Source organism: Streptomyces sp. NPDC020731, assembly GCF_044334705.1.
Taxonomy (GTDB): domain Bacteria; phylum Actinomycetota; class Actinomycetes; order Streptomycetales; family Streptomycetaceae; genus Streptomyces.
The window spans coordinates 1-55,926 of sequence record NZ_JBIRTN010000021.1 but is presented as its reverse complement, the minus strand read 5'-3'; the positions used below and the strand labels follow the sequence as shown (position 1 = coordinate 55,926).

The following is a 55,926-nucleotide window of genomic DNA, read 5'->3' as shown; positions in this document are numbered from 1 at the left end:
TGGCGAAGAAGCTTGTGATCAAAGTGACGGCGGGAACCGACGCACCCGAGCGCTGCTCGCAGGCGTTCACGGTGGCGGCGGTGGCGGCGGCCAGCGGTGTCGAGGTCTCCCTGTGGCTCACCGGCGAGTCCGCGTGGTTCGCCCTGCCGGGCCGTGCGGCCGAGTTCGAGCTGCCGCACGCCGCCCCGCTGCCCGACCTGCTGGACTCGGTCCTGGCCACCGGCCGGATCACCCTGTGCACCCAGTGCGCGGCCCGCCGCGACATCACCGAGAAGGACGTCATCGAGGGCGTACGCATCGCCGGCGCGCAGGTCTTCGTGCAGGAGGCGATGGCGGACGGGACGCAGGCGCTCGTCTACTGAGCGGCCCGCCCTACCGGGGCCGCCTCTTGCCGTCCAGCTCGTCCCACCACTCGTCGGACTTGGGATCGCCGGACGGATCGTCCCACCAGCGGTCCTCCGGCCCCCGCCGGTTGGCGACCATCGCGGCGACCGGCGGGATGACCATGGCCACCAGGCACATGCCCACGGCCGCCGGCACCGACCACAGCCGCACCACGCCCCAGGCCAGGACGAACAGCCCGATGCAGGTGCCCATCAGAGCGAAGTAGGCGTGCCGCCTGCGCGCGTACATACGTCCAGCGTAGGTCCGGGCACGCCGAAGGGCCGCACCCCGGGCGTCCGGCCCGTGGGGTGCGGCCCTTTCAGCCGTTCCCGTGTCCTCAGACCGCGATCGCGACCTCGGCCAGACCGCCCTGCTGGGCGACGACCGTGCGGTCGGCGGTGCCGCCGGGCACCAGGGCGCGGACGGTCCAGGTGCCCTCCGCCGCGTAGAAGCGGAACTGTCCGGTGGCGGAGGTCGGGACCTCCGCGGTGAACTCGCCGGTCGAGTCCAGCAGACGGACGTAGCCCGTCACCGGCTCGCCGTCACGTGTCACCGAACCCTGGATGGTGGTCTCACCGGGCTTGATCGTCGAGGCGTCCGGGCCGCCGGCCTTCGCACCGCACATGTCGTACTCCTGGGGGTCTGGAAAGGTCGGTGGTGAGGGATTACTTGGCCGGGCCGAGCTCGATCGGCACGCCGACGAGGGAGCCGTACTCGGTCCAGGAGCCGTCGTAGTTCTTGACGTTCTCCACGCCGAGCAGCTCGTGCAGCACGAACCAGGTCAGCGCGGAACGCTCACCGATGCGGCACAGCGCGATGGTGTCCTTCGACAGGTCGACCTGCTCGTCCTCGTAGAGCGCCTTGAGCTCGTCGTCGGACTTGAAGGTGCCGTCGTCGTTGGCGTTCTTGGACCACGGGATGTTGCGGGAGGTCGGCACGTGGCCGGGGCGCTGCGACTGCTCCTGCGGCAGGTGCGCGGGGGCGAGCAGCTTGCCGGAGAACTCGTCGGGCGAGCGCACGTCGACGATGTTCTGCGCACCGATCGCGGCCACGACGTCGTCGCGGAAGGCGCGGATGGACGCGTCCTGCGGCTTGGCCCGGTAGTCGGTCTTCGGGCGCTCCGGCACCTCGTCACCGGGGACCAGCTCGCGGGCGTCGAGCTCCCACTTCTTGCGGCCGCCGTCGAGGAGCTTGACGCTCTCGTGGCCGTACAGCTTGAAGTACCAGTAGGCGTACGAGGCGAACCAGTTGTTGTTGCCGCCGTAGAGGACGACCGTGTGGTCGTTGCCGATGCCCTTGTCCGACAGGAGCTTCTCGAAGCCCGCCTGGTCGACGAAGTCACGGCGGACCGGGTCCTGCAGGTCCTTGGTCCAGTCGATCCGGATGGCGTTCTTGATGTGGTTCTTCTCGTAGGCGGACGTGTCCTCGTCCACCTCGACGATGGCGATGGTCGGGTCGTCCAGGTGCTCCTGGACCCAATCGGCGTCTACCAGGACGTCGCTGCGGCTCATGCTTCTTCTCCTCCGGGGCAGTTGCGGCGGGGCGTGCGGGTGAGAGGGTGCGCGCGGCCTGACGGGGTCGGCGCACGGATGCCCTCAGCGGGGCGGGGATGCGGACGGTGCGGCGTCCGCTCAGAAAGTGCGACAGAGCATGGCGGCGACGCGGCACAGGTCCACTGCCCGCCGCTTCGTGAGATCCGCCTGTCCCCTCGACCGGAGGACGCTCGTCTGACACTGCATGGGTCCGATCGTAAGGACGGACGGGTACGCGTGTCACCGGCGTGTCGCATGTTGAGACACGATCGTCCGCGATATGGGATGCACGCCCCTGGAGGCCGCCATTCCCCCACCCCGCCCGCTCGGGCGACCGCAGTCACACCTGCCCTACGGACACGTCCGTCTCACTTCTCGGACAGCGCCCCCGCCGAACCCCTCCTTATCCGACGAGACGGACGTCGGAACCCTTCACCGTGATCTCCACCCCGTCCTCCGCGGCCTCGACCTTGTCCAGCCGGATGCCGCCGGGCAGTCCGTCGATCTTCTGCTCGAAGTCGGTGATCCGCCGCACGCTGGACTCGACGATCTCGACCCCGCCGAACTCCGGTACCGCGTCGGCCTTCACGCGCACGGTGTCGCCGTCCACGACCGTCACGGAGCTGAGTACGGAGACCGGCTCGGGCAGCTCGGCACCCAGCACGGTGGCTTCCACCGCGACCTTGATCTTCCCGTTGCCGCCGTCGGACAGGCCGACGACCCGGGCGGTGACTCCGGGGGCCACCCGGCCGGGCTCGGACGTGGCGTTCTTGAGCAGCTCGTCGTAGGCGACGGTGGCCGTGCCGGTGGCGCTGTCGGCGACGGCGGAGCTGAAGTCACCGGAGAAGTCGACGCCGTTCATGTCCGCGCGGAGGTCGGCGATGCGGATCGTCCGGGTGCCGTCGCCGGTGCCGGCCTCGTAGTCCTGGATGCCCACCCGCACCTCGTCGAGGGTGCCGCCGGCGAGCTGGGTGAGGAACGGGAAGCCGTTGATCGACACGTCGGGGGTGTCCGCCAGGTTCTCGGTCGCCTTCAGCCGGTCGGCCGCCTCGCCCTCGGCGAAGCTGACGGCCACGCGGTCGACGATCACGAAGATGCCGCCGAGTATCACCATGACGATCAGCAGTATTCGCAGTGCGCGCATGCGGTCTTCCCCCACCTGGCTGTGACGACGGCGGTCGTCGACGACCGGGCGGCCGTCCCTGCGCGAGGGTAATGCCGGGGAGGGCGGGGGGCGGGGAATTGTAGATCGCTTGTGACAAGGGGCCCGCCCCACGGCACGGCCGTCAGGTGAGGACGCGAGCCAGGGTGTGGACCGCGGGGGCCGCCGCGGCCAGGGGGAGGGAGACGCCCGCCGTGAAGTGGACGAAGCGGGACGGGTAGTCGTAGCCGGCCGCCCTGTGGCCGATCAGCGCGCAGGCCGCCGCGCCCGCCCCGAGCAGCACACCCGCCGAACCGTCGACGGCGAATCCCGCCCCCGCCGCCGCCAGCAGCGCGACCACCACGGACACCGGCGTCGGCAGCGGCAGCGCCCGCGCCACCACCCCCGCCGCCACGGCGACCGCGCCCACGGTCACCGCGGACGCGTCCGCCGCCAGATACCCGCCCGCCATGACCGCCAGCGCCGCCGCCACGACCGTCGCCATCAGGCCGTACATCCGCTCGTCGGGATCCGCGTGCGACCGCAGCTGCAGCACCAGCGCCAGCAGCACCCACACGCCCAGCGTCCCCAGGATCGCCGCCGGCGACCGGTCGGACACCAGCAGCGCCGCATCCGCGGCCAGCGCGCCGAGGAACCCCAGCGCGATCCCCTGCCGCGCCGGCCACATCCCGTTCAGCCGGAACCAGCCCGCCGCCGTGAGCCCCTGAAGCACCACCAACGGCACCAGCAGCGCGTACGTTCCCAGCGCCGCCCCACCGGCCAGCAACAACCCCAGCAGCGCGGTGAGCACCGCCGGCTGCATTCCGGGCTCGATGATCGGCGAGCGCCCCTCGGCCCGCGCCCGCTGCGCGTCCGTGACACGCGGGTTCCCGCCCAGCGTGGCCGGCCCGTACCCGGGCCCGGCAGCCGACGGAGGAACCGGAGCAGGCTCGGGCTCAGGAGGGACCGGAGCGTACGCGGCCGCCACCGGCGACTGCATCTGCGTCTCCCACGTCTGCCCCTGCCACTGCTGCGTGTACTGCTGGTCCGCGTACGGATCCTCGTACGCCTGCTGCTGCCCCGGCCAGGCGCCCTGAGCCTGCTGCGGATCCTGGTACGGGTCGTACGCCCCGTACGGCTGGTTCGTCATCGCTCACCCTCCTGCGAACGGCGGAAGCACCTCGACCGTGCCGCCGTCGGCCAGCCGTACCGTCTCATGCGTGCGTTTGCCCACGGGATCGCCGTCGACCAGGAACGAGCACCGCAGCAGCACGCGCGTGAGTTCACCGGGGTGCCGCCCGCGCACCGCGTCGAGCGCTCCGGCGAGCGTGGCCGCCTCGTACGCCTCCTCGGCCACCCCGGCCGCGGCCTTGGCGGCGGCCCAGTACCGCACCGTGACCTTTGCCATCTGCTGATCCTCATCAAGTTGACGGTGAACACCGTCAGGCTAGCCCGCCCGGCCCACCACCCAGTCCCCGATCCGCCCCAGCAACGCCTCCGGCGCCGCGTTCTCCGCATGCCCCATGCCGGGCTCGACCCACAGCTCCCCGTGCTCCCCGGCGGCAGCCGCCAGCATCCGCGGATGATCGAGCGGAAAGTACCCGTCCTGGTCCCCGTGCACGATCAGCAACGGCGTGGGCGCGATCCGGGGCACCGCCTCGACGGGCGACACCGGCACCGGATCCCACTGCCGGTGGTGGATCCGCGTCCGCAGCCCGTACCGCCCCACCAGCCGCCCGGACGGCCGGGTCACCAGCCAGTGCAGCCGCCGCATGGGGGCGGTCCCCCGGTAGAACCACCGCGCGGGCGCGCTCACGGAGACCACGGCGTCGACCCCGGCGTCCCGGCCGGCCGCGGCGTGCCGCAGCACCACCGAGCCGCCCATGGAGAAGCCGACGGTGGCCACCCGCGCGTATCCCAGCTCACGCGCCCGCCCCACCACCGCCGCGAGATCGAGCACCTCCCGGTCCCCCACGGTCGACCGCCCGCCCGACGCCCCGTGCCCCCGGAAGGAGAACGTCACGACACCGCCGTACCGCGCGAAGGCCCGCGCCACCCGCCGCACATGCGGCCGGTCCGCATCCCCGGTGAACCCGTGCGCGATCACGAAAACAAGATCGCACGAAGGAGAACTCCCCGGTTCGTATACGGAATCGATCGCCACCCCGTCCGCAGTGCGCAAGAACGTCCGCAAAGGCACACGGTCCCGCGTTACCTCATCCGTCTCGGGATATGGACGAATGGCGGATGGAACGGTGGATCGCGCCACATGACCTGCCCGACCGGTGCTCATGTCGGCTATTCTGCTGCGAAGAGGACTCGGGCAGTGAAGCCCCCGGGTCCTTTTGTGCTTTCGGAAGCGTTGTATACGACGCGGGAAACCGCCGGTGTACGGGCCGTCGAACGCACGCAGCAATGCCACAGACGTCCTCGCAGGGACCGAGGAGGAATCAGACGTTATGGGCAAGCGAACCGTGCACGAGCGAACGACGACGACCCGAACCGATGGGGTGCGATGAGCTCTCTGCTGCTCCTGACCAACGCGCTCCAGCCGTCGACGGAGGTGCTTCCCGCCCTCGGCCTGCTGCTGCACAACGTGCGCGTGGCCCCCGCGGAGGGCCCCGCCCTCGTCGACACCCCCGGCGCCGACGTGATCCTGGTCGACGGCCGGCGCGACCTCCCGCAGGTCCGCAGCCTGTGCCAGCTGCTGCGCTCCACCGGTCCCGGCTGCCCCCTCGTCCTGGTCGTGACCGAGGGCGGCCTGGCCGCCGTCACCGCGGACTGGGGCATCGACGACGTCCTCCTGGACACCGCGGGCCCGGCCGAGGTCGAGGCACGCCTGCGCCTCGCCATGGGCCGCCAGCAGATCGTCAACGACGACTCCCCGATGGAGATCCGCAACGGCGACCTGTCGGTCGACGAGGCGACCTACTCCGCGAAGCTCAAGGGCCGGGTCCTCGACCTGACCTTCAAGGAATTCGAACTGCTCAAATACCTCGCGCAGCACCCCGGCCGGGTCTTCACCCGCGCCCAGCTGCTCCAGGAGGTCTGGGGTTACGACTACTTCGGCGGCACCCGCACGGTCGACGTCCACGTACGACGCCTGCGCGCCAAACTCGGCCCCGAGCACGAGTCCCTGATCGGCACCGTCCGCAACGTCGGCTACCGGTTCGTCACTCCCGAGAAGCCCGAGAAATCCGAGAAACCGGCGCGCGCCGCGGAGGACGGCAGGACCAAGGAGAAGACGGACACCGCGGAAGCGGCCTCATCCAGGCTGTGATGCGCCCTGCCCGCCCCGGGTATATCCGCGTAGACTCCGCGCGTGGCCAAGGTAACCAGGGATGATGTGGCGCGGCTGGCAGGGACGTCCACCGCCGTCGTCAGCTATGTCATCAACAACGGACCCCGGCCGGTCGCCCCGGCCACGCGCGAGCGCGTCCTCGCCGCGATCAAGGAGCTGGGCTACCGGCCGGACCGGGTCGCCCAGGCGATGGCCTCGCGGCGCACGGACCTCATAGGCCTGATCATCCCGGACGCCCGCCAGCCGTTCTTCGGCGAGATGGCGCACGCGGTCGAGCAGGCCGCCTCCGAGCGCGGAAAGATGGTGCTCGTCGGCAACACCGACTACATCGCCGAGCGCGAGGTCCACTATCTGCGGGCCTTCCTCGGGATGCGGGTCTCCGGCCTGATCCTGGTCAGCCACGCGCTCAACGACCAGGCCGCCGCGGAGATCGAGGCGTGGGACGCCCGGGTGGTCCTGCTGCACGAGCGCCCGGAGGCGATCGACGACGTCGCCGTCGTCACCGACGACCTCGGCGGCGCCCAGCTCGCCGTACGCCACCTGCTGGAACACGGCAACGAGTACGTGGCCTGCGTCGGCGGCACCGCGCAGACCCCCGCCGTCGGCGACCCGGTCTCCGACCACGTCGAGGGCTGGCGGCGCGCGATGGAGGAGGCCGGCATACCGACCGAGGGCCGCCTCTTCGAAGCCCCGTACAACCGCTACGACGCCTACCGTGTCGGCCTGGACCTCCTGTCCGGCCCGAACCGCCCGCCCGCGATCTTCTGCTCCACCGACGACCAGGCGATCGGCATCCTGCGCGCCGCGCGTGAGCTGCGCCTCGACGTCCCCGGTGAGCTGGCGGTCGCCGGGTTCGACGACATCAAGGAGGCGGCACTCGCGGACCCGCCGCTGACCACGGTCGCCTCCGACCGTTCGGCGATGGCCCGCGCGGCGGTCGACCTCGTCCTGGACGACGGCGTACGGGTGGCGGGTTCCCGCCGCGAACGGCTGAAGGTGTACCCGTCCCGCCTGGTGGTACGCCACTCCTGCGGCTGCAGGTAACCGGGCCCCGCGGCCGGGCACGGCGACCGGACCCGACGGCCTTTATATCGGGCATACGAGGTTCTGCCGGGCTTCTCAGCACACACTCAGCTCGCTCTCATCGTCGGGCGCGAGGCTCGGAGCCATGACCGAGAGCCCCCGCCCCAGCGGCGAGTACGAGAGCAGCCCCCACCAGGTGAACCCCGAGTGGCCGCCCCCGCCGGCGTACGCACCGCCGGCGTACCCGCTGCCCTCGCCGCAGCCCGTGCAGGAGCCCACGCCGCAGCCCGCGAAGAAGAAGCGCGCCCGCGGCCCGGCGGCCCTGCTCGCCGCCGTGGCGATCGTCGCGGCGGCGGTGGGCGGCGGCACCGCCTACGGCGTGCAGGAGCTGACCGGCAACGACACCGTGGCCGCCGGCTCGACCAGCACCAACGTCGTACCGGCCGGTCAGAAGGGCACCGTGTCCGGCGTGGCGAAGGCGGTCACCCCCAGCATCGTCGAGATCAACGCGACCTCGAACGCGGGCTCCTCCACCGGCTCCGGTGTGATCATCACGTCCGACGGCGAGATCATCACCAACAACCACGTCGTGTCCGGCGCCTCGTCCATCAAGGTGCGCACCAGCGACGGCAAGACGTACACGGCGGAGATCGTCGGCACCGACAGCAGCAAGGACCTCGCCCTGATCAAGCTGCGGGACGCCTCCGGCCTGCAGACGGCCACCCTCGGCGACTCCGACGGCGTGCAGGTCGGTGACCAGGTCGTGGCGATCGGCTCCCCCGAGGGCCTGACCGGTACGGTGACCAGCGGCATCGTCTCGGCCCTCGACCGGGACGTGACGGTCTCGACGGACGAGAGCGAGAGCCAGCAGCAGCAGCGGCAGCAGGGCGGCGGCTGGCCGTTCGAGTACGGCGGCCAGGAGTTCAACGGCGACACCGGCGGCTCCACGACCACGTACAAGGCGCTCCAGACCGACGCGTCCCTGAACCCGGGCAACTCCGGCGGCGCGCTGATCGACATGAACGGCAACATCGTCGGCATCAACTCCGCCATGTACTCGTCGGCGAGCGGCTCGTCCTCGTCCGACGCGGGCAGCGTGGGCCTGGGCTTCGCCATCCCGGTCAACACGGTCAAGTCGGACCTGTCGGCGCTGCGCTCCGGCTCGACGACCTGACCGGCCGCCCGCTCGACGTGCGAGGCTGAAGGCCGGAAACCGTAGAGAGCCGTGAGGAACCCCGAGTCCATGAGCCCCGCAGAAGGTGACCCCCAGCGCATCCTGATCGTCGACGACGAGCCGGCGGTGCGCGAAGCGCTCCGGCGCAGCCTGGCCTTCGAGGGGTACGGCACCGAGGTCGCCGTCGACGGCGCGGACGCCCTGGAGAAGGCGGCGGCCTACCGGCCCGACCTCCTCGTCCTGGACATCCAGATGCCCCGCATGGACGGCCTGACCGCCGCCCGCCGCATCCGCGCCACCGGCGACACCACGCCCATCCTGATGCTGACCGCCCGCGACACGGTCGGCGACCGGGTGACCGGGCTTGACGCGGGCGCGGACGACTACCTGGTCAAGCCGTTCGAACTGGACGAGCTGTTCGCCCGTATCCGCGCCCTGCTGCGCCGCAGCTCGTACGCGGCGGCGCTGGCCGCCTCCGCCGAGTCGGACGACGTCCTCTCCTTCGCCGACCTGCGCATGGACCTGGCGACCCGCGAGGTCACGCGTGGCACCCGGCGGGTGGAGCTGACCCGCACGGAGTTCACGCTGCTTGAGATGTTCATGGCACACCCGCGCCAGGTGCTCACGCGTGAGCAGATCCTGAAGGCGGTCTGGGGCTTCGACTTCGAGCCCTCGTCCAACTCGCTCGACGTGTACGTCATGTACCTGCGCCGCAAGACCGAGGCGGGCGGCGAGCCGCGCCTGGTGCACACGGTGCGGGGGGTGGGGTACGTACTGCGGCAGGGCGGCGCGGAGTGAGCGGGCTGGTCCGCCGCGTCCGCGCCCTGCCCATCCGGGCCCGGCTGTCGCTGCTGGTGGCGGCGGCGGTGGCGTTCGCGGTGGCGGCGGTGGCGGTGGCCTGCTGGTTCGTGGTGAAGAGCGTGCTGGTGAGCTCGCTGGACGAGGCCCTGAAGGCGAACCGCATGGACGGGCAGCAGGTGAGCAAGTACCTCGACCTGCGCACCGGTCTGTGCGCCCACGACCCCGTCACCCACGAGGAGAACCCCTTCGGCTCGTCCGTACAGCTCGTGGACGGCAAGGGCGGCAGCTGCCTCATCATCGGCACCGAGGAGGTCCCGCTCACCGACGCCGACCGCGCCGTGGCCGAGGGCACGTCCACCGACGCGCTGCACGAGGCGACGGGGTCCGACGGCGGGCAGTACCGGGTCTTCACCTACACCGTGCCCGGCCTGCGGGACGTCGCCGTCTCCGCCGCCCGGCCGCTGAGCGAGGTGAACAGCTCCCTCAGCAACCTCGCGCTGGTGCTGGTCTTCGTCGCCGGCGCGGGGGTCGTGGGCGCCGCCGCCGCCGGCCTCTGGGTGGCCCGGACCGCCCTGCGCCCCGTGGACGAACTGACCCGGGCCGTGGAGCACGTGGCCCGGACCGAGGACCTCACCGTCCGCATCCCCGTCGGCGACGACAGCGAGGACGAGATCGCCCGTCTCTCCCGCTCCTTCAACTCCATGACGTCCGCGCTCGCCAGCTCCCGCGACCTGCAGCAGCAGCTGATCGCGGACGCCGGCCACGAGCTGCGCACCCCGCTCACCTCCCTGCGCACCAACATCGAACTCCTCACCCGCAGCGAGGAGACGGGCCGTCCGATCCCGGAGGACGACCGCAGGGCCCTGCTCGCCTCCGTGAAGGCGCAGATGACGGAGCTGGCCGCGCTCATCGGCGACCTGCAGGAGCTGTCCCGCCCGGACACCGGCCAGCACGCGGGCCGTGCGCAGATCGTCGCCTGGCAGGACGTCGTCGAGTCGGCCCTGCGCCGCGCCCGGCTGCGCGGCCCGGAGCTGACGATCACGGCGGACGTCCACCCCTGGTACGTACGGGCGGAGCCGTCCGCCCTGGAGCGGGCGATGGTCAACGTCCTGGACAACGCGGTGAAGTTCAGCCCGGCGAGCGGCACGGTCGACGTACGCCTGGTCGACGGCGTCCTCACCGTCCGCGACCACGGTCCCGGCATCCCCGTCGACGAACTCCCGCACGTATTCGACCGGTTCTGGCGCTCCCCGAGCGCCCGCGCCCTCCCGGGCTCCGGCCTCGGCCTGTCCATCGTGGCCCGTACGGTGCAGCAGGCGGGCGGCGAGGTGTCCCTGACCCGGGCGGACGGCGGCGGCACGACGGCCACGATCCGGCTGCCGGGCGCACCGACCCCACCGCCCGAGGTGCCCTAGTCCTGTCGTCGAATTCCCGCCGTCCGCCCGGAGGGCGGGCGGGAATTCGACGACAGGGCTTGGCGGAGGCGGCGGCAACCTTTCCGTGCCGGGCGGCGACCGAACGGCGTCCCCTCCCCCGCACGGAACGGATCGCCGCATGAGCGAGCACCGCAGCAGGGCCCGGCACCGCAGGCCCGGGAAGCTCCTGGCCATCGGCCTCCCGGTGGCCCTGACCACCGCCGGACTCCTGGCCTACGGCACCGACCTCGTCCCCCAGCAGGAGGCGTCCGCCGCGACAGCGGCCGCCGCCACCGCCGCGGTCCCCGCCTGGGCCACCGCCACCGCCGACGGCTTCGCCTCCGTCGACGCGCTCGGCCAGAACGGCACGTACGGCGGCCGGGACGGCCGGACCGTCACCGTGCGCACGCAGGCGGACCTGGAGAAGTACGCCACGGCCGCCGAGCCGTACGTCATCGTCGTCGCCGGGACGATCACCATGAACCCGGTCGGCAAGGAGATCAGGGTCGCCTCCGACAAGACGATCGTGGGCTCCGGCACGTCCGGGCACATCGTCGGCGGCGGCTTCTTCCTCGGCCAGGGCGTGCACAACGTGATCATCCGCAACCTGACGGTCCGGGACGCCTACCAGGGCGTCTGGAACGACAAGGAGCACGACTTCGACGCGATCCAGATGGACGGCGCGCACCACGTCTGGATCGACCACAACGACCTGCGGAACATGGCGGACGGGCTGATCGACGTCCGCAAGGACAGCACGTACGTGACCGTCTCCTGGAACAGACTCAGCCACAACAACAAGACGTTCGGCATCGGCTGGACCGAGAACGTGCTCACCGACATCACGATCCACCACAACTGGATCCGCGAGACGGAACAGCGCAACCCTTCCACCGACAACTGCGCGCACGCGCACCTGTACAACAACTTCCTGGAGGACGTGTCCGGTACGGACATCGGCTCCTCGTACGGCAACTACTCGCGCGGCGGCACGAGGATGGTCCTGGAGAACAGTTACTTCCAGGGCATGAAGAACCCGGTCATCAAGGACTCGACGGCGACGATCGTCCAGCGCGGCAACGTCTTCTCGGGCACGTCGGGCCGCAACGAGAGCGGCGGCACGGCGTTCGACCCGAAGGCGTACTACTCCTACACGCTCGACAAGGCGGCCGACGTGCCGGCCCTTCTCAAGTCGGGTACGGGCCCTCGGAGTTCCATCGGCACGACGGCGTCGGCGGAGGTCTCGACGAAGGCCGCGGCGGCCACGACGCTCACCGTCGCCAAGGACGGCACCGGCCAGTACAGGACGGTCCAGGCGGCGGTGAACGCCGTCCCCGCGAACAACGCCTCCCGCGTGGTGATCTCCATCAAACCGGGCACGTACCGCGAGACGGTCAAGGTCCCGTCCAACAAGCCGCACGTCACCTTCCAGGGCACCGGCGGCAGCCGCAAGGACACGGTGATCGTCTTCAACAACGCGGCGGGCACGCAGAAGCCGGACGGCTCGGGCACGTACGGCACCTCCGGCAGCGCCACGGTCGCCGTCGAGGCCGACGACTTCCAGGCCCGCAACCTGACGATCTCCAACGACTTCGACGAGGGCGCCAACCAGTCCCTCTCCGGCCACCAGGCGGTCGCCCTGCGCACGGCGGCCGACAAGGTCTTCCTGGACGGCGTCATCGTCGAGGGCGACCAGGACACGCTCCTGCTGGACACGGCCGCGAAGGACAGGCTGGGCCGGGTCTACGTCACCAACTCCTACGTCGTCGGGAACGTCGACTTCATCTTCGGCCGGGCCACCGCGGTGATCGACCGCTCCGTCATCACGCTGAAGAAGCGCTGGGACGGCTCCTCCGCCGGCTACGTCACGGCCCCGAGCACGGCCGCGAACCGCAAGGGCATCCTCATCGCCAACTCGACGGTGGGCGGCAGCGTCTCCGACCGCACCTTCTACCTCGGCCGCCCCTGGCACGCCGGTGGCGACGCCTCCCTGGACCCGCAGACCACGGTCCGCAACACCAGCCTCAGCGCCGCGGTCCGCACCACGCCCTGGACCGACATGAGCGGCTTCTCCTGGAAGGACGACCGCTTCGCCGAGTACAGGAACACGGGCTCCGGTTCGGGCTCGGCGAGCGGCAACCGCCCCCACCTGACGGACGCCCAGGCAGCCGACCAGGAGGTCGGCGACTGGCTGGCCGGCTGGACCCCCACGGCGTCCTGACCCACCCCTCGCCACGGGCCCCACGCCGTCCTTGGTGTGGGGCCGCCCACCCTTACCACCGCCGGCAGGATCAACCGCATGAGCGGTAGCAAGAAGTACTCGATCAGCCTGCCCGAAGACCTCGCCGAGGCTGTGCGCGCTCACGTCAGTCCTGGTGGATTCTCCGCTTACGTGGCCGAAGCCCTCGACCACCGGGTCGCCATGGACAAGCTTCGCGAGATCGTCGCCGACTTCGAGACCGGTGACGACGAGCTCACCCGTGAGGAGGTCGAGGCCGCCCGCGCACTGCTGCGCACCCATCACCTCCACGGCCACAAGTACGCCATCGCCCACACGGCTGCCGGCCGGTCACCGTCCTCGGCCTCCTCGAACCTGCCTTCCCGCAGCAGCAGATGGAGCTGCTTCAAGGTGGCCGCTTCCCGCGAGCCGCCCCATATCAACCGTGCGATCTTCACAGCCCGTGAGGCTATGTCGAAACCCCTGGCCAGGACTACCGTCGGCGACTGCCGAGCTCCGTGACGAAGGACGTCCACGAGGCCGCGCCGAAGACGAGCACGGGGCCGTGCGGGACCTTGCTGTCCCGCACGGGGACCATGTCGGCGTGGCCGTCAGCAACCTCCACACAGTTCGTTCCGCCCCCGTCGCTGTAGGACGACCTGCGCCATACAGCGGTGGTGAAGTCAGGGGTCCGGTTCATGATCTGCACTCCTCCAGAAGGCGCTTGATGAACGTCGTCGACTCCGTCGGACTCAGAGCCGCGTCCCTGACGAGACCGTAGGACAACCGGAAGGGCGACCATCGGCAGTTCCGTCGATTCCACCAGGTGCGACAGCTGCTCCGTCCACACTGGACTCCGGCCGGCTGGTACTCGCCGGCTCGCGGGCCCTGCTCGACGATCCCGAGGCCGGTGAACGGGCCGTGCGCTTCGCGCTCACCAGGGCGACGGAGTCGCTGGGGGAGACGCTGCGCATCGCGGCCAGCAGGGGAGCGCGCATCCCCTGTCCGCTCGAGTGAGCCGCGTGACACGCTGGGCGCATGTCGACACCGCCGGACGGGCTGCCCGTCTACCGCGTACTGACCGGGCCCGACGACTCGGCGTTCTGCCACCGTGTGAGTGAGGCCCTGGAGATGGGATACGTGCTGCACGAAGGGCCGTCGGTCACCTTCGACGGGGAGCGGGTGATCGTCGCGCAGGCGGTGGTGTGGCCCGGACAGGGCGCCTAGCGCAGGGTGATCTCCCCGCCGGCCCCTTTCTCGCGTGCCGCGGCGAGGACCAGGGCCGCGGCGGCGGCGTCCTGGACCGCCACGCCGACCGATTTGTACAGGGTGATCCGGTCGGCCGACTCCCGGCCCGGTCTGCTGCCCGCGACCAGCTCTCCCAGTTCGGCGTGGACGTGGTCCGGTGTGATGACACCGTCGCGGATCGGCGTCAGCAGATCGTTGCTGCCGGTCGGGAACGGGGCCAGCGCGGCCTCCCGCGATTCGACGCACACCAGGGCCTCGGCCACGGTGGCGTCGTCGATCTCGCGGCCGGCCGGGTTGTAGCCCACCGACGTGATGTGCGTTCCGGGGGTGATCCAGGCGCGGCGGACGACGGGGTCCACGGCATGGGTCGTGGCGGCGACGATGTCCGCGCCGTCGAGCGCCTCGGCGTAGCCGGCCACCGCCCGCACCTCTGTGTCCAGTTCGGCCGACAGCTCCTCGGCCAGGGCGGCCGCCTTCGCCGGGTTCCGGCCGGCGACGCGGATCTGCCCGATCGGGCGCACCCTGCACATCGCGTGGGCGTGGGAACGGGCCTGCACACCGGTCCCCAGGACCGCCAGCACCGACGCGTCCGCCCGCGCGAGCAGCCGCGCGGACAGCGCCGAGCAGGCGCCGGTGCGGGCCGCGGTGATCGCCGTGCCGTCCAGCAGTGCGACGGGTTCGCCCGTGCCGGGGTCGTACGTCACGATCAGCGCCTGGTGGGTCGGCAGCCGGGTGCCGGCGTTGTGCGGGAAGAGGGAGACCAGCTTGCTCGCGAGCACCCCGGCCGAGGGCACGTAGCCGGGCATAGCGGCCAGGAAGCCCTCGCGTTCGGGGACGAGTGCGGCGATGCGGCCGGGCGCAAAGGCGCGTCCGGCGCTGAGATCGGCCATCGCCCCGGCCAGCGCGTCGATCAGCGCGTCCAGGTCGAGCAGTTCCTCCACCTGCGAACGTCCGAGCACCAGCATGCGGCTCACCTCCTGTCGACGGCCGTCCGTCGAAGCGTGACCCGCCGCGCCCGTCGTCCCCCGCAGGACGCGCCGCAGGGAGCGGTCGGTACGGCCGACCGGACGCCTGCGGCGTCCTGATCCACCGCCGAGACGAACGGTGTGGATGCCGCACGAACGGCCCGGCCGCGGGCCGTGGAGTCCCGGGAGGGATCAGTGGAAGCCGAGCATTCCGGGGGAGTCGATGTCGACCGTGACCACTCCGGGTGGGTAGGCCTCTTCACGGTTCGTCAGCAGAATGGACATGCCCGTGAAGTCCGGACGCGGCAGGGCGCAGTACAGGGCGTGGCAGGTGTCCGCGCCGCCGTAACCGTCGCGGATCATGCTTCCGACACTGACCGAGGCGACGGTGCCGAGATCGTCGACCACGACCGATGAGAAGGACAGCACACGCTGTGCCGCGCCCGCGTCCTCCGACTCCGCCTGCATCAGGCAGAGAGCCGGAATCCGGAGAAGGTCACCCGGGGTGCGGGCCATGTTGCCCGCGAGAAGGTTCAGCGTCTTGTGTCCGTCCGCGAGAGCGCGGGTGGCAGCCGTGTCCAGGATGATCACGCAGCCGCACCCCGTGCCACGCGGGCCTTCTCGGCGGCGATCCGGTAGATGTTCCCGAGCACGTCAGGAGCCTGGTCGAAATCCTCATCGCTGAGGTCGAGGCCGATGACCTCGCGCACGACCTTCCGGTCGGCTGCGACCCGTTCGGCGATCTGCTCCGCGGTGGGCTGCTCGGAGGCCAGCTGCTCGACCAGCTGCCCGAGGGTCATGCCCCGCTCCTTCGCGACCTGGGCGAGGTGGTCGCGGGTCTGCCGGGACACCTGAATGGTGGTGTGCTCTGCCATGGTTTCACCATAGCCATGCCGTAGCGGCCCGCACAGGCTCACCCGATCGCATTACCCGAAAGAGGGGGTGGCACACGTCGGGGCCGGTACGAAGCGCTGAGCACACCTCGTACCGGCCCCGCCGTCGCCTACCGCACGATCGTGATGCGGTCCGCCTTCGGCGGGGCGATGGGGTTCGTCGCCGTCGAGTTGGCGGTCAGGTACTGCTCCAGGGCCGTCAGGTCGTCCTCGCCGACCAGGTCGTTCGTGCCCTGGCCCAGGGTCGGGAAGCCGTCGCCGCCGCCCGCGAGGAAGCTGTTCGTCGCGACGCGGTAGGTGGCGGACGGGTCGATCGCGGAGCCGTTCAGCTTGATCGAGTCCGTGACCACGCGGTCCGCGCCGGTCTTCGTCAGGTCCAGGGTGTAGGTCAGGCCGGAGGAGATCTGGAGGATCTTCGGGGCCGCCTCGTTCGGACCGCCGACCTGCTCCTTCAGGGCCTGGATGACCTGCGCGCCGGTGAAGTCCTGGAGGTTGACCGTGTTGGCGAACGGCTGCACGGTGAAGCCCTCGGCGAAGGTCACCACACCGTCGCCCTCCTTGCCGCCGGCCGCGTAGGTGAGCGGCGCGCGGATGCCCCCGGGGTTCATCAGCGCCAGGTCGGTCTCCGCGTCCAGCGTCCTGCCGTACGCCAGCTGCGCGTCGGCGATCAGGTCGCCGAGCGGGGACTCGGTGCCGTCCTTGACGATGTCGCCGGAGATGTGGCCGATCGCGCGGTTGCCGATGGGGGCGGCGAGGGTGTTCCACTTGTCGATCAGGCGGGTCATGTCGCGCGCCTCGCGGACGTCCCGGGTGACCACGTGGTTCGCGGACTTCACGGCCGTACGGGCGATGTCACCCGTCGCGCGGTCGTAGGTCAGCGTGGTGTCCGTGTAGAGGCGGCCGAAGGACGCGGCCGAGGTGACCATGCGGGGCTTGCCCGCCGGGTCGGGGATCGTGCACACGTACGCGTTGTGGGTGTGGCCGGTGACCAGCGCGTCCACCTGGGGCGAGACGTTCTTCGCGATGTCCGCGATCGGGCCGGAGATGCCGTCGCCCGCGCCCGGGGAGTCGCAGTCGTAGTTGTAGGAGGAGGACGCTGGGAAACCGCCCTCGTGGATGAGGGCGACGATCGACTTCACGCCCTGGCGCTGCAGCTCCTTGGCGTACTTGTTGATCGTCTCGACCTCGTCCTTGAAGGCGAGGCCCTTGACGCCCTCCGCCGAGACGATGTCCGGGGTGCCCTCCAGGGTCACGCCGATGAAGCCGACCTTGACGCCCTGCTTCTTCCACACCCAGTACGGCTCGAGGACGGGCTTCTTCGTCTTCTCGTCCAGGACGTTCGCCGCCAGGTACGGGAAGTCGGCGCCCTTGAACTCCTTGTCGGTGTAGCAGCCCTCGGTGGGGTGGCAGCCGCCGTTCTGGAGGCGGCCCAGTTCCTTCGCGCCCTCGTCGAACTCGTGGTTGCCGACGCTCGTCACGTCGAGGTCGAGCTTGTTCAGCGCCTCGATCGTGGGCTCGTCGTGGAAGAGGCCCGAGATGAGCGGGGACGCGCCGACCATGTCGCCGCCGGCGGCGGTGACGGAGTAGCGGTTGCCCTTGCGCGCCTTGCGCAGGTGGGTGGCGAGGTACTCCACACCGCCCGCGTCGATGGTCCTCGTCGTGCCGTCGGGCTGGAGTTCGGTGACCCGGCCCGAGGAGCCGGACGGCGGCTCCAGGTTGCCGTGCAGGTCGTTGAAGGACAGCAGCTGCACGTCCTGGTAGCGGCCGGGGTGGTGGCCGTGCGTCTCGCCCTTGCCGCCGTGGTTCTCGTCCGCGCTCGCCGACCCGGGCAGGGCTGCCGCGGCCAGCGCGCCGACGGTGAGCACACCGGCGGCGGTCGCGAGGAGACGGTTCGTACGGCGTCTGCGGCGCTGGTGGTGCGCCGGGGATGTGGCTGGCATGCGCCCCCCTGTGGGTCCGAGTGGGTACCGGCGCAGCTTAGAGTCAACGCGCGTAGCGCGACAGAGTATTCAGGGTCACAGCCTGGTTTATCTTTCGCCGACATCGTCGCCGTCCGTTTTGTGGCTGTCTCCCCTTAGTCTCGTACGCATGACCAGCGACGACTTCGCACGGCCCGGCCGCCCCCGCTCGCTCCAGACGTATGCCGCGCTCGGTCCCGAGCAGACCGGGGCGGTTCTCGCCCTGCTCGCCGAGGCTGCCCGGACCGACGGACAGCAGGCGGTGTCCGAGCAGGGGCGGTTGCAGCTGCGCGGCGGCGAGCGGGACGGGGTCTCGCATCTGCTGCTCTCCGTCGACGACGAGCTCGTCGGATACGCCCAGCTGGAGGACACCGATCCGGTGGAGCCCCCGGCCGCCGAGCTGGTCGTGCACCCCTCCTACCGGGGCAACGGGCACGGGCGGGCGCTCGGTTCGGCGCTGCTCGCCGCCTCCGGGAAGCGGCTGCGGGTGTGGGCGCACGGCGGTCACTCCGCCGCCCGGCATCTCGCGCAGGTCCTCGGGATGACGCTGTTCCGGGAACTGCGGCAGATGCGGCGGCCGTTGGCCGGCCTCGATCTGCCCGATCCGGTGCTTCCGAAAGGCGTGACCGTACGTACGTTCGTACCGGGTCGGGACGACGCCGCCTGGCTCGCGCTGAACGCCGCCGCGTTCGCCCACCACCCCGAGCAGGGCGCCCTCACCCAGCGCGACCTGGACGACCGCAAGGCCGAGGCGTGGTTCGACCCCGAGGGGTTCTTCCTGGCGGAGAAGGACGGCCGGCTCCTCGGCTTCCACTGGACCAAGGCGCACGCCGCGGAGCGCCTCGGTGAGGTGTACGTCCTCGGCGTGAGCCCCGGCGCCCAGGGCGGCGGCCTCGGCAGGTCCCTCACCACGATCGGGCTGCGGCACCTGGCGGCCGAGGGGCTGCCGACGGCCATGCTCTACGTCGACGCCGACAACAAGGCGGCGGTCTCCGTCTACGAGCGGCTGGGCTTCGTCACGCACGAGACGGACCTGATGTACCGGACGGAGACCTGAGCCCGCGGAAGGTGACGCGGCGCTTCGGTTCCGTCGCGCACACCGCGCCCACCACCACCGCCGCGCACAGCAGTACCGCCCACCGGTCGTGGGCCGCCGCCCACCTCGCGTCGTCCGGGGCCGTGAACAGGGCCCAGCTCCCGGGGGTCAGCAGCGGGCCCAGGACCGCCAGGGTGAGCAGGAGCGCGGCGACCGCCTGACCCGGCCGGGTGCCGTCCCCACGGTGGATCGCGAGCGCCGCCCCGGACAGGACGAGGGCGAGGACCGTCGCCGCCTCCAGGGTGATCCCTGCGGCCGGAGGTCGTACGGGCCCGGGCACCAGGAGCAGTGCGGCGGTCCACCACACGGCGGCGACCGGGGCCACGAGAAGGACGCGCAGTCCGTGGCGGACGGCCCGCCGGGTGGGGACGGCGGCCGTGGTGTGCCGGGCCGGGTCGTCCAGCACGAAGGCCGCTCCCAGCGCGAAGGCCACGGCGGACGCCCGCAGCGCGTTCAGCGCGAGCCAACCGGTCGCCTCGTCGCCCATCAGCCCCGGCGCGGCGGCGAGCAGCAGGCCCAGGGTGCCGGCCGCCCCGATCGCCCTCCAGGGCATGGTCCGTACGGTCGGCCGCAGCAGGGCCACGTCCACGGTCCTCACCGGCACTCCTCCTTCGCCTCCGGCTCGTCCAGGCCCAGCAGTCGCGCGACCCGGTCCGTCGTCACCTTCGGGGCCGTCAGCTCGGCCCAGTGCGCCCTCACCTTCGCGGCGGTCCCGCCCTTCGGGCGTTGCAGCAGCTCGCGCACCACCTCCGTCTGCGCGGCGGTCATGGACAGCGGGTTCGTCTGCGAGAGGACGACAGCCGAGCCGGTGTCGCTGTCGTCCAGGCGCACCCGCCGCAGGTCCGCCATCGGGTCGGGCCGGTCGGCGAGCGCGAGCCACATCACGGTGACCATCCGGCCGTCGCACATCGCGCCCGCCTTCTCCTCGGTGCCCGCGACCAGCACACCGGCCACGGCGGTGGCGAACTCCGGGACCCGGTTGCCGCCCCAGGCCGTGCCGACGGTGACCTCGCCGGGGCGGGTGGCCGGGTCGATCGCCGCGTCGCCGTCCAGGCCGTAGCGCGCCTCGACCCGCTGCCGCACGACGAGCGGCCGCTCCCGCGCGGTGCCGCCCGCCAGGGAGCGCACGCCGTCCAGGACCCGGTGCCAGTCGTCGGTGCGCGCTCCCCACTCCGGGAAGGCGCAGTACGTCGCGCCGTCCCGTTCGGCGCACCGCTGCTCCTTCTGAGGGGTGGCGGAGAAGCGCGTACGCGCCTCGGTCGTCTCCGGCGACACGCCCTGGGCCTGGGCCACCGCGCCCACCAGGGTCAGCGCCACCGCCCCGGCGACACCCGCCCGGACGGTCCACAGCCGCGCGCCCCCGGAGACCAGCACCGCGAGCAGGGCCATGCTCAGCGCGAGGCCCGTGAGGTAGAGGGCGTGCCAGGCGGCGGGGCGGCCCAGCAGCTCGGACGGCAGCGTGTTGGTGGTGTTCTCGCCGACCGTCGGCGCCAGCCACCGCGTCCACCCCTCGCTGCCGGGGCCGGGGGCCAGCATGAGGAAGAACAGGAGGAGGACGATCAGCAGCGGGGCCGTGAAGGGGGAGGTCAGCAGCCGGGCCAGCAGCACCCCGAAAGCCCCGAGCAGCAGCACGGACAGCGGCCCGGCCAGCAGTTCACCCGGTGAACCGTGTCCGACCGCGCCGGGCTTGAGCGCCTCCCAGGTGAACTGGCCGAGCACGCACACCCCGGTGAGCAGCGCGACGGCCGCGACGGACAGCAGATGGGCGACCGTACGGCGCCACGGCCGGACCACCAGCACGGCGAGGTGCCGGTCGGTGTCGTGGCGCCGGGAGCGCAGCACGGCCTGGTTGACGCAGAGCAGCACCGCGAGGCCGACGAGCAGGGGCGGCGACTGGGTGGCGCGGTCGGCGTCCTGCAGCGCGGGGAAGCCGTCCCAGGAGGTGCGGGTCTTCCACACCGTCCAGCCGAGGTACACCGCGAAGGCGATGAGGACCGGCACCCGCAGCAGGAGCCGGCGCGTCTCGAAGCGGGCCAGGGCGAACACGGCCGCCCAGGACGCGCGGGGACCGGATGCCGTGACCGTGACGGCCGGGGTCCCGGTGGTGAGCGTGGTCATACGGCCGCCTCCGTGTCCATGCCGTCGAGAGTGAGCAGGTAGCCGTCCTCCAGGGTGGGTTCGAGGAGGTCCGCGCCGGCGGGCGGGTCGCCCACGTTGCGGAAGGCGCCGAGTCCGGTGCGCCAGCCGGCCTTCGCGCCGGGTTCGCGTTCGGCGCTGCTCCACACCCGGCCGGCGGCCCGTGCGGTCAGCTCGGCGGGGGTGCCGTCGAAGCGGACGGTGCCGTCGGCCAGGACGACGACCCGGTGGCAGAGCATCGCCACGTCCTCGGTCTGGTGCGTGGACAGCAGCACCGTGCGGCCCTCACCGGCCCGCGCGATCAACTCGCGGAACCGCATGCGCTGTTCGGGGTCGAGTCCGACGGTGGGCTCGTCGAGGACGAGGAACGCGGGGTCACCGACGAGCGCCGCCGCCAGCGCCACCCGCTGCCGCATCCCGCCGGACAGCTTGCGGATCCGCTTGCCGCGTACGTCGCCGAGGCCGGCCTCGGCGAGCACCCTGCGCACCTCGCGGTGGCGGGCGGGGCGGTCGGTGAGCTCCTTGAGGATCGCCACGTAGTCGACGAACTCGAAGGCGGTGAAGTCGGGGTGGAAACCGGGCGTCTGCGGCAGATGGCCGAGGTGGCGCCGGACCTCCTGCCGGCCGCGCGAGGTGCCCGGGTCGTGGCCGAGCACCGTGAAGGCGCCCCGGTCGGCCGGTACGGCGGTGGCGAGCACCCGCAGCAGCGTGGTCTTGCCCGCGCCGTTGGGCCCGAGCAGCCCGGTGACGCCGGCGGACAGCCGCAGCGACACGTCGTCGAGGGCGCGGGTGCCGCCGTAGCGGAGGCTCAGCCCGGAGGCGGAGACGGTGGGGGTCATAGGGAACTCCCGTACAGGTGGATGAAGTCGGGTGCGGTCAGACCGCGTTGCCCCGACTGAGGTCGAAGCGGTCCCGGAGCAGGACGAGCAGCCCGGCGGCGAGTACGGCGACCACCGCCGACACGCCCTGCCCGGCCGCGGTGAACGGGGCGAGCGGGCCGTCCCCGCCGGCCCGCACGGCGTCCGCCGTGAGCAGCAGCGCGATCCAGCCGCCGCCGACGAGGGACGGGGCGAGCACCGGGCCGAGCCGGGCGGTCAGCGCGAGTCCGCTCGCGGTGAGGGCGAGGGCGGGCAGCAGCCAGGTCAGGGCGCGCAGCCCGTACCCGGGCAGGGCGAGGGTGGCCAGCCCGTTGAGGCCGAGCCCGGCGCCGAGCACCGCCACCGTGCGGATCATCAGCAGCCGGAAGCCGTGCATCGGGGCGACGACCGCCATCTCGTACGTCGGGTCCAGCGTCGGCCCGTACGACAGCGCGACCCCGGCCAGCGGCAGCAGCGGGGCGAGGGCGAGGAAGAGGGTGGGGGAGCCGCCGGTGCCGTGACCGGCGGTGACGGCCACGGTGAGCAGGAGCACGGCGGTGACCGCGCCCAGCCAGGAGCGGCGCAGCGCCGGGGTGGCCGCGAGCAGCCGCGCGGTGTGGTCGGCGATGCCGAGCCGCAGGAGCAGCGACTCCAGGAGTCCCGGCCGGGGCGCGTCCAGTTCGGCGTCGAGCCGGTCCCATCCGGCGTCGAGGGCCACGGGGTCGCTCACCTCGGCGAGGACGGCGCGGCAGTGCGCGCAGGCGGTGAGGTGGGTGTCGGCCGACCAGAGCACGGGCGGCTCCAGGTCACCTCGCGCGTACGCCCGCAGGTCGTCTTCGGGTACGTGCCAGCCCGTCGTTCCGTACGTCATGCCAGCGCCTCCCGGAGTTGCCTGCGGGCCCGCATCGCCCGCGTCTTGACCGTGCCCGGCGGGATGCCGAGCAGGACGGCGGCCTCACGGGTGGTCAGCCCGTCGACGACCGTGGCCTGGAGCACCGCGCGCAGTTCCGGCGACAGCCGGACCAGCGCGCCTGCGAGGTCCCCGTGCTCCACCCCCGCGAGCACCCGGTCCTCCGCCGACACCTCGTCCCGGTGCCGCAGCCGCGCCAGCGTCTGCCGCAGCCGGCCCCGCGCGCCGGCGCCGCGCAGGGCGTCGACCAGCCGGCGGGAGGCGATCCGCCACAGCCAGCCGGCCGCGTCCCCGTCCTCCCGGTACCGCGCGCTCCCCCGCCACACCGCCAGGAACGTCTCCTGCACGACGTCGTCGACGATGCCCGCGTCGGCGCACCGGCCGCGCATCCGGGCGGTCAGCCACGGCGCGTACCGCCGGTACAGCTCCTCGAAGGCGCGCCGGTCCCCGTCCGCCTCGACGGCGCGCAACAGCTCCCCGTCGCTTCTCGTTCCGCTCACGTCCCCTCATCGCACGGGCCCCGGCGATCGGTTCACGGGAGGGCGATTGACTTTCCCACCCTCTTGCACCACCCTTTCACTACTCAATTAGTGAAAGGGTGGTTGCCGAATGGTCGACTACCGGATCGACCGGCGCAGCGGCGTGGCCACCTACGTCCAGATCGTGCAGCAGACCAAACAGGCCCTGCGTCTGGGCCTGCTGGAGCCCGGCGACAAGCTGCCCACGGCCCGCGAGGTCGTCGAGGCCACCGCCGTGAACCCCAACACCGTGCTGAAGGCCTACCGCGAGCTGGAACGCGAGGGCCTGGTGGAGGCCCGGCGCGGCCTCGGCACCTTCGTACGGCGCTCCCTGGGCGCCGCCCCCGCCGACTCCCCACTGCGCGCGGAGCTGGAGGACTGGGCGGCGCGGGCCCGTGCGGCCGGCCTGGAGCGGGAGGACGTGGCCGCGCTCTTCACCGCCGTACTCGAAACGCACTACCCGGCACCGACGCCGGGCCCCGCACATCCGAACACCCCCCAGGGAGACCCGTCATGACCGTCCCGGCCATCGAGGCAGGCGCGCTCGGCAAGCGCTTCGGCCGACGCGCCGCATGGGCGCTGCGCGACTGTTCCTTCCGGCTGCCCGCCGGCCGCGTCTGCGCCGTCGTCGGCCCCAACGGCGCGGGCAAGTCCACACTGCTCGCGATCGCCGCCGGGCTGCTCGCCCCCACCGAGGGCACGATCGCCGTCCTCGGCACGGACCCGGCGTCGGCCCGCCCCCGGGTGGGCTTCGTCGACCAGGACAAGCCGCTGTACCCGCAGCTCACCATCGCCGAGACGCTGCGCATGGGCGCCGATCTCAACCCCGGCCGCTGGGACGCGGACACCGCCGACCGGGTCGTCGCCGGCGGCGACCTGGATCCGGGCAAGCGGATCCGCGCGCTCTCCGGCGGCCAGCGCACCCGTGTGGCCCTCGCCCTCGCCCTCGCCAAGCGGCCCGAACTGCTGCTCCTGGACGAGCCGATGGCCGACCTCGACCCGCTGGCCCGGCACGAGCTGATGGGCGTACTGATGGGGCAGGCCGCCGCACACGGCACGACGATCGTGATGTCCTCGCACGTCGTCGCCGAGCTGGAGGACTCCTGCGACCACCTGCTGCTGATCGGCGGCGGCCGAGTCCGTCTCGCCGGTGAGATCGACGACCTGCTGGCCGCCCACACCCGGGTGTCCGCCCCGGCGGAGACCGACCTGTCCCGGCACGAGGTCGTGGAGTCCCGCACCACCGGCCGCCGGCTCAGCGCGCTGGTCCGCCCGGCCGGCCCGCTGCCCGGCGACTGGCGCACCGGCGCGCCGTCCCTGGAGGAGCTCGTCCTGTCCTACCTGCGCAACCCCGGTGCCCCCGCCCTGGACGCGGCACCCGACAGCACGGAGGCCGCCGCGTGAGCGCCACCCCGACCATCGCCCCGGCCGTGCCCTCCACCGGCCCCGCCCGCGCCCCCCGCCAGCTGCGCTGGCTGATACGGCTGCACCGCCCGGCCCTCCTCACCGGTACGGCCCTCGTCCTGCTGACCGGCGCGGCACTGCTGTGGCTCGGCGGCCCGCTCACCGACGCCGCGGAGACGGCCTGGAAGCAGTACGGCGCCTGCGGTTCCGCCTCGCACTGCTCCTACGACCAGAACGCGGCCGTCCGCCACAGGGACGTGTACACCTACACGACCTTCGCCGTGCTCGCCGTGCCGTTCCTGATCACCGCCTGGGCCGGCGGCTCGCTGACCGGCCGCGAGACGGAGTCCGGCACGGTGCGCCTCGCCTGGACCCAGGGCGTCTCCCCGGCCCGCTGGCTGGCCTCCCGGCTCGCCTTCCCGGCCGTACTGGCCGTCGCCGCGACGGGTCTCCTGGTCTGGCTGCACCGCCTGGCCCGGGCAAGGGCCGAGGGCATCACCGACATCGCCAGATCGTGGTCCGACACCGCCACCTTCTACGCCGACGGCACCGTCCCGATGGCCCTCGCCCTGGCCGGACTGGCCGCGGGTGCCCTCGCGGGGCTGCTGCTGCGCCGCGCCCTGGCCGCGCTCGCCGCGGCCACCGTCACGCTCGGAGCGCTGTGGGCGGCCGTCGACACCGCCCTGCCGCATCTGTGGCCCTCGGTCACCGAGGTAAGCAGCCTGCGGGACGGTCCGGTCGGGTCGGGCCTCTGGGTCGGCCAGGGCGTCCTGACCGCCGACGGCGACCGGCTGGCCACTCCCTGCTACAGCAGCATGATGCCCGAGTGCGAGGCGGCACTGGCGGACCTCGACGCCGTCAGCTTCTACCGCGACCTCCACCCCGCCGCCCACTACTGGCCGCTCCAACTGGTCGCCTCCGGCATCCTGCTCGCCGTCGCCGCGCTGCTGGCCTACGCGGCCTTCCGGCTGCTGCGCCGCCGCACGGCCTGACGCGCGCCCGTACGTCCCTCCCGGCCGGGGAGGGACGTACGGCTCCCCGCGCCGGGGCCCGCCCACCCCCGCGAGCCGCCGCCCGATATCCGGGACGTCATGTCTCCGTAACCATCGATTCAGACAGGCTTGCGACGCTCGGCCAATGAATCCCGCCGTGCCCGAGCCCTCACCGCCCCGAAGGGTGAACGGGGGGAACGGAGGCGCCCCAGGGCCACCCCCGCTCCCACCCGCGTTTTCCGACGCGCCCGGGACACCGGTGGCGCGGAACAATGGGGTCATGAGCCAGCCCAACACCCAGGCACAGGTACAGCACCCGCAGCCCTCCGTGGGCTCCATCGCCGCTCACCGCCCGCACACCGTGGCCGGATCGGTCTCCGACCTGGAACCCGACATCGACGCGGACCTCGACGGTTACGAGGAGTCCCTGACCGACGGCGCCACCCCGCTTCCGCAGGGCCGCTTCCTCGACCGGGAGCGCAGCTGGCTCGCGTTCAACGAACGCGTCCTCGAACTCGCCGAGGACCCCGCCACCCCGCTGCTGGAGCGCGCCAACTTCCTGGCGATCTTCGCCAGCAACCTGGACGAGTTCTTCATGGTCCGCGTGGCCGGACTGAAGCGCCGCATCGCCACCGGTGTCGCCACCCGCTCCGCCTCCGGTCTCCAGCCGCGCGAGGTACTGGAGATGATCTGGGCCCGCTCCCGCGAGCTGATGGCCCGGCACGCCGCCTGCTACCACGAGGACGTCGCCCCCGCACTCGCGGAGGAGGGCATCCACCTGGTCCGCTGGAACGAACTGGCGGAGAAGGAGCAGGCCCGCCTGTTCACCCTCTTCCGGCACCAGATCTTCCCGGTCCTCACCCCGCTCGCGGTCGACCCCGCGCACCCCTTCCCGTACATCTCGGGTCTGTCGCTGAACCTGGCCGTGGTCGTGCGCAACCCGGTCACCGGGCACAAGCACTTCGCGCGGGTCAAGGTGCCGCCGCTGCTGTCCCGCTTCCTGGAGAGCTCCCCCGGCCGGTACGTCCCCATCGAGGACGTCATCGCCGCGCACCTGGAGGAGCTGTTCCCGGGCATGGAGGTGCTGCAGCACCACGCCTTCCGGCTCACCCGCAACGAGGACCTCGAGGTCGAGGAGGACGACACGGAGAACCTGCTCCAGGCGCTGGAGAAGGAGCTCATGCGGCGCCGCTTCGGGCCGCCGGTGCGGCTGGAGGTGGAGGAGTCCATCGACCGCGAGGTGCTGGACCTGCTGGTGCGCGAGCTGAAGGTCGGCGAGGCCGAGGTGTACCCGCTGCCGGGTCCGCTCGACCTCACCGGTCTGTTCCGCATCCACGGCTTGGACCGGCCCGAGCTGAAGTACCCGAAGTTCATCGCCGGCACGCACCGTGACCTGGCGGAGGTCGAGTCGGCCTCGCAGCCCGACGTCTTCGCCGCCCTGCGCAGCCGGGACGTGCTGCTGCACCACCCGTACGACTCGTTCTCCACGTCGGTGCAGGCGTTCCTGCAGCAGGCGGCCGAGGACCCCGACGTGCTGGCCATCAAGCAGACGCTGTACCGCACCTCGGGCGACTCCCCCATAGTCGACGCGCTCATCGACGCCGCCGAGGCCGGCAAGCAGGTGCTGGTGCTGGTCGAGATCAAGGCGCGCTTCGACGAGCACGCGAACATCAAGTGGGCGCGCAAGCTGGAGGAGGCCGGCTGCCACGTCGTGTACGGCCTGGTCGGTCTGAAGACCCACTGCAAGCTGTCCCTGGTGGTCCGCCAGGAGGGCGAGACGCTGCGGCGCTACAGCCACGTCGGCACCGGCAACTACCACCCGAAGACGGCCCGCCTCTACGAGGACCTCGGGCTGCTCACCTCCGACCCGCAGGTCGGCGCGGACCTCTCCGACCTGTTCAACCGGCTCTCCGGCTACTCCCGCCGCGAGACCTACCGCCGTCTGCTCGTCGCCCCCAAGTCCCTGCGGGACGGCCTGATCTCCCGCATCGACAAGGAGGCCCAGCACCACCGCGCCGGGCGTCCCGCCTATGTCCGCATCAAGGCCAACTCGCTGGTCGACGAGGCCGTCATCGACGCCTGCTACCGGGCGTCGCAGGCGGGCGTGCCGGTGGACGTGTGGGTGCGCGGCATCTGCGCGCTCCGGCCCGGCGTGGAAGGGCTGTCGGAGAGCATCCGGGTACGGTCCGTCCTCGGCCGCTTCCTCGAACACTCCCGCGTGTTCGCCTTCGGCAACGGCGGCGAGCCCGAGGTGTGGTTCGGCAGCGCGGACATGATGCACCGCAACCTCGACCGCCGTATAGAGGCGCTGGTACGGGTCACCGACCCCGCTCACCGGGCGGCCCTGAACCGGCTGCTGGAGACCGGCATGTCGGACACCACCCAGTCCTGGCACCTCGCCGCGGACGGCGAGTGGACCCGGCACGCGACGGACGCGGAGGGCCAGCCCCTGCGCAACGTCCAGGAGATGCTCATAGACGCCCGGAGGCGCCGGCGTGGCACAGCGAAACCTTGACCCGACGGCCGGTCCGGTACCGGCGGACGCCCTGGCCGGCTATCTGCGGGAGCGGGCGACCGAGTTCCTCCGCGCGCTGCGCCTCCACCGGGAGACCGGTGCGGGCGCGGGCGCGTCGGAGGGTTCCGTCGAAGCGGGCCGCGCGCTGCGCCGCGCGGCCCGCCGTGTCAGCGCCAGTCTGCACACCTTCCAGCCGGTCCTGGACCCCGACTGGTCGGAGGCGATGCGTCCCGAGCTGGCCTGGGTCTCCGGCACCCTGGCCCTGGAGCACGCCTGCACGTCCCGCCTGGACCAGCTCCTCCTGGCCCTGCACCGCCTGTCGGGAGCACCACCCCTTCCGGCCCGGCGGGCGGCCACGCCCCGCACGCCGGCCCCGGCCGGCATGACACGCGGCGCCCCCGGCACCGCCGCAGCCGCCCACGGCGCCGACGGCGAGAAGGCCCCGCAGGGGCCACCCGCACCCGACCACGAAACCCGCACGGGTGGTGCGGGCGGGAGCAAGTCCCCGGCCGAAGGCGAAGCCGGGGCCGGACACCCCACACGCCGTCTCCGCACCGCCGCGGCGACCGTCATGGTCACCGTCCCGAACCCCCCCGGCCGCAGGGCCACCACCGTCACCGCCCCCGCGACAGCCCCCGCGCCGGACCGGGGAAACCTGACCGTCGGGGCCGCCAAGGCCGGCGCACTGCTGGACCGGCAGCTGACCCTCGCCCGGACCCGTGCGCACTCCACCGCGCTGCAGGCCCTCGGCTCCTCCCGGTTCCACGCCGTCGCCGACAGGGTGGCCGTGCTCGCCAGCGAGGTTCCGCTGTCCCCGGCCGCGGCCCACGCCGACCTGCGCCCGCTCGCCGACGCCGCGCGCGAGCGGCTCGCCGATGCCGTCGCCGCGCTGCCCCTGCTCACCGCGGGCAGCCCGTACAACGCCGAGGCGCTGATCCACGGACTCTCCCCGGACCCCGCCCCGCACCCGCAGGACGCCCCCTGGCACCAGGTCCGGCTCCTGCTGCGCCTGCACCGCTACGCCCTCGAGGTCCTCCAGACCGGCCCGGGCCCGGGCCTCCTCGCCGCCGGCGAGGCACTGGACCGGCACCGGGACGCCTCCGAGGCCGCGGCCGCCGCCGCGCAGGCGGCCCGCACCCCGCGGATCGCCCCGGCCACGGCGTACGCGCTGGGCGTGCTCCACGCCGACCAGCGGCATGAGGTGGAGGCGGCGCGGTACGCGTTCCAGCGGGCCTGGCGGAAGGAAGCCGTCGGCACGTCATAGGGAGGCACACGGTGAGCACCCCCGGCTCCGCGCGGCACCGCACCCTCACCGTCCAGGCCGCCGGCTGCGTCCTGTGGCGCCGCTCCCCCGTGACCGGCGAGCTCGAACTCTGCCTCGTCCACCGGCCGAAGTACGACGACTGGTCCTGGCCCAAGGGCAAGCTCAAGCACGGCGAGCCCCCGTTGGCCGGCGCCCTGCGCGAGGTCGCCGAGGAGACGGGCCACACCGCCGTCCCGGCCGCCGAACTCCCCAGCGCGCACTACCTGGCGAACGGCCGCCCCAAGCGGGTCCGCTACTGGGCGGCCGAAGCCGTCTCCGGCACGTTCACCCCCAACGACGAGGTCGACCGCGTCCTCTGGCTCCCCCCGGAAGCCGCCCGCGCCCGCCTCACCGAGCCCCGGGACGCCGATCTGGTGGACGCCCTCCTCACCACCCTCCGCCCGGCACGGTGAGTGTCCCGTTCCCGCCCGGTATCCCCCTGTGTCCTCGACGTGAGCGTTCCGTGACCTCACCGCACCGTCCACAGGGGTTCACCCCGCGTTCATGTACGCCAATCGGCTCCTTCACCTGTTCTGCCTAATTTCGGCCTTACGCGATGCGGAGCGCCCGAAGAAAGAGGGGGTGACCGCATCACCCACGCTTCGCACGCCGCCGAATTCAGGACGGCGGCCACTGGAAGGAACTCAAGTGAAGCTTCAGCGCAAGAACCGGCGGGCCCTCGCTCTCGGTGCTCTCGCCGTCTCCGGCGCCCTGGCCCTCACGGCGTGCGGCTCCGACGACACCGGCAACAGCGACGGTGGCGACGCCTCCGCCACCGCGCAGGCCGGCAACATCGACTGCGGTGACGCCAAGGGCCAGCTCCAGGCCTCCGGCTCCTCCGCCCAGAAGAACGCGATCGACGCCTGGGTCAAGCAGTACGTCGCGGCCTGCAAGAACGTGCAGCTCAACTACAACCCGACCGGTTCGGGCGCCGGCATCACGGCCTTCACCCAGGGCCAGACCGCGTTCGCCGGTTCGGACTCCGCGCTGAAGCCCGAGGAGATCGAGGCCTCGAAGAAGATCTGCTCCGGCGGCCAGGGCATCGACCTGCCGATGGTCGGCGGCCCGATCGCGGTCGGCTTCAACGTCACGGGCGTCGACGGCCTCGTCCTGGACGCCCCGACCCTCGCCAAGATCTTCGACAACAAGATCACCAACTGGAACGACGAGGCGATCGCGAAGCTCAACCCCGACGCCGAGCTCCCCGACCTGAAGATCCAGGCCTTCCACCGCTCCGACGAGTCCGGCACCACGGACAACTTCACCAAGTACCTGAAGGCCGCCGCGCCCGCCGACTGGAAGTACGAGGGCGGCAAGTCCTGGGAGGCCAAGGGCGGCCAGTCCGCACAGGGCTCCTCCGGCCTCGCCCAGCAGGTGAAGCAGACCCCCGGCGCCATCTCGTACTTCGAGCTGTCCTACGCCAAGGACGGCGTGAAGACCGTCGACATCAAAACCGAGGCCGCCGAGCCGGTCAAGGCCACCGTCGACAACGCCACCGCCGCCATCGGCGCGGCCAAGGTCGTCGGCACGGGCAAGGACCTCGCCCTGGAGCTGGACTACACCCCGGACGCCGACGGTGCCTACCCGCTCGTCCTCGTGACGTACGAGATCGTCTGCGACAAGGGCAACAAGGCCGAGACCCTGCCCGCCACCAAGTCCTTCCTGAACTACATCGCCTCGGAGGACGGCCAGGGCCTGCTGGCGGACGCCGGCTACGCCCCGATGCCCACCGAGATCATCACCAAGGTCCGCGAGACCGTCTCGAGCCTCAGCTGATCCGAGTGTGCGGCCCATCCCCGACCGGGGGTGGGCCGCACCGTCCGGTGCACCGCCAACAGGAGCCCCCGGCCCCCCGGACGGCTCCGACCGAGCCGCCCGACCCGGTGGCTCCGCAGACCGGAGAACCCGATGGACATCACCACACAGAAACCCGCCGCGCCCCCCGCGCCCGGACCGGCCGCGCCCGAGGACAAGGGCGCCGCACGCGGTGCCACCCGCCCCGGTGACCGGATATTCCTCGGGCTCTCCCGCGGATCCGGCATCTTCGTCCTGGTCCTCATGGCCGCCATCGCGACCTTCCTCACCTACCGCGCCTCGCTGGCCATCAGCAAGGACGAGGCCAACTTCTTCACGTCCTTCGAGTGGAACCCCAGCGGCATCCCGCCGGAGTTCGGCATCGCGGTCCTGGCCTTCGGCACCGTCGTGTCGTCGATCATCGCCATGGTCATCGCCGTCCCGATCTCGGTCGGCATCGCCCTGTTCATCACGCACTACGCCCCCCGCCGCCTCGGCGGTCCCATCTCGTACGTGATCGACCTGCTCGCCGCCGTCCCGTCCATCGTCTACGGCCTGTGGGGCGCCCTCGTCCTGGTGCCGCACATGGAGGGCCTCTACGGCTGGCTCGACGACTACCTCGGCTGGACCGGCCTCTTCGCGTGGGAGGGCGGCCCCGCGCGCTCGCTGCTCACCGTCGGCATCCTGCTCGCCCTGATGATCCTGCCGATCATCACCAACGTCAGCCGCGAGGTCTTCCGCCAGGTCCCGCGGATGCACGAGGAGGCGGCCCTGGCCCTCGGCGCCACGCGCTGGGAGGTCATCCGTATGTCGGTGCTGCCCTTCGGCCGCTCCGGTGTCATCTCCGCCTCGATGCTGGGCCTCGGGCGCGCGCTCGGCGAGACGATGGCCGTGGCCATGGTGCTCTCGCCGTCCTTCGAGATCAGCGCCAGCCTGCTCGACCCGGGCGGCGGCACCTTCGCCCAGAACATCGCCAGCAAGTTCAACGAGGCCACCGTGATGGGCCAGGACGCGCTGATCGCCTCCGGCATGGTGCTCTTCGTCATCACCCTGCTGGTCAACGGCGCGGCCCGCCTGATCATCGCCCGCCGCAAGGAGTACTCGGGGGCCAACGCATGAGCCACGCAACCCTTTCCCCCCGGCGCAGCTCGCTGCGCGGCGCGACCCTGCCCAAGTGGTTCGCCTGGGCGGTCGCCGCCGGCTCCCTCGTCCTGGGCTACGCCATCAGCACCGCGGCCGGCCTGAACAGCGACATCCAGTGGGCGCTGATCGCCGCGGTCCTCTTCGTCGTCGGCTCCTACGCCATCTCCGCGAAGATCGAGGGCGGTCGCCAGGCCAAGGACCGCACCGCGACCAGCCTGGTGTGGGTCGCCTTCCTCCTGGCCCTGATCCCGCTGGCCTCCCTCCTCTGGGAGACGGCCGAGCGCGGCGTGAAGGTCTTCGACGGCTACTTCCTCACCCACTCGATGGGCGTGGTCGCCGACGCCGAGCCCGGCGGCGGCATCTACCACGCCATCCTCGGCACCCTGGAGCAGGTCGGCCTCGCCACCCTGGTCTCCGTGCCGATCGGTGTGCTCACCGCGATCTACCTGGTCGAGTACGGGCGCGGCAAGCTCGCCAAGGCCGTCACCTTCTTCGTCGACGTCATGACGGGCATCCCGTCGATCGTCGCGGGTCTGTTCATCCTGAGCCTGTGGGTCCTCATCCTGAAGATGGGCCCGTCCGGCTTCGCCGGTTCGCTGGCCCTGTCGATCCTGATGATCCCGGTGGTCGTCCGCTCCACCGAGGAGATGCTCAAGCTCGTCCCGAACGAGCTGCGCGAGGCGTCCCTGGCGCTCGGCGTGCCGAAGTGGCGCACGATCCTGAAGGTGGTCCTGCCGACGTCGATCGGCGGCATCATCACGGGCGTGATGCTCGCGATCGCCCGTATCACCGGTGAGACGGCCCCCGTGCTGCTGCTGGTCTGGGGCACGGACTTCATCAACGCCAACCCGTTCCAGGACCCGCAGGAATCACTGCCGATGTACATCTACCTGCAGTGGGCCAACAGCGGTGGATCCGGCGCGGCGTTCGACCGTGCCTGGGCGGCGGCCCTGACGCTCATCGCGTTCATCATGATCCTCAACCTCGTGGCCCGCGGCATCGCCCGCTGGAAGGCACCACGGTGACATCGATGCGGCTCCGCCGCGTGGCCGGTCGCTGAGACCTCCCCGACCCGAAAGAAGAAGTGATCACCATGGCCAAGCGCATCGACGTCAGCGGCCTCAACGCCTACTACGGCTCCTTCCTGGCCATCGAGGACATCTCGATGACCGTCGAACCCCGTTCCGTGACGGCCTTCATCGGCCCCTCCGGCTGTGGCAAGTCCACCTTCCTGCGCACGCTCAACCGCATGCACGAGGTGACGCCCGGCGGCCGGGTCGACGGCAAGGTCATGCTCGACGACGAGAACCTGTACGGCGCCGGCATCGACCCGGTGGCGGTACGGCGTGAGGTCGGCATGGTCTTCCAGCGCCCGAACCCGTTCCCCACGATGTCGGTGTACGACAACGTGGCGGCGGGTCTGCGCCTGAACGGCAAGTACAAGAAGTCCCAGCTGGACGACGTCGTCGAGAAGTCCCTCAGGGGCGCCAACCTCTGGAACGAGGTCAAGGACCGTCTGAACAAGCCGGGCTCGGGCCTCTCCGGTGGTCAGCAGCAGCGCCTGTGCATCGCCCGCGCCATCGCGGTCGAGCCGAACGTCCTGCTGATGGACGAGCCCTGCTCCGCCCTGGACCCGATCTCCACCCTCGCCATCGAGGACCTGATCGGCGAGCTGAAGGAGCGCTTCACGATCGTCATCGTGACGCACAACATGCAGCAGGCGGCGCGCGTCTCGGACCGCACGGCCTTCTTCAACCTGGCGGCCGTCGGCCGGCCCGGCAAGCTGATCGAGATCGACGACACGGAGCGCATCTTCTCCAACCCGTCGGTCCAGGCCACGGAGGACTACATCTCCGGCCGCTTCGGCTAGGGGGTGCCGTTTGGATCAGGCCGGCTTCGGGCGACGGCGCCTCACAGCCGAGCCGGGCGGGGTCCGGTGCGTGCGACTGCAAGGCGGAGGAGGGAGTCGACGCGGGGCGTCGAGGACCGACGACAACGCCGCGGAGGTGCGTGCCGGACCCCGCGACCCCGGCAAGATCCAAACGACATCTCCCAGACCGCCGAACTCCTCGCGGTGCTGCATGGCGGTGCCACCGCGAGGCACAGAAGGGCCCGCCCCCGACTCCCGGGGGCGGGCCCTTCCACGTACGTACCCGCGTGACTGCGAGTGTCCCTGCTGCGCGACAACTCCCCGCCCAGCACCGACGCCGAGCACCCGACCGGCTACAGCACAGCCAGATTCACCAGCCCGTACGACAACGCGGCCACCGCGGCCGCCGCCGGCATGGTGATGAACCACCCGAGGACGATGTTCTTGGCCACCCCCCACCGCACGGCGTTGACCCGCTTGGTGGCCCCCACACCCATGATCGCCGAAGTGATCACATGCGTGGTGGAGATCGGCGCGTGAAACAGGAACGCGGACCCGAACATGATCGACGCGCCCGTCGTCTCGGCGGCGAACCCCTGCGGCGGATCCAGCTCGATGATCTTCCGTCCCAACGTCCGCATGATCCGCCACCCACCGGCGTACGTCCCCGCGGACAGCATCAGCGCACAAGCGATCTTCACCCACACCGGGATCGGATCGCCGTACTCCTCGACATCCGCGATGACCAGCGCCATCACCACGATGCCCATCGTCTTCTGCGCGTCCTGCAGACCGTGCCCCAGCGCCATACCGGCCGCGGACACCGTCTGCGCGATACGGAAGCCCCGCTTCGCCTTGTGCGGATTGGACCGCCGGAACATCCACATGATCGCGGTCATCACCAGATAACCGGCGAGCAGACCGATCACCGGCGACACGAACATCGGGATGACGATCTTGTCGACCACCCCGTGCCAGTACACCGTCGTCCCCCCGGCCAGCGCCGCCCCCACCATGCCCCCGAACAACGCGTGGGACGACGACGACGGCAGCCCGAAGTACCAGGTGACCAGGTTCCAGACGATCGCCCCGACCAGCGCGGCGAAGAGGATCCCCATCCCCTTGGAGCCTTCGGGTGTCTGGATGACACCCTCGCTGACGGTCTTGGCGACCCCGGAGCCCATGAACGCACCGGCGAGGTTCATCACGGCCGCCATCGCCAGCGCCGCCCGAGGCGTCAGTGCCCGCGTCGACACGGACGTGGCGATCGCGTTCGCCGAGTCGTGGAAGCCGTTGGTGTAGGTGAAGAAGAGCGCGACGCCGATGGTCACGACCAGAGCCAAGGTGTCCATGAAGGGCTCAGGACTCCTTGACGGCGATGGTCTCCACCGTGTTCGCCACGTGCTCGAAGGCGTCGGCCGCCTCCTCCAGTACGTCCACGATCTGCTTGAGCTTCAGCACCTCGATCGCGTCGTACTTGCCGTTGAAGAGGTGGGCCAGCAGCTTGCGGTGGATCTGGTCGGCCTGGTTCTCCAGCCGGTTGACCTCGATCCAGTACTCGGTGAGGTTCTCCATGGTGCGCAGATGCGGCATGGCCTCCGCGGTCAGCTCCGCCGCCCGCGCCAGGACCTCGATCTGCTGCTCGACACCCTTGGGCAGTTCCTCGACCTTGTAGAGGACGACCAGGTCGACGGCCTCCTCCATGAAGTCCATGATGTCGTCGAGGCACGAGGCGAGGGAGTAGATGTCCTCGCGGTCGAACGGCGTGATGAACGAGGAGTTCAACTGGTGGAAGATCGCATGCGTGGCGTCGTCACCTGCGTGTTCCGCGGCCCGCATACGCTCTGCGATCTCGGCCCGGGCGGAGGGGTCCGCCCCGAGCAGTTCCATCAGGAGTTTCGAGCCCGTGACGATGTTGTCCGCGGACGCGGCGAACATGTCGTAGAAGCTCGTCTCCCTGGGGGTCAGACGAAAGCGCACGTGGGGTCCTCGGTGAGCATCGGTTTCGGTCAGGCTGATGCTAGGCGCATCATCCGGCCACGACTAACGGGCCGCCCACCAGTGTCGCCCATCGGGCAGAGTGATGAGTACGGGGGCGGTCCGAGGTCCGTTTCCGGCCGCAGCGCATGGCACCGGCCAAGAGGCCTATACCCAGCAGAGTTCGCTACCATATACCTACCAGGGGTATATGTCGCCCGTCAGTGCACCAGGAGGACGCGATGACGACCACCGAGACCGGCGCGAACGCGCCCTCCTCCCCGGACGCGGCGGACATCGTGACCGACCACGACCGCGGCGTCCACGGCTACCACAAGCAGAAGCAGGAACACCTCAAACGCCTGCGCCGCATCGAGGGCCAGATCCGCGGCCTGCAACGCATGGTCGACGAGGACGTCTACTGCATCGACATACTCACCCAGGTGTCCGCCTCCACCAAGGCGCTGCAGTCGTTCGCGCTGCAACTGCTGGAGGAGCACCTGCGCCACTGCGTCGCGGACGCGGCGGTCAAGGGCGGCGACGAGATCGACGCGAAGGTCAAGGAGGCGACGCAGGCCATCGCCCGCATGCTCCGGACCTGACCGGTCTCAGGGCCGGTCTCCCTGACCGGTCTCAGGGCCGGTCCGGCTCCCCCCGCGCCTCGGCCACCCTCAGCACCTCGTCGATGCTCTCCAGGCTGAGCCGTTCCTCGGCGTTGGAGGCAGCGATGATCAACTCCCCGCAGAGTTCGATCTCGGCGAGCGCCACGTGGTCCTGAACCGGAATCGTCCCACCGCCGAGCGGTGCCACGCGCCTCACCTCACCTCTGTCGTCACCGGCTTCCTAGAGTAGGGAGCGCCCTACGCACCGCGCATGGCACGGAAGGGCTAGTTCAGGCCGGTCACTCCCGACCTCACTCCTCGGCGATCCGGCCCGCGTAGATGTCCTCGCCCGCGGGAAGCCGTACGTCGGCCGGTACCCCGAAGTCGTACAGCAGCGTGGTCGAGGCGACCGCGACGGGCTCGTCCTGCCGGCCGTTGACGAAGCTGAACCGGTGCCGGAGCTTGCGGATCCGCCCCTCGTCGTCGAGGTAGGCGTCGAACGGCACCCGCGCGGTGGCGAACCCTTTCGCCGCCGCGCCCAGCGCCTCCCGGTTGGTGTCCGAGGCATCCCGCGAGGCCTGCCGCAGGTCGGCGGTCCCCCGGTAATGGCGCACCTTCGTCCCGGCGACCTCGGTCCGCCCCACGAACGTCGCCGACCACGTCCCGCGCAGCACTTCGGCGGCGGCGAACGGATCGGTGGCCCCTCCGGTGACGAGGTTCCCGTCGGACAGCGTCCCGGTGTCCACCCGCACCCACTTGTCGGCGGGCACTCCGGCCCCCCGGTTCTTCATGAACAGCGCCCCGGGAGCGAGCAGTTCGGTGATGGGCCGCCGTACGGTGTCCCCCGCCGGATCCTGCGGCAGCAGCACCTTCAGCCGCCCGAGCCGCTTGCGGTAGTCGTACACACCCTCGCCCCGGATGGTGACCCGGGTCCCGCCGGTGGCCATCTCCAGGGACGTGCGCGCCTTGGAACTGCCGGCGTCCACCAGCGCGTCGGCGGCCTGCCGCAGCACCCGCACCGGATCCCCGACGGGAGCCCCTTGGGTCATGGCATCGCTTCTCGCACAGCCCACGCCCCCGAGCCCCAGACAGCACACAACCCCGAACCCAGCCACCATGCCGCGCATCCGAGCCATGTCCGGTTAACGACCGGTAAGTGGCCCCGTCACGCCGACGGGCGGGGCGTTACCGTGGTCGACGTGCCGCACCAGGACGACGAGCCGACCCCCGCCCACCACTCCACGACCACCACCGAACAGGGCCCTTTCTGCACGGCCCACTGCACCTGCGGCTGGCGAGGCCCAGCCAGAAGAGCCAGAAGCCAGGCCAGAAAGGACGCCCGGAACCACACGGGGGAGTGACACCCTCCTCCCCCGAAACCGCGGGCGATCGTGCCTCCCCCAGTGCCTCAAGAGCCTGGAAGGTACCCCCAGGGCGGCACGGGTGGGCGGTGGGAGCGCCTCCCGCTCGAGCGCAGCCGAGAGTGGGGGAGGCACCCCGCGAACGCCGGGCCGCGCGAACACCCCCGCCCAGCAGAAGCGGTGGGCGCTCAGGCCGCCAGGTCCCGCTCCTCGGCCCCGGCCGGCCCGCTCCGCGTGCTCCCCGGAGCAACCCGCCCCCGCTCGGCCCGCCCCCGCGCGGAGACCAGCCATCCACCCCGCGGCGACCGCTCGACCGCCCGCATCAGCGGCGTCAGCAGCGCCATGGCGAGCGGCGACAGCAGCAACGCGACAGCCGTACCGAGCGCGAGCCCGCCCACGACGTCCGTCGGGTAGTGCACACCCATGTAGACCCGGATGAACCCGCCCAGCAGCCCCAGCACCAGGCCGATGATCCCGAGCCGCCGGTTGGCCAGGAACAGGCCCACCGCCAGCGCCATGCAGAGCGTCGCGTGGTCGCTGACGAACGAGTAGTCGTTCTTGCCGTCGACCAGGACCTCGAGCCCCTCATGGTCCAGGAAGGGCCGACGCCGCTCCACGAACCCGCGTATCGGCACGTTCACCAGGACCGCGACGCCCGCCGCGAGCGGGGCCCACACCAGGGCCGCCACGGTCGGGGCCGCGTCCTCGCCACCCCGTCGCCTGACGCCCCACCAGCACCACACCAGCAGCGCCAGCAAGGCGAACAACAGGCCGAACTCACCCACGAACTCCATGAGGTGGTCGAACCACGGTGGTGCGGCCTTCGCCAGGCCATTGATGTCGTAGAGCAGGTCGACGTCGGGGTTCGACCCGGATTCGGCGAGTCCAGCCATGGTGCTGCGGCCCCTTCGTCATGTCTCCCGGCGCACAGTTCGCACGCCGCTCCTGCCACCCCCGTGGTTCGTAGATCCGCTCGTCCGCTCGGCTACGACAACAGGAACGCACGGTCCCCGTTGATACGTTCCACACTCCACCGAATGATCACGCAGACGTTATCGAAGAGAGATGCGTCTCCGCAGTTCAGGGGGAGGGTTAACGCTCCGCTCACACCGTGGTGGGGAGCGCTTTCGCGCCATCCTCGGTGACACGGGTGGCACCAAAGTAGTCAGGCGTGTCGATCGGGTCGAATCGGATCACGGCCCCGGTTCGGGGCGCGTCGATCATGTACCCGCCGCCGACATAAATACCCACATGCCGGATGGCCCGGGAATTGGTGAGGTCGTCCGAGAAGAACACCAGATCGCCCGGCAGCAGTTCGTCCCGCCCGGGGTGCGGCCCCGCGTTGTACTGGTCGTTGGCCACCCGAGGCAGTGTGATCCCCACGCTCTCGTACGCCGCCTTGGTCAGCCCCGAGCAGTCGAACCGTCCGCCCTGCTCAGGCGTGCCGTTACCGCCCCACAGGTACAACGTGCCGAGCTTCTTCTGCGCGTACGCGATGGCCCCGGCGGCCTGCTCCGTCGGATCGACCCGCCCCACCGGCGCGGCGAAGCTCTCCTCCAGTGACCGGATCCTCTTGACGTAGTTCTGCGTCTCCGTGATCGCGGGCACACCACCCGACTCGATGACCCGGTATGCACCGGCGTTGTAGGCGGCGAGCATGTTGTTCGTTACGTCCCCGGGTACGTCCTTCACGTACTTCGCGAGTTCGCAGTCGTACGACGCGGCCGATGGAATCGCGTCATTCGGGTCCCAGATGTCACGGTCGCCGTCGCCGTCGCCGTCGATGCCGTGGGCGGCCCAGGTGCCGGGGATGAACTGGGCGATGCCCCGTGCGTCCGCGTGACTGACGACGTCCGGGTCCCACCCGCTCTCCTGATAGAGCTGCGCGGCGAGCAACGCCGGGTTGATGGCCGGGCAGTGGTTGCCCCACTTCTGGACGAGCGCCTGGTAGGCGGCGGGCACCGACCCCTTGGCGAGTGCCTTGCCCGCGCCGCCCACACCGTTGACGAGGTTGCCGGCGACGACGTAGACACCGACGACGAGCAGCATGACGAAGCTCAGCCCCAACCCGATGGCGGCGCCACCGGCCACCCATACCTTTCGCACGCTCCAACTCTCCCCTACCGCAGCCCGGTCCATGGGTCATTTACCAGCCTGAAGAGCGTCCGTGTGAGCTACTTCGCGACAAATCCGCGGCAGTCGATGCTGGCGTACTGCTTCGGCCCCTGGACGTGGAGGAAGAGCACGGTCCAGTTGCCGGGGTCGTTCTCGACCGGGATGGCGTCCGCGTACTTCTTGCCGTCCATGACCTCCTGGAAGTCGTCCGGGTACGTCAGCCACACCCACGGAGCGGATGCCTCGTTGCGAAGGCCCTCGTAGAGGTCGACCGGCTTGCTGGTGTAACCGAGGCTCACGTTCTCGAACCGTGCGCCCTCGATCGGCCGGCCCGTGTCCGCATCGATCTCGTGCGGCGGCTTGACGGCGACCGACACGTAGTACGACGCCCCGTCCTCCGGGACGACGTTCCCCAGACGAATCCCGATCCGCCCCTTGCCGGAGGTGTACAGCGCGTCGGACTCCGCGTCGGAGACGGAAGCCTGGAAGTACTGGTTGCGTTCCTCCGGGGGCAGCTGACACCTCCCCCGGCCGTCCTGCGAACCGGCGTCCGGCGTCCAGTAGTCACGGTTCGGATTCGTCGCCTGCACGTAGGCCGGCGGCTGGGCCTCCGGCTGCTCGCTGCCCTGCGTGGTGGGGGCCTTCGACGTGGCACCGGGGCGCGCGGCTCCGGCCGTCTCCTTGCCGTCCACGTCCGCGTCGCCCTCGCCCCGGCCGGGCAGCAGGAAGAACGCCGCCGTCACCGCTCCGACCACGAGCCCCGCCGTCACGGCGATGAGCCAGGGCGCGGGACGGCGCCGCGCCGGTGGGGCCGGAGGACTCACCTGCGTGGGTGTGTACCCGGGCGCGTGCGTGGACGCGGACGTCGGCAGGTCGTGCAGCCCCGTCGCCGGCGGATGTACCGGCGGCGGTGAAACGGCCACCGGCGCCGCCGCCGGCAGCGCCTCGGCCAAGCCGGCCAGTCCCGCGTAGAAGGGGTCCTCGACGAGGGCCGCCAGCACGCGGCACCGCGCGATCACCTCGGCGAGCTGCGGACGCGCCACCGGGTCCTTGGCCACACAGTGCTGGATCAGGCCGGCCAGTTCGGGCTCCACACCGGCGAGCTCGATCGGTTCGTGCACCGCGCGATAGCTGACCGTGGCCGGTTCACCGGATCCGAACGGGGGCCTGCCCGTCGCCGCGTACGCGATCGTCGCCCCGAGCGCGAACACGTCCGCGGCGGGCCCGACCTCATTGCGCATCAGCACCTCGGGCGCGGTGAAGCCGGGCGTGCCCGGGGCGGATCCCGCCTCGGTGAGTGCCGTCTGCCCCACTCCCCGCGCAATGCCGAAGTCGATGAGCTGCGGCCCTTGAGCGGCGAGGAGCACGTTCTGCGGCTTGAGGTCCCGGTGCGTGACCCCTTGCTCGTGCACCGCCGCGAGCCCTTCCGCGAGTGCCGCGAACAGTCGCCGGCAGGTTTCGGCCGGCATCGGCCCACGCGCCCCCACGGCCTTGCTCAGCGTCGGACCCGACACGTACTCGGTCGCCAGCCAGTGAGGGGCCGAGTCCAGTGACGCGTCGATCAGGTTCGCGGTGTACGCGCTCCGGACCAGGCGCACGGTCTCCACCTCGCGCCTGAAACGCGCGAGTGCCTCGGGGTGATCGGTGATCTCGTCCCGGATCACCTTGATCGCCACCAGCCGGCCGCCGGGCGACCGCCCGAGGTAGACCTGCCCCATCCCGCCCGCACCCAGGCGGGCCAGCAGCGTGTACGCGCCTATCCGCGCGGGGTCCTGAGTTCTCAGTGCGTCCACGTCGACCGACCTTGCCACACGAATCGGTTGATGTGGGCCGCCCTTTGGATCACGGACCGCCCCAACCACACTCCGCCCACAGGACCTTCCCGCCCGATGATCCCCTCTCACCGCCCAGCAGCGACGCACCCCAGGCGTCGGCACACGCCCGTACGAGCGCCAGCCCCCGTCCGCCCTCCGAGGCCGCGTGCGGCATGGCGCCGTGGACGAAACCGGCGCCGAGACCGGACGGGATGGTCGAGTCCTCGTCCCACACACCGAGCCGGAGCCGGCCTGATTCCAGCGGACGGATGTGCAGCGCGTACGGACCGCCGGTGTGCAGATGCGCGTTGGTCAGCAGCTCCGAGGCGAGCAGCTCGGCCGTGGGGGCGAGTTCGCCGAGTTCGTAGACGGCCAGGACGGAGCGCAGGGTGGAGCGGGTGATCCCCGGTGAGCGTGGATCGCGCGAGAGGTGCAGGGTGTACGACCAGGGCGGGGATACGGTGGACATGGAAGTCTCCGACCAGTGAGGTCAGTTGGGTGAGTGCGAACAGTTGCCCAGTGGCATGCCGACCCGTCGATCGGTGCGCTTCTGAGCGGGGCACCCGCAACTAAGTTAGCCGGGTCCGTAAAAGTCTTTACACGATCCTCGTTAAAACCCACATACTGCACTCGTCTGAATGACATGCACGGCAAGGAGGCGGACCAGCCCGTGCGAAGCAACCCGACGGGTCGTCAGCTCCGCTTGGGCGCCGAACTGCGCAAACTCCGGGAGCGCGCGGGCCTGACGGCCGTCGAGGCCGGTCAACTCCTCGGCGTCAAGCCGAACCAGATCAGCAACATGGAGGCGGGACGAGCGGGCGTGAGTCCCGAGCGCGTCCGCGTCATGGCCTGTCACTACGACTGCGCCGACAAGACCCTCGTCGAGGCCGTCGCCGGGATGACGGGCGAGCGCAGGCGCGGCTGGTGGGAGGAGTACCGCGACCTCCTGCCGCCCGCGCTGCTCGATCTGGCCGAGCTCGAACACCACGCCACCCACCTGTGCAGCTCTGTGACCGTCCACATCCCTGGGCTGCTACAGACCAACGATCACGCTCGGTCGCTGTTCCGCCAGGTCGTGCCCGAACTCGCACCGCCGGACATCGAGCACCGCGTCTCGTTCCGCATCAAGCGCCAGACCGTGATCTACCGGGACTCCCCGACGCCGTACCTGGCACTCATTCACGAAGCCGCCCTGCGCATGCAGTTCGGTGGGCCCGCCGTCGCCGGCGCGCAACTGCGGCACCTGATGGACATGAGCGAGCGCGATCACATCACCATCAGGGTGATCCCGTTCGCCGCCGGAGGCTTCCCGGGGTCGGGGCAGTCGATCTTCTACTCACGCGGGCCCGTGCCCCAGCTCGACACGGTCCACCTCGATCAGTCGCACGGCCCCACCTTCCTCGATGCCGAGGCCCAGCTCGACAAGTACCGCGCCGTCCTGGACCGGGTGGAATCCCGAGCCCTCGCCCCCGAGAAGTCGCGAGACCTCATCCACACCATCGCCCAAGACCTCTGAAGGAATCCGAGATGGCCCAGCTCACCTGGCAGAAGTCGACCCACTGCGGCGAGGGCGACTCCTGCGTGCACGTAGCCACAACCCCGCAGACGGTCCACATAGCCGAGTCCGCCGACCCCGGCGGAGCCGTACTCACCACCAGCCGTGACGCATTCCACTTGCTCCTCCTCGCCCTCAAGAAGGAGTCCCACTTCATTGCTCGGCGTCACTCTGCGTGATACACAGAGTAACGATACGACTTCTCACCCGCCGGAGCGCGCCTCTCCCGCAGTCCGGCGCGCGCCGGTGGCAAGCTATTCGTACGAAACCCGCCAACGGATGACGCCAAGTCGACATGCGACAGCGTCATCGTCGGCGACAATAAGGCCTGACCTCTGCACCACCGCAGGGGACGCGGAACTACCCATACAGGGGCGGTGACTTACATGTTCTTCGCGGCCGACGAGGGAGACATCAACACCATTATCGGCGGGATCGCTCCGGATTGGGGCCCCTTCGGCAGCCTGGGCAACGAGGCCAAGATCATGATCGAGGTGGTCATGGCGGTCGCCATCCTGCTCTGCCTGGGCATCGCCATCTGGGGGGCCGCCAAACAGCGCATCGGCGCCACCGCGTTGAGGGACACGTTCAGCGCCGAACAGGGCAAGGGCCTCATCATCGCGGGGCTCACGGGCGTCTTCATCATCGGCTCGCTCGGCACGCTGTTCACCATCGTGTACGGAATGGCCGTGTAACCCCGCCCCATCGCTCCCGACCGGGCACGCCCGGCCACCCCCTCCATCCCACCCGCCCGTCGCGCCCACCGGCTGAGGTTGCGTTTCCCTGATGTCCAGTCACCACACCGCGCCCGCGCGGGGACCAGCACGGCTACCGTCGTACATGGAGTACACGGAGTACGAGGTGTTTCCGCACGACGCTGAGGGGGCGTACGCGGCATGAGTCTCGGAGACGACACAGGTCAGACCCGCACCCGCCTGCCGGAAAGGGGCGGCGATCCGTACGGCGGCGCGCGCAGAGGCGGCCGTTCGTCGTCGCGCAGCCTGGTGACGGTGGTCGGCGTGGTGGTCCTCCTGATCGCGGCGATCGCCTTCGCGAACCGTGGAGGCGGCGATTCCGCCGCGGAGGAGGGCGACGCGGGCGACTCCCCCAAGTCGGCGGCGACGGCCCCTTCGGGCAAGAAGCCGGTGGACGCGAAGGCGGCCGGCATCCCGTCGGGCTTCGCCCACGACCGGCAGGGGGCGGAGAGCGCGGCGGCGAACTACTCGGTGGTGTTGGGCTCCGCCGAGATGTTCAACACGGACCGACGACGCGAGATCGTCACCACCGTCTACGCCCCTGATGCCGCCGCAGCCCGACAGGCGGACCTGGATCAGGCCTACTCGAACGCGGAGTTCCTGGCCAACATCGGTCTCGACAAGAACGGCCAAGCACCCGCTGGACAGACTTTCGTCTCTCGGGTGGTCCCCGTAGGCACCAAGGTAACGGCGTCCAGTGCGAGCGACGCCTCCATCGAGGTCTGGTACACGTCGCTGTTCGGTTTGTCCGGCGAGGACTCGACCAACCCGGTGACCGAGAGCTGGTACACCACCACGTACCAGCTGAAGTGGATCGACAACGACTGGAAGGTCACCGACTTCCAGCAGAAGGACGGACCAGTCCCGGTCGGGCGCGACCAGAAAGCCTCCACCGCCGACGACATGACGAAGGCTGTCGAGGAGTACGGAGGGTTCACGTATGCGCGCTAACCACCGCTTCCTCAAGTTCACGGCCGCCGTCGCCGCTGTGCAGACCACGGCGGTGCTGTTCGCCGCGCGAGCCGCCGCCGCCCCGACTCCGACCCCGACTCCGACGGACAGCAGCGATCCCTGCGACCTCATCCGCGGCCCCGCCAAGGACTACTGCGAACGAGGCAAAAGCGGTGCCTCGACCGACGGCTCCTCCACCCTCAACGACCCCACCACCACCCTCGACCCCCTCGCGTCCCTCGCCCAGGGCTGCGCCGACGCCGCCTCCTGGACCGTCGACAAGCTCAGCGACGCCGTGCAGGAGACGGCGAACGTCGACTTCACGAATCCGCAGTTCCTGAAGCAATACGCGATCGTTTTCGCCGCGTCGACGATCCTGACACTCCTCCTCTGGCTGCTCGCGGTCGCCAAGCGCGCGGTACGCGGTGTGCCGTTCACGACGGCCATGTCCGAGGCCATCGGGTTCCTGTGGCTGACGGTGCTCGCATCGGCGTTCACACCGCTGATCCTCTACACCGTCGTCTCGGCGACCGACGGCGTCTCCGACGTGCTGGCGAAGTCGACCGGGAACCAGACGGACACGTTCTTCGGGACGTTCTCCGGGGCCCTGTCCAAGGGGAACGACATCGGCGGCGGCCCGATCATGCTGATCCTGGTCTCGCTGGTGTCGATCCTCGCGGCGGGCATCCTCTATCTGGAGCTGTATCTGCGGGCGGTGCTCCTGTACGTCGGTGCCCTGCTCGGTGTCGTCGTGTACGCGGGGCTGGTGGACAAGAACCTGTGGGGTCACGTCCGCCGCTGGGCGGGTGTGATGATCGCAGTGATCCTGGTGAAGCCAGTGATCGTCATCGTGCTCGGCCTCGCCGGCGCGCTGGCGGCGGACGAAGGTCCGGACTCGCTCGCCGCGATCGTGTCGGGCCTCGCCATCATCCTGCTGGCCATCTTCGCCAGCGCGATGATCTACCGCTTCGTCCCCGGCTTCGGCGACGAGATCGCCAACTCCCGCAACAACCGCCTCATGCAGGGCGCCGAAGGCAAGGCCGCCGCCGTCATGAGCTCCCCGGCGACCCTGGTCGCGCAGGGCATCAAGACCCACAGCACCCGCGCCGACAACAACGGCGGCGGATCCGCGCCCCGCCCCTCCAACCCCGCCTCCGGCGGAGTCGCCGCGCACAGCTCGCGCCCGTCGAACAGCGGCGGATCCGCCGCCCCCGCGCCCCGCTCGAGCAGCCCGGTGAACACCCCCCACGCCAGCAACACCCGCAACAGCAGCACCAACAGCACGGGAGGTGAAGGGCGTTGACGACCGAGTCCCACTTGTCCCATCCGGTCACGCCCCGCCGTACGTATCTGATCGGCCGCGCCCGGCCGAACGCGATCGTCGGCCGTAATCGCGAGACCGGTGAGATCGCGCTGATCGTCGTGGGCGCGTTCCTCGGCATGATGTGCGGGCTGCTCGTCCCCGTCCTGTCCGTGCGGATCGTGCTGCTCGCGGGCCTGCCGATGCTGGCGCTGGCCGCGGTGTACGTGCCGTACAAGCACCGCACCTTCTACAAATGGTTCGAGATCAACCGCAGCTACAAGCGCACCGTGCGCCGCGGCACCACCTACCGCTCCGGTGCCGCCGAGGCCGGCACCCGCCTCGACGGGCGTGAGGTGGAGATCGGGCCGCCGCCCGGGATCGGCAGGATCACCTGGCTCGCCGCGCCGTTCGGGCCGGACGAGATCGCCGTACTGCTGCACGCGGACCGCAAGACCGTCACCGCCGCCATCGAGATCGAGGGCCCGGGCGTCGGCCTGCGCGACTCCGAGGACCAGGAAGCCCTCGTCGACCGCTTCGGCACGCTCCTGAAGCACGTCGCCAACGGCGACGGCTTCGTGACCCGCATCCAGATGCTCGCCCGCACCCTGCCCGCCGACCCCGACGCCCACGCCAAGGACGTCACCGTCCGCGGGGACGACAAGTCGCCGCCGTGGCTGCAGCAGTCGTACGAGCAGCTCCAGTCGATGGTGTCGACCAGCAGCGAGCAGCACCGCGCCTACCTCGTCGCCTGCATGCACTACACGCGCGAACTGGCCGCCGAGGCCAACACCATGGCGCGTGCGATGCGCAGCCAGGGCGGCCGCAAGGTGGACCGGGACGCGGGGCTCGCCGTCGTCATGGCCCGCGAGCTGACCGACATCTGCTCCCGGCTCCAGGAGGCCGACATCCGCGTACGGCAGCCGCTCGGCCAGAGCAGGCTGTCCTCGCTGATCCACGGCATGTACGACCCGGACCACCCGATCGACCACATCCAGGCGATGTCGCAGCGCAACGCCTGGCCGGCCGAGCTGGACGCCATGGAGCCCACCTACCTCCAGGCCAAGACCCGCGAGTCCGTCACCCGCGCCCCCTGGTGCCACGCCACGGCCTGGGTGAAGGAGTGGCCGATGACCCCGGTGGGCGTCAACTTCCTGGCCCCGCTGCTCGTCCACACCCCGGACGTGATCCGCACGGTCGCCGTCACCATGGACCTCGAACCCACCGAGGTCGCCATCGAGCGGATGCTGACCGAGAAGACCAACGACGTGGCGGAGGCGTCCCGCGCCGCCAAGATGAACCGCACCGTCGACCCGCGCGACATGGCCGCGCACAGCCGCCTGGACCAGCGCGGCGAGGACCTCGCCAGCGGCGCGGCCGGCGTCAACCTGGTCGGCTACATCACCGTCTCCTCCCGCAACCCCGAGGCCCTGGCCCGCGACAAGCGGACCATACGGGCGTCGGCCGGAAAGTCGTACCTGAAGCTGGAGTGGTGCGACCGCGAGCACCACCGCGCGTTCGTGAACACACTCCCGTTCGCCACCGGCATTCGAAGGTAGGGGCTGAGCCGATATGCGGGATCCGCTGTCCGTCGTCACCGACGCCTTCACGTCCTTCCTGTTCGGGAAGGTCGAGACGACACGACTGCCGGTGCGCACGTCCACCGGCCAGGCGCAGGCGGTCTACCTCCCGACCGCCGCCCCCGGCCTCGGCGACTCCGGCGTCATCATCGGCCGCGAGGTCTACTCCGGCAAGGGCTACATCTACGACCCCTTCCAGCTCTACGGCCAGCAGCTGCCCGCCCCGCACTGGCTGGTCCTCGGCGAGTCCGGCAACGGCAAGTCGGCCCTGGAGAAGACGTACGTCCTGCGCCAGCTGCGCTTCCGCGACCGCCAGGTCGTCGTCCTGGACGCCCAGGGCGAGGACGGCGCCGGTGAATGGAACCTCATCGCGCGGGAACTGGACATAACGCCGATCCGCCTGGACCCGATGGCCGCGCTCGACCAGGGCATCCGGCTCAACCCGCTGGACCCGTCGATCACGACCACCGGGCAGCTCGCCCTGCTCCGGACCATCATCGAGGTGGCGATGGGGCACGGCCTGGACGAACGTTCCGGCTTCGCCCTCAAGGTCGCGCACGCCTACGTCAACGAGACGATCGTCGAACGCCAGCCGGTCCTCTCCGACATCGTCGAGCAGCTGCGCCACCCGGAACCGGAGTCGGCGGAGGCGATGAACGTCGCCATAGACGACGTACGGGCGTGGGGCCTGGACGTCGCCCTGGTGCTGGACCGCCTGGTCGACGGTGACCTGCGCGGCATGTTCGACGGCCCGACGACCGTCGGCATCGACCTCGACGCGCCGCTCATCGTCTTCGACCTGTCCCACATCGACCGCAACTCCATCGCCATGCCGATCCTCATGGCGATCGTCGGTGTGTGGCTGGAGCACACCTGGATCCGCCCCGACCGGAAGAAGCGCATCTTCCTGGTCGAGGAGGCCTGGCACATCATCAACAGCCCCTTCGTGGCCCAGCTGTTCCAGCGGCTGCTGAAGTTCGGCCGACGGCTCGGTCTGTCGTTCGTCGCGGTCGTCCACCATCTGTCCGACGTGGTGGACGGGGCGGCGGCGAAGGAGGCGGCGGCCATCCTGAAGATGGCGTCGACCCGGACCATCTACGCCCAGAAGGCGGACGAGGCGAGGGCGACCGGCCGGGTGCTGGGCCTGCCCAGGTGGGCGGTGGAGATCATTCCGACGCTGACGCCGGGTATCGCGGTGTGGGACGTCAACGGCAACGTCCAGGTGGTCAAACACCTGGTCACCGAGACCGAACGCCCGCTGGTCTTCACCGACCGCGCGATGACCGAATCCTCCGCCGACTTCTCCGACGACGCCCTGCGCGCCGCCGAACTGGAGGCGGAGGAACGGGCGGCGGCCTTCGTGGAGCAGCACGTCGGCGACTCCGAATCGACGGTGGCGTAGGGGGAGGACGCGTGAGACCGCACGATCACCGTGAGCACGACCGGGCCGGCGGCCAGGGCGGCGGCATCCCCGACGGGCTGCTGATCGGCATCCTCGCGTTCCTCCTCGGCATGACCACGATGGTGTGGACGGCCGCGGGTCTCGCGGGCCTCTTCGCCCACGGCCACTGGCCGTCCGGCGTCACCTTCACCCGCACCCCGGTGGCCCTGCGCCACCTCGTCGCCGATCCGCAGAACCTCCCCGGCGCCTGGCCGGACACCCCGGAGTCCGCCCTCTCGGGGTACGGCCTCTTCTGGGGCCTGTTCATCGGCCAGCTGATGGTCCTGACCGTCCTGGCGGTGTTCGTGCTGGGCACGGTGGCCCGCTGGAGAGCGGGACGGGTACGACGCCGTGAGGAGCGGGCGGCGGCGGGGGTACCGAAGCCACAGCCCGAGCGGCGACTCGAACGGCAGCCGGAACCGGAACCGAAGCAGCCGCACGAGGTACCGACACCGAGAACACCGGAGAAGGAAGCTCCGGCGCGGGAAGAACCCGTGCCCGCGCTCGCGGCCAACGGTGAACGGGCGAGCGGATGGGAAGCACCCCGCGCCGAAGGCACGGGGCTCCACTACGGCCCCCCGGCCACCCGCCACTCCACCGCGGCCCAGGCCGTACGCGACGCGGAGGGCCCCGTCCTCGTCCTCACCTCCAACCCCACCCTCTGGCACGAGACCAAGGACGCCCGCGCCAAACTGGGCCCCACCCACCTCTACGACCCCACCCACCTCTGCGACACCCCGGCCCGCCTCCACTGGTCCCCCACGGCCGGCTGCGAGGACAAGCAGACCGCCATCGCCCGCGCGGCAGCGCTCCTCGCCCCCGTCCGCCCCACCTCCCGCCTCGACCAGGCGGTCAGCGACACCGCGGAGATCCTGCTCCGCAGCTACGTGCACGCCGCCGCCGTCGACGGCCGTACGATCCGCCACGTCCACCGCTGGTCCCAGGGCCTGCAGATCCACGACGCCGTACGCATCCTCCGTACGAGCCCCAAGGCCGCCCCCGGCGCAGCCGGCGAGCTCGAGGCGGCCCTCACCGCGCACCCCGAGCGCCGGGACATGGCCCAGCAGCTGACCACCCGCGCCCTGGCCACGCTCTCCACGGTCAACGTCCGCGAGGCCTGCACTCCCAACCGAACCGATGCCCTCGCCTTGGATTCCTTCGTCCACGAAGGGGGCACGCTTTACGTTGTGGGTGAATCCATCGAGGACCCCCGCACCAGCCCGGGCGCGATGCCCCTGCTGACGGCCCTCGCCTCACACGTGGTCGAGCACGGCCGGCGCATGGCCGAACGGTCATCCTCCGGTCGGCTCGACCCACCACTCACCCTCGTCCTGGACGACGTGGCGGCCGTGGCCCCGCTCCCCCAGCTCCCCGAGCTGCTCGGCACCGGCGTGGACCGCGGCATGCCCACCCTGGCGCTGCTCCGCTCCCGCGAACAGGGCAGGGCCCGCTGGCCCCACGACGAACTACCGGTGTAGACGCCTCAGCGCTCGAGGACCATCTCCAGCTCCCGCTCCTCAGGCCTGTCCGCCGGCGGCACGGTCACCCCGCTCTCCACGAACCCGGCCTTGCGGTAGAAACCCAGCGCCCGCGCGTTCTCCGGGTGCACGATGAGCCGCACACGCTCCGCCCCGCACTCCCATGCCCACTCCACCGCGGCATCGAACAGCGCCTTCGTCAGCCCGCTCCCCCGATGCCCTGGAGCCACGTACACCCCCACCAGATGCCCCTGCCGCCGCTCGACGGGGGAACCGGCCCAGTCCGTCGTCCCGGCCTCCTCGATCAGCACGGCGACGTTGCCGACCCAGCGCCCGTCCGCCGTCTCGGCGATGAACTGCCGCGCGCCGTTCGCCGTGCGCTCCCGCCAGAACGAGTCGGGCCGGGCCACCGCCTCCTCGTAGGTGTCCAGATAGGCGAGACGCGCGACCGGATCCCGCAGCGCGGTGAGCCGCAGCTCCTTCGCCGCCTTCCACTCCTCCGCGCGCACCGGCCGGATCACACACTCCTCGAAGGACATGGCACTCATGGCCGCCACCGTAGTACCGGGGTACCACCGCCCTCACCCGGAATACGGCCCGCGGTCCGACGCCAGCCGCCCCCGCGCGGACGAGCATCGAAGCATGATTACGGCACAGGACCTCACCAAGCGCTACGGCGACCGGACCGTCGTCACCGACCTGTCCTTCACCGTCCGCCCCGGCACCGTCACCGGCTTCCTCGGCCCGAACGGCGCCGGCAAGTCCACCACCATGCGGATGATCCTCGGCCTGGACGCCCCCACCCGCGGCCACGCCACCGTCGGCGACCGCTCCTACGCCGCCCACCCCGCACCCCTCACCGAGGTCGGCGCCCTGCTGGAGGCCCGCTCCGTCCACCCCGGCCGCACCGCCCACCACCACCTGCGCGCCCTCGCCCTCACCCACGGCATCCCGAAGAGCCGCGTCGAGCACGTCCTGGACCTCACCGGCCTGACCGACGTGGCGAACCGCCGGGTCAAGGGCTTCTCCCTCGGAATGAGCCAGCGCCTCGGCATCGCCGCCGCGCTCCTCGGCGACCCGGCCACGGTCATCCTCGACGAGCCGGTCAACGGCCTCGATCCCGAGGGCGTCCGGTGGATCCGCAACCTCCTCAAGTCCCTGGCCGCCGAGGGCCGTACGGTCCTGGTCTCCTCCCACCTGATGAGCGAGACGGCCCTCACCGCCGACCACCTGGTCATCATCGGCCGCGGCCGGCTCCTCGCCGACACCACGGTCACCGACTTCGTACGCCACTCGGGCACGGGCACCGTCAAGGTCGTCACCCCGGACGCCGTCGGTCTCGTACGCCATCTCACCGCGCCCGGCACCACCGTCACCACCGACGCCCCCGGCAGCCTCACCGTGCACGGCGCCGACGCCGAACACATCGGCCGCACGGCCGCCGCCCACGGCATCCCCCTCTTCGAACTCACCCCGAACACCGCCTCCCTGGAGGAGGCGTTCATGGCCCTCACCCACGACGCGGTCGAGTACCCCGCCGCCCTGGAAGGAGCAGCCGCATGACCACCGCCACCACCGGCCGGCCCCACCGGGTGACCCCGGCCCGCGTCCTGCGTTCCGAATGGCACAAGCTGTGGACGCTCCGCTCCACCTGGGTCAACCTCGTCGCCACCAGCGTCCTCACCCTCGCCATGGGCGTCGGCATCAGCGCCGCCTACGACGGCACCGGCGAGGGCGGCCTCGACACGGTCGTCTTCGTCCTCCTCGGCACCCAGTTCGCCACCGTCACCCTGGCCGTCCTGGGCATCCTCGCCACCGCCGGCGAGTACTCCACCGGCCAGATCCGCGCCACGATGACCGCCGTACCGCGCCGCCTGCCCGTCCTGTGGTCCAAGGCCGCCGTCCTGGCCGCCGTCGCCTTCCCCCTGTGTCTGCTGACCAACCTGCTCGCCTTCCCCCTGGCCCAGGCCTTCCTCGCCGGCACCGACCAGTCCGCCGCCCTCGGCGACCCCGGCGTCCTGCGCGGCCTCACCGGCAACGCGGCGGCCCTCACCCTCCTCGCCGTGACGGCCCTCGGCTTCGGCGCCGTGACCCGTTCGATCCCCCTCGCCACCGGCGCGTACATCGGCCTCCTCATGATCGTGCCGGAAGTCCTGACGATGCTCCCGTACGCCGTCGTCGACGACGCCGTCGACCACTTCCCCGCCCAGGCCCTGCAGTCCCTCACCGCCGCCGACAGCGCTTCCCCGGGCACGGCCCTGCTCGCCCTCGTCCTGTGGGCGGCGGCCTCCCTCGCCGTGGCCGCGGCCTCCCTGCGCCACCGGGACGTCTGACGCCGTGCCACCCACCGTGTTCCCCCCGGCGGACGCACCCACGACCATGGACGTCGTGACGAACGACCAGGAGGCTCCGACGACAGGAGTACGGACGACGGAACCCCTCACCCAGCACCTGCAACGCGTCAACCAGCGGGTGCGCGCCTTCGACCGGCGCCACCCGCTGCTGTGGGACCTGCACTTCACCGGCTTCTGGGTGATGGCCGCGCTCATCGACTACGCGGGTGACGGCTGGCGCAACGTCACCCACAACCCGGACACCCCCGGCCCTCTCCTCCTCGCCCTGAGCCTCGGCCTGTCCGTCCCCCTCCTGCGGCGCCGCACCCATCCCGCACCGGTCCTGCTCGCCATGACCCCGTTCGCCCTGGTCAACGCCTGGTCCGGCGCCACACTCCAGGCGGCACTCCTCCAGCTCGTCGTCATTTACCACATCACCCTGCGCCTCCCCCTGCGCAATCTGTGGTGGGCCCCGGCCCTGGTGCTCACGCCCGTGGTGATCTCCACGGCCCGCTACGGCGAGGGCGAATGGAGCCAGCAGATCGGCTCCCAGCTGACGTCCGTCCTCGTGGTCGTCCTCATCGGCATCACGGTCCGCACCCGGCAGAACTACACCGAGGCCCTGGAGGACCGTGCCCGCCGCCTGGAGATCGAACGCGACCAGCAGGCCCAGCTGGCGGCCGCCGCCGAACGTGCCCGCATCGCCCGCGAGATGCACGACATCATCGGCCACAACCTCTCCGTCATCACGGGCCTCGCCGACGGCGGCAGGTACGCGGCCGGCAAGTCCCCGGAACGCGCCGCCCAGGCCCTGGACGCCATCGCCACCACCAGCCGCCAGGCCCTCGGCGAGCTACGCCGCCTCCTGGACGTCCTGAGGGACGAGGGGACAGCGGCCCACCCTGCGGAGCTGGCCCCCCAGCCCGCCCTCACCGACCTGGACCGGCTCATCGACGGCGTCCGCAACGCGGGCCTGCCCGTCCGCGCCGACATCGAGGGCCGGGCCGCCCTCCCCCCGGGCCGCCAGCTCACCGTCTACCGTGTGATCCAGGAAGCCCTCACCAACACCCTCAAGCACGCCGGCCCCGACGCGGCCTCCGAGATCTCCATCATCTACGGCGACAAGGGCGCCGTCACGGTCACCGTCACCGACACGGGAACCCCGACGACGACCACCCCCGCGGACGGCCGCGGCCTCCCCGGCATGCGTGAACGAACCGCCCTGTACGGCGGCACACTTGAGGCCGGCCCACGCCCGCACCCCGAGCAGGGCTGGCGCGTCCGTCTGCACCTTCCGGAGGAATCCCCGCAGTGACCACCGTCCTCATCGCCGACGACCAGCCCCTCCAGCGCTTCGGCTTCCGCATGCTCCTGGAGAGCCAGGACGACCTCACCGTCCTGGGCGAGGCGGCGAACGGCACCGAAGCGGTCCGCATGACGGCGGAGCTGCACCCCGACGTGGTCCTGATGGACATCCGCATGCCCGGCCTGGACGGCATCGAGGCGACCCGCCGCATCGTCGCCACCGGCGACCGCACCCGCGTCCTCATCCTGACGACGTTCGACCTGGACGAGTACGCCTACGCCGGCCTCCGCGCGGGCGCCTCCGGCTTCCTCGTCAAGGACGCCCAGCCGGAGGAACTCCTCTCCGGCATCCGCTCCGTGGCGACCGGGGACGCGGTCGTCGCCCCCAGCCTGACCCGCCGCCTCCTCGACGCCTACGCCCAGCACCTGCCGACCGGCGACGGCACCGTGGCCGTTTCCCCCGACGACGCACGTCTGTCCGCCCTCACGGAGCGGGAACGCGAGATCCTCACGGTCATCGGAAAGGGCTGGACGAACACCGAGATCGCCGCCCGACTCCACCTGGCCGAGTCCACGGTGAAAACCCACGTGGGCCGGATACTCGCGAAGACCGGCTCACGGGACCGCATCCAGGCGGTGATCCTGGCGTACGACACGAAACTGGTGGAACCGTCCTGAAACGCAGAAAGCCCCCGTGCCGGTGGCACGGGGGCTTTCTCCAAGAATTGTTCGGCGGCGTCCTACTCTCCCACAGGGTCCCCCCTGCAG

59 protein-coding genes and 1 pseudogene (1 of these 60 only partly in view) are annotated in these 55,926 nt (G+C 71.2%); 33 read left to right on the top strand and 27 right to left on the bottom strand.

Features of this window, described 5'->3' with window-relative positions:
• Positions 1-362 carry the 3' portion of a DsrE family protein gene (locus ACH4VX_RS28620; protein ID WP_398371324.1) on the top strand. Its footprint begins 1 nt before the window's first position, so 362 of the gene's 363 nt are visible here — the last part of the coding sequence; only part of the start codon is in view: it crosses the left edge, with 2 bases visible at positions 1-2; it ends in the stop codon at positions 360-362.
• Between the two features lie 10 nt (positions 363-372).
• Here ACH4VX_RS28620 and ACH4VX_RS28615 read toward each other — a convergent pair whose 3' ends face one another.
• From ACH4VX_RS28615 to ACH4VX_RS28580, 8 genes are all read right to left on the bottom strand, one after another.
• Positions 373-633 carry a DUF3099 domain-containing protein gene (locus ACH4VX_RS28615; RefSeq protein WP_398371322.1) on the bottom strand — a complete coding sequence of 87 codons (261 nt, stop codon included), beginning with the start codon at positions 631-633 and terminating at the stop codon, positions 373-375.
• Positions 634-721: 88 nt separating this feature from the next.
• Positions 722-1,009, bottom strand: coding sequence for a DUF1416 domain-containing protein (locus tag ACH4VX_RS28610; protein ID WP_040908647.1), 288 nt, complete (start codon positions 1,007-1,009; stop codon positions 722-724).
• Between the two features lie 40 nt (positions 1,010-1,049).
• Positions 1,050-1,895: a sulfurtransferase gene (locus ACH4VX_RS28605; RefSeq protein WP_398371320.1), complete on the bottom strand. Its 846-nt coding sequence runs from the start codon at positions 1,893-1,895 to the stop codon at positions 1,050-1,052.
• A 120-nt stretch (positions 1,896-2,015) separates the two neighbouring features.
• Complete coding sequence (locus tag ACH4VX_RS28600; protein WP_351998383.1) at positions 2,016-2,123, bottom strand: putative leader peptide; 108 nt, start codon at positions 2,121-2,123, stop codon at positions 2,016-2,018.
• Between the two features lie 196 nt (positions 2,124-2,319).
• On the bottom strand, positions 2,320-3,060 hold the full coding sequence (locus tag ACH4VX_RS28595; protein WP_398371318.1) for a DUF2993 domain-containing protein: 741 nt from the start codon (positions 3,058-3,060) through the stop codon (positions 2,320-2,322).
• 142 nt (positions 3,061-3,202) lie between these two features.
• The gene (locus ACH4VX_RS28590) at positions 3,203-4,207 is read right to left on the bottom strand and encodes a hypothetical protein (protein ID WP_398371317.1); all 1,005 of its coding nucleotides are present in this window, start codon (positions 4,205-4,207) and stop codon (positions 3,203-3,205) included.
• A gap of 3 nt (positions 4,208-4,210) precedes the next feature.
• Positions 4,211-4,465 carry a MoaD/ThiS family protein gene (locus ACH4VX_RS28585; RefSeq protein ID WP_398371315.1) on the bottom strand — a complete coding sequence of 85 codons (255 nt, stop codon included), beginning with the start codon at positions 4,463-4,465 and terminating at the stop codon, positions 4,211-4,213.
• 39 nt (positions 4,466-4,504) lie between these two features.
• The gene (locus ACH4VX_RS28580) at positions 4,505-5,350 is read right to left on the bottom strand and encodes an alpha/beta hydrolase (RefSeq protein WP_398371313.1); all 846 of its coding nucleotides are present in this window, start codon (positions 5,348-5,350) and stop codon (positions 4,505-4,507) included.
• A gap of 222 nt (positions 5,351-5,572) precedes the next feature.
• Between ACH4VX_RS28580 and ACH4VX_RS28575 the strand changes: the two genes are divergently transcribed.
• The 7 genes from ACH4VX_RS28575 (at position 5,573) to ACH4VX_RS28545 (ending at position 13,511) form a co-directional block, all read left to right on the top strand.
• Complete coding sequence (locus ACH4VX_RS28575) at positions 5,573-6,337, top strand: response regulator transcription factor (RefSeq protein WP_398371312.1); 765 nt, start codon at positions 5,573-5,575, stop codon at positions 6,335-6,337.
• 42 nt (positions 6,338-6,379) lie between these two features.
• A complete protein-coding gene (locus tag ACH4VX_RS28570; RefSeq protein ID WP_398371310.1) occupies positions 6,380-7,402 on the top strand; it encodes a LacI family DNA-binding transcriptional regulator in 1,023 nt (340 codons plus the stop codon).
• 124 nt (positions 7,403-7,526) lie between these two features.
• Positions 7,527-8,555, top strand: coding sequence for a S1C family serine protease (locus ACH4VX_RS28565; protein WP_398371308.1), 1,029 nt, complete (start codon positions 7,527-7,529; stop codon positions 8,553-8,555).
• A 69-nt stretch (positions 8,556-8,624) separates the two neighbouring features.
• Positions 8,625-9,353: a response regulator transcription factor gene (locus tag ACH4VX_RS28560; protein WP_398371306.1), complete on the top strand. Its 729-nt coding sequence runs from the start codon at positions 8,625-8,627 to the stop codon at positions 9,351-9,353.
• Positions 9,350-10,771, top strand: a complete 1,422-nt coding sequence (locus ACH4VX_RS28555) for a sensor histidine kinase (RefSeq protein WP_398371305.1) — start codon at positions 9,350-9,352, stop codon at positions 10,769-10,771. The genes ACH4VX_RS28560 and ACH4VX_RS28555 overlap by 4 nt, the downstream gene beginning before the upstream one ends.
• Before the next feature lie 139 nt (positions 10,772-10,910).
• On the top strand, positions 10,911-12,992 hold the full coding sequence (locus ACH4VX_RS28550; protein ID WP_398371303.1) for a pectinesterase family protein: 2,082 nt from the start codon (positions 10,911-10,913) through the stop codon (positions 12,990-12,992).
• Between the two features lie 78 nt (positions 12,993-13,070).
• Positions 13,071-13,511 (top strand): hypothetical protein, encoded by a 441-nt coding sequence (locus ACH4VX_RS28545; protein ID WP_398371301.1) that lies wholly within the window; start codon positions 13,071-13,073, stop codon positions 13,509-13,511.
• On the opposite strand, the gene ACH4VX_RS28540 is transcribed toward ACH4VX_RS28545, so the two are convergent.
• Positions 13,483-13,689: a DUF397 domain-containing protein gene (locus ACH4VX_RS28540; protein ID WP_398371299.1), complete on the bottom strand. Its 207-nt coding sequence runs from the start codon at positions 13,687-13,689 to the stop codon at positions 13,483-13,485. The genes ACH4VX_RS28545 and ACH4VX_RS28540 overlap by 29 nt on opposite strands.
• A 338-nt stretch (positions 13,690-14,027) precedes the next feature.
• On the opposite strand from ACH4VX_RS28540, the gene ACH4VX_RS28535 reads away from it, so the two are divergent.
• Entirely contained in the window at positions 14,028-14,216 is a 189-nt protein-coding gene (locus ACH4VX_RS28535) for a DUF1737 domain-containing protein (protein WP_398371298.1), read from the top strand.
• Here ACH4VX_RS28535 and ACH4VX_RS28530 read toward each other — a convergent pair.
• From ACH4VX_RS28530 to ACH4VX_RS28515, 4 genes are all read right to left on the bottom strand, one after another.
• Complete coding sequence (locus ACH4VX_RS28530) at positions 14,213-15,202, bottom strand: ornithine cyclodeaminase family protein (RefSeq protein ID WP_398371297.1); 990 nt, start codon at positions 15,200-15,202, stop codon at positions 14,213-14,215. The two genes, ACH4VX_RS28535 and ACH4VX_RS28530, sit on opposite strands and share 4 nt — an antisense overlap.
• Before the next feature lie 192 nt (positions 15,203-15,394).
• On the bottom strand, positions 15,395-15,793 hold the full coding sequence (locus ACH4VX_RS28525; RefSeq protein WP_398371295.1) for a hypothetical protein: 399 nt from the start codon (positions 15,791-15,793) through the stop codon (positions 15,395-15,397).
• Positions 15,790-16,077, bottom strand: a complete 288-nt coding sequence (locus tag ACH4VX_RS28520; protein ID WP_398371294.1) for a hypothetical protein — start codon at positions 16,075-16,077, stop codon at positions 15,790-15,792. The genes ACH4VX_RS28525 and ACH4VX_RS28520 overlap by 4 nt, the downstream gene beginning before the upstream one ends.
• 128 nt (positions 16,078-16,205) lie before the next feature.
• Entirely contained in the window at positions 16,206-18,035 is a 1,830-nt protein-coding gene (locus ACH4VX_RS28515) for a bifunctional metallophosphatase/5'-nucleotidase (RefSeq protein ID WP_398371292.1), read from the bottom strand.
• A 148-nt stretch (positions 18,036-18,183) separates the two neighbouring features.
• Between ACH4VX_RS28515 and mshD the strand changes: the two genes are divergently transcribed.
• Entirely contained in the window at positions 18,184-19,110 is a 927-nt protein-coding gene (gene mshD / locus ACH4VX_RS28510) for a mycothiol synthase (protein WP_398371290.1), read from the top strand.
• On the opposite strand, the gene ACH4VX_RS28505 is transcribed toward mshD, so the two are convergent.
• Genes ACH4VX_RS28505 through ACH4VX_RS28485 form a run of 5 tightly spaced genes read right to left on the bottom strand, consistent with a single transcriptional unit; the run spans position 19,070 to position 23,552 of the window.
• On the bottom strand, positions 19,070-19,747 hold the full coding sequence (locus ACH4VX_RS28505) for an ABC transporter (RefSeq protein WP_398371288.1): 678 nt from the start codon (positions 19,745-19,747) through the stop codon (positions 19,070-19,072). The two genes, mshD and ACH4VX_RS28505, sit on opposite strands and share 41 nt — an antisense overlap.
• A complete protein-coding gene (locus ACH4VX_RS28500) occupies positions 19,744-21,267 on the bottom strand; it encodes an ABC transporter permease (RefSeq protein ID WP_398371286.1) in 1,524 nt (507 codons plus the stop codon). Before ACH4VX_RS28500 ends, ACH4VX_RS28505 begins: the two co-directional genes overlap by 4 nt.
• Complete coding sequence (locus tag ACH4VX_RS28495; RefSeq protein ID WP_398371284.1) at positions 21,264-22,124, bottom strand: ABC transporter ATP-binding protein; 861 nt, start codon at positions 22,122-22,124, stop codon at positions 21,264-21,266. Before ACH4VX_RS28495 ends, ACH4VX_RS28500 begins: the two co-directional genes overlap by 4 nt.
• 37 nt (positions 22,125-22,161) lie before the next feature.
• On the bottom strand, positions 22,162-23,013 hold the full coding sequence (locus ACH4VX_RS28490) for a zf-HC2 domain-containing protein (RefSeq protein ID WP_398371282.1): 852 nt from the start codon (positions 23,011-23,013) through the stop codon (positions 22,162-22,164).
• Positions 23,010-23,552 carry an RNA polymerase sigma factor gene (locus ACH4VX_RS28485; protein WP_398371280.1) on the bottom strand — a complete coding sequence of 181 codons (543 nt, stop codon included), beginning with the start codon at positions 23,550-23,552 and terminating at the stop codon, positions 23,010-23,012. Before ACH4VX_RS28485 ends, ACH4VX_RS28490 begins: the two co-directional genes overlap by 4 nt.
• A 109-nt stretch (positions 23,553-23,661) precedes the next feature.
• On the opposite strand from ACH4VX_RS28485, the gene ACH4VX_RS28480 reads away from it, so the two are divergent.
• The 10 genes and pseudogenes from ACH4VX_RS28480 to pstB all read left to right on the top strand — a co-directional run bounded on the left by ACH4VX_RS28480 (position 23,662) and on the right by pstB (position 34,591).
• Positions 23,662-24,087, top strand: coding sequence for a GntR family transcriptional regulator (locus tag ACH4VX_RS28480; RefSeq protein WP_398371278.1), 426 nt, complete (start codon positions 23,662-23,664; stop codon positions 24,085-24,087).
• Positions 24,084-24,578, top strand: a pseudogene (locus ACH4VX_RS28475) (ATP-binding cassette domain-containing protein); the annotation flags it as partial. The gene ACH4VX_RS28480 and the pseudogene ACH4VX_RS28475, both read left to right, overlap by 4 nt.
• Positions 24,579-24,970: 392 nt before the next feature.
• Positions 24,971-25,966, top strand: coding sequence for an ABC transporter permease (locus tag ACH4VX_RS28470; protein ID WP_398371276.1), 996 nt, complete (start codon positions 24,971-24,973; stop codon positions 25,964-25,966).
• Positions 25,967-26,111: 145 nt separating this feature from the next.
• Complete coding sequence (locus tag ACH4VX_RS28465) at positions 26,112-28,481, top strand: RNA degradosome polyphosphate kinase (RefSeq protein ID WP_398371275.1); 2,370 nt, start codon at positions 26,112-26,114, stop codon at positions 28,479-28,481.
• Positions 28,462-29,745: a CHAD domain-containing protein gene (locus ACH4VX_RS28460; RefSeq protein WP_398371273.1), complete on the top strand. Its 1,284-nt coding sequence runs from the start codon at positions 28,462-28,464 to the stop codon at positions 29,743-29,745. Before ACH4VX_RS28465 ends, ACH4VX_RS28460 begins: the two co-directional genes overlap by 20 nt.
• An 11-nt stretch (positions 29,746-29,756) precedes the next feature.
• Positions 29,757-30,197: an NUDIX hydrolase gene (locus ACH4VX_RS28455; RefSeq protein ID WP_398371271.1), complete on the top strand. Its 441-nt coding sequence runs from the start codon at positions 29,757-29,759 to the stop codon at positions 30,195-30,197.
• A 235-nt stretch (positions 30,198-30,432) separates the two neighbouring features.
• Positions 30,433-31,560, top strand: a complete 1,128-nt coding sequence (gene pstS, locus ACH4VX_RS28450; protein ID WP_398371269.1) for a phosphate ABC transporter substrate-binding protein PstS — start codon at positions 30,433-30,435, stop codon at positions 31,558-31,560.
• 132 nt (positions 31,561-31,692) lie between these two features.
• Entirely contained in the window at positions 31,693-32,697 is a 1,005-nt protein-coding gene (gene pstC, locus ACH4VX_RS28445; RefSeq protein ID WP_398371268.1) for a phosphate ABC transporter permease subunit PstC, read from the top strand.
• A complete protein-coding gene (gene pstA / locus ACH4VX_RS28440; protein ID WP_398371266.1) occupies positions 32,694-33,746 on the top strand; it encodes a phosphate ABC transporter permease PstA in 1,053 nt (350 codons plus the stop codon). The genes pstC and pstA overlap by 4 nt, the downstream gene beginning before the upstream one ends.
• Before the next feature lie 68 nt (positions 33,747-33,814).
• Positions 33,815-34,591, top strand: a complete 777-nt coding sequence (pstB, locus tag ACH4VX_RS28435; RefSeq protein ID WP_398371265.1) for a phosphate ABC transporter ATP-binding protein PstB — start codon at positions 33,815-33,817, stop codon at positions 34,589-34,591.
• A gap of 353 nt (positions 34,592-34,944) precedes the next feature.
• Here the strand turns inward: pstB and pitH are convergent, their stop codons facing one another.
• On the bottom strand, positions 34,945-35,943 hold the full coding sequence (gene pitH / locus ACH4VX_RS28430) for a low-affinity phosphate transporter PitH (protein WP_398371264.1): 999 nt from the start codon (positions 35,941-35,943) through the stop codon (positions 34,945-34,947).
• Positions 35,944-35,950: 7 nt separating this feature from the next.
• Entirely contained in the window at positions 35,951-36,571 is a 621-nt protein-coding gene (locus tag ACH4VX_RS28425; RefSeq protein ID WP_398371262.1) for a DUF47 domain-containing protein, read from the bottom strand.
• Positions 36,572-36,810: 239 nt separating this feature from the next.
• On the opposite strand from ACH4VX_RS28425, the gene ACH4VX_RS28420 reads away from it, so the two are divergent.
• Positions 36,811-37,170, top strand: coding sequence for a metal-sensitive transcriptional regulator (locus ACH4VX_RS28420; RefSeq protein WP_398371261.1), 360 nt, complete (start codon positions 36,811-36,813; stop codon positions 37,168-37,170).
• A 31-nt stretch (positions 37,171-37,201) separates the two neighbouring features.
• Here the strand turns inward: ACH4VX_RS28420 and ACH4VX_RS28415 are convergent, their stop codons facing one another.
• From ACH4VX_RS28415 to ACH4VX_RS28390, 6 genes are all read right to left on the bottom strand, one after another.
• Entirely contained in the window at positions 37,202-37,387 is a 186-nt protein-coding gene (locus ACH4VX_RS28415; protein ID WP_398371259.1) for a hypothetical protein, read from the bottom strand.
• A 94-nt stretch (positions 37,388-37,481) separates the two neighbouring features.
• Positions 37,482-38,288 carry a hypothetical protein gene (locus ACH4VX_RS28410; RefSeq protein WP_398371257.1) on the bottom strand — a complete coding sequence of 269 codons (807 nt, stop codon included), beginning with the start codon at positions 38,286-38,288 and terminating at the stop codon, positions 37,482-37,484.
• Between the two features lie 431 nt (positions 38,289-38,719).
• Positions 38,720-39,424, bottom strand: a complete 705-nt coding sequence (locus ACH4VX_RS28405) for a phosphatase PAP2 family protein (RefSeq protein ID WP_398371255.1) — start codon at positions 39,422-39,424, stop codon at positions 38,720-38,722.
• A gap of 211 nt (positions 39,425-39,635) precedes the next feature.
• A complete protein-coding gene (locus ACH4VX_RS28400) occupies positions 39,636-40,637 on the bottom strand; it encodes an NlpC/P60 family protein (protein ID WP_398371254.1) in 1,002 nt (333 codons plus the stop codon).
• Between the two features lie 68 nt (positions 40,638-40,705).
• Positions 40,706-42,439, bottom strand: coding sequence for a serine/threonine-protein kinase (locus tag ACH4VX_RS28395; protein ID WP_398371252.1), 1,734 nt, complete (start codon positions 42,437-42,439; stop codon positions 40,706-40,708).
• Between the two features lie 49 nt (positions 42,440-42,488).
• On the bottom strand, positions 42,489-42,929 hold the full coding sequence (locus ACH4VX_RS28390) for an ATP-binding protein (protein WP_398371250.1): 441 nt from the start codon (positions 42,927-42,929) through the stop codon (positions 42,489-42,491).
• Positions 42,930-43,130: 201 nt separating this feature from the next.
• Here ACH4VX_RS28390 and ACH4VX_RS28385 point away from each other — a divergent pair, with 201 nt between their 5' ends.
• The 8 genes from ACH4VX_RS28385 (at position 43,131) to ACH4VX_RS28350 (ending at position 51,520) form a co-directional block, all read left to right on the top strand.
• Positions 43,131-43,976 (top strand): helix-turn-helix domain-containing protein, encoded by an 846-nt coding sequence (locus tag ACH4VX_RS28385; RefSeq protein ID WP_398371248.1) that lies wholly within the window; start codon positions 43,131-43,133, stop codon positions 43,974-43,976.
• 11 nt (positions 43,977-43,987) lie between these two features.
• Positions 43,988-44,194 carry a DUF397 domain-containing protein gene (locus ACH4VX_RS28380; protein WP_398371246.1) on the top strand — a complete coding sequence of 69 codons (207 nt, stop codon included), beginning with the start codon at positions 43,988-43,990 and terminating at the stop codon, positions 44,192-44,194.
• A gap of 207 nt (positions 44,195-44,401) precedes the next feature.
• Entirely contained in the window at positions 44,402-44,710 is a 309-nt protein-coding gene (locus ACH4VX_RS28375) for a hypothetical protein (RefSeq protein WP_004929725.1), read from the top strand.
• A 201-nt stretch (positions 44,711-44,911) separates the two neighbouring features.
• Positions 44,912-45,721, top strand: coding sequence for a hypothetical protein (locus tag ACH4VX_RS28370; RefSeq protein WP_398371245.1), 810 nt, complete (start codon positions 44,912-44,914; stop codon positions 45,719-45,721).
• On the top strand, positions 45,711-47,024 hold the full coding sequence (locus tag ACH4VX_RS28365) for a hypothetical protein (RefSeq protein ID WP_398371244.1): 1,314 nt from the start codon (positions 45,711-45,713) through the stop codon (positions 47,022-47,024). Before ACH4VX_RS28370 ends, ACH4VX_RS28365 begins: the two co-directional genes overlap by 11 nt.
• Positions 47,021-48,580 (top strand): SCO6880 family protein, encoded by a 1,560-nt coding sequence (locus tag ACH4VX_RS28360; RefSeq protein WP_398371242.1) that lies wholly within the window; start codon positions 47,021-47,023, stop codon positions 48,578-48,580. The genes ACH4VX_RS28365 and ACH4VX_RS28360 overlap by 4 nt, the downstream gene beginning before the upstream one ends.
• Before the next feature lie 13 nt (positions 48,581-48,593).
• On the top strand, positions 48,594-50,003 hold the full coding sequence (locus ACH4VX_RS28355; RefSeq protein WP_398371240.1) for an ATP-binding protein: 1,410 nt from the start codon (positions 48,594-48,596) through the stop codon (positions 50,001-50,003).
• An 11-nt stretch (positions 50,004-50,014) separates the two neighbouring features.
• Entirely contained in the window at positions 50,015-51,520 is a 1,506-nt protein-coding gene (locus ACH4VX_RS28350) for a type VI secretion protein (protein ID WP_398371238.1), read from the top strand.
• Positions 51,521-51,525: 5 nt separating this feature from the next.
• Here the strand turns inward: ACH4VX_RS28350 and ACH4VX_RS28345 are convergent, their stop codons facing one another.
• A complete protein-coding gene (locus ACH4VX_RS28345) occupies positions 51,526-52,068 on the bottom strand; it encodes a GNAT family N-acetyltransferase (protein ID WP_398371236.1) in 543 nt (180 codons plus the stop codon).
• Positions 52,069-52,162: 94 nt separating this feature from the next.
• Between ACH4VX_RS28345 and ACH4VX_RS28340 the strand changes: the two genes are divergently transcribed.
• From ACH4VX_RS28340 to ACH4VX_RS28325, 4 genes are read left to right on the top strand one after another with little or no spacing between them, the layout of a single operon-like run.
• Complete coding sequence (locus ACH4VX_RS28340) at positions 52,163-53,083, top strand: ABC transporter ATP-binding protein (RefSeq protein WP_398371234.1); 921 nt, start codon at positions 52,163-52,165, stop codon at positions 53,081-53,083.
• Positions 53,080-53,853 (top strand): ABC transporter permease, encoded by a 774-nt coding sequence (locus ACH4VX_RS28335; protein ID WP_398371232.1) that lies wholly within the window; start codon positions 53,080-53,082, stop codon positions 53,851-53,853. Before ACH4VX_RS28340 ends, ACH4VX_RS28335 begins: the two co-directional genes overlap by 4 nt.
• A gap of 46 nt (positions 53,854-53,899) precedes the next feature.
• Positions 53,900-55,168 (top strand): sensor histidine kinase, encoded by a 1,269-nt coding sequence (locus ACH4VX_RS28330; protein WP_398371230.1) that lies wholly within the window; start codon positions 53,900-53,902, stop codon positions 55,166-55,168.
• Positions 55,165-55,836, top strand: coding sequence for a response regulator (locus ACH4VX_RS28325; RefSeq protein ID WP_398371228.1), 672 nt, complete (start codon positions 55,165-55,167; stop codon positions 55,834-55,836). The genes ACH4VX_RS28330 and ACH4VX_RS28325 overlap by 4 nt, the downstream gene beginning before the upstream one ends.
• Positions 55,837-55,926: the final 90 nt, after the last annotated feature.

Bases quoted from the DNA above. Each gene is read 5' to 3' on its own strand.
- mshD (WP_398371290.1), top strand. From the start codon at position 18,184: ATGACCAGCGACGACTTCGCACGGCCCGGCCGCCCCCGCTCGCTCCAG.
- ACH4VX_RS28495 (WP_398371284.1), bottom strand. From the start codon at position 22,124: ATGACCCCCACCGTCTCCGCCTCCGGGCTGAGCCTCCGCTACGGCGGC.
- ACH4VX_RS28530 (WP_398371297.1), bottom strand. From the start codon at position 15,202: ATGCTGGTGCTCGGACGTTCGCAGGTGGAGGAACTGCTCGACCTGGAC.
- ACH4VX_RS28490 (WP_398371282.1), bottom strand. From the start codon at position 23,013: ATGACGTACGGAACGACGGGCTGGCACGTACCCGAAGACGACCTGCGG.
- ACH4VX_RS28340 (WP_398371234.1), top strand. From the start codon at position 52,163: ATGATTACGGCACAGGACCTCACCAAGCGCTACGGCGACCGGACCGTC.
- ACH4VX_RS28380 (WP_398371246.1), top strand. From the start codon at position 43,988: ATGGCCCAGCTCACCTGGCAGAAGTCGACCCACTGCGGCGAGGGCGAC.
- ACH4VX_RS28335 (WP_398371232.1), top strand. From the start codon at position 53,080: ATGACCACCGCCACCACCGGCCGGCCCCACCGGGTGACCCCGGCCCGC.
- ACH4VX_RS28405 (WP_398371255.1), bottom strand. From the start codon at position 39,424: ATGGCTGGACTCGCCGAATCCGGGTCGAACCCCGACGTCGACCTGCTC.
- ACH4VX_RS28535 (WP_398371298.1), top strand. From the start codon at position 14,028: ATGTCGACACCGCCGGACGGGCTGCCCGTCTACCGCGTACTGACCGGG.
- pstC (WP_398371268.1), top strand. From the start codon at position 31,693: ATGGACATCACCACACAGAAACCCGCCGCGCCCCCCGCGCCCGGACCG.
- pstA (WP_398371266.1), top strand. From the start codon at position 32,694: ATGAGCCACGCAACCCTTTCCCCCCGGCGCAGCTCGCTGCGCGGCGCG.
- ACH4VX_RS28585 (WP_398371315.1), bottom strand. From the start codon at position 4,465: ATGGCAAAGGTCACGGTGCGGTACTGGGCCGCCGCCAAGGCCGCGGCC.
- ACH4VX_RS28590 (WP_398371317.1), bottom strand. From the start codon at position 4,207: ATGACGAACCAGCCGTACGGGGCGTACGACCCGTACCAGGATCCGCAG.
- ACH4VX_RS28410 (WP_398371257.1), bottom strand. From the start codon at position 38,288: ATGGTGGCTGGGTTCGGGGTTGTGTGCTGTCTGGGGCTCGGGGGCGTG.
- ACH4VX_RS28575 (WP_398371312.1), top strand. From the start codon at position 5,573: ATGAGCTCTCTGCTGCTCCTGACCAACGCGCTCCAGCCGTCGACGGAG.
- ACH4VX_RS28420 (WP_398371261.1), top strand. From the start codon at position 36,811: ATGACGACCACCGAGACCGGCGCGAACGCGCCCTCCTCCCCGGACGCG.
- ACH4VX_RS28465 (WP_398371275.1), top strand. From the start codon at position 26,112: ATGAATCCCGCCGTGCCCGAGCCCTCACCGCCCCGAAGGGTGAACGGG.
- ACH4VX_RS28480 (WP_398371278.1), top strand. From the start codon at position 23,662: ATGGTCGACTACCGGATCGACCGGCGCAGCGGCGTGGCCACCTACGTC.
- ACH4VX_RS28615 (WP_398371322.1), bottom strand. From the start codon at position 633: ATGTACGCGCGCAGGCGGCACGCCTACTTCGCTCTGATGGGCACCTGC.
- ACH4VX_RS28545 (WP_398371301.1), top strand. From the start codon at position 13,071: ATGAGCGGTAGCAAGAAGTACTCGATCAGCCTGCCCGAAGACCTCGCC.
- ACH4VX_RS28605 (WP_398371320.1), bottom strand. From the start codon at position 1,895: ATGAGCCGCAGCGACGTCCTGGTAGACGCCGATTGGGTCCAGGAGCAC.
- ACH4VX_RS28595 (WP_398371318.1), bottom strand. From the start codon at position 3,060: ATGCGCGCACTGCGAATACTGCTGATCGTCATGGTGATACTCGGCGGC.
- ACH4VX_RS28610 (WP_040908647.1), bottom strand. From the start codon at position 1,009: ATGTGCGGTGCGAAGGCCGGCGGCCCGGACGCCTCGACGATCAAGCCC.
- pstB (WP_398371265.1), top strand. From the start codon at position 33,815: ATGGCCAAGCGCATCGACGTCAGCGGCCTCAACGCCTACTACGGCTCC.
- ACH4VX_RS28365 (WP_398371244.1), top strand. From the start codon at position 45,711: ATGCGCGCTAACCACCGCTTCCTCAAGTTCACGGCCGCCGTCGCCGCT.
- ACH4VX_RS28375 (WP_004929725.1), top strand. From the start codon at position 44,402: ATGTTCTTCGCGGCCGACGAGGGAGACATCAACACCATTATCGGCGGG.
- ACH4VX_RS28330 (WP_398371230.1), top strand. From the start codon at position 53,900: ATGGACGTCGTGACGAACGACCAGGAGGCTCCGACGACAGGAGTACGG.
- ACH4VX_RS28355 (WP_398371240.1), top strand. From the start codon at position 48,594: ATGCGGGATCCGCTGTCCGTCGTCACCGACGCCTTCACGTCCTTCCTG.
- pitH (WP_398371264.1), bottom strand. From the start codon at position 35,943: ATGGACACCTTGGCTCTGGTCGTGACCATCGGCGTCGCGCTCTTCTTC.
- ACH4VX_RS28370 (WP_398371245.1), top strand. From the start codon at position 44,912: ATGAGTCTCGGAGACGACACAGGTCAGACCCGCACCCGCCTGCCGGAA.
- ACH4VX_RS28520 (WP_398371294.1), bottom strand. From the start codon at position 16,077: ATGGCAGAGCACACCACCATTCAGGTGTCCCGGCAGACCCGCGACCAC.
- ACH4VX_RS28560 (WP_398371306.1), top strand. From the start codon at position 8,625: ATGAGCCCCGCAGAAGGTGACCCCCAGCGCATCCTGATCGTCGACGAC.
- ACH4VX_RS28345 (WP_398371236.1), bottom strand. From the start codon at position 52,068: ATGAGTGCCATGTCCTTCGAGGAGTGTGTGATCCGGCCGGTGCGCGCG.
- ACH4VX_RS28390 (WP_398371250.1), bottom strand. From the start codon at position 42,929: ATGTCCACCGTATCCCCGCCCTGGTCGTACACCCTGCACCTCTCGCGC.
- ACH4VX_RS28565 (WP_398371308.1), top strand. From the start codon at position 7,527: ATGACCGAGAGCCCCCGCCCCAGCGGCGAGTACGAGAGCAGCCCCCAC.
- ACH4VX_RS28580 (WP_398371313.1), bottom strand. From the start codon at position 5,350: ATGAGCACCGGTCGGGCAGGTCATGTGGCGCGATCCACCGTTCCATCC.
- ACH4VX_RS28540 (WP_398371299.1), bottom strand. From the start codon at position 13,689: ATGAACCGGACCCCTGACTTCACCACCGCTGTATGGCGCAGGTCGTCC.
- ACH4VX_RS28500 (WP_398371286.1), bottom strand. From the start codon at position 21,267: ATGACCACGCTCACCACCGGGACCCCGGCCGTCACGGTCACGGCATCC.
- ACH4VX_RS28550 (WP_398371303.1), top strand. From the start codon at position 10,911: ATGAGCGAGCACCGCAGCAGGGCCCGGCACCGCAGGCCCGGGAAGCTC.
- ACH4VX_RS28600 (WP_351998383.1), bottom strand. From the start codon at position 2,123: ATGCAGTGTCAGACGAGCGTCCTCCGGTCGAGGGGACAGGCGGATCTC.
- ACH4VX_RS28515 (WP_398371292.1), bottom strand. From the start codon at position 18,035: ATGCCAGCCACATCCCCGGCGCACCACCAGCGCCGCAGACGCCGTACG.